58 protein-coding genes and 1 pseudogene (2 of these 59 cut by a window edge) are annotated in these 54891 nt (G+C 61.3%); 25 read left to right on the top strand and 34 right to left on the bottom strand.

Features of this window, described 5'->3' with window-relative positions; translation table 11 throughout:
• Positions 1–726, top strand: partial view of an SDR family oxidoreductase gene (locus HJB83_RS23845; RefSeq protein ID WP_207580722.1) — the 3' portion only. It extends 63 nt beyond the left edge of the window; only the last 726 of its 789 coding nucleotides appear in the window; its start codon lies off the left edge, out of view; it ends in the stop codon at positions 724–726.
• Positions 727–1019: 293 nt separating this feature from the next.
• Positions 1020–1802, top strand: coding sequence for a glucose 1-dehydrogenase (locus HJB83_RS23840; RefSeq protein WP_207580723.1), 783 nt, complete (start codon positions 1020–1022; stop codon positions 1800–1802).
• A gap of 379 nt (positions 1803–2181) precedes the next feature.
• Here HJB83_RS23840 and HJB83_RS23835 read toward each other — a convergent pair whose 3' ends face one another.
• Positions 2182–2949 carry an SDR family oxidoreductase gene (locus HJB83_RS23835; RefSeq protein WP_207580724.1) on the bottom strand — a complete coding sequence of 256 codons (768 nt, stop codon included), beginning with the start codon at positions 2947–2949 and terminating at the stop codon, positions 2182–2184.
• 337 nt (positions 2950–3286) lie between these two features.
• Between HJB83_RS23835 and HJB83_RS23830 the strand changes: the two genes are divergently transcribed.
• Genes HJB83_RS23830 through mobB form a run of 3 tightly spaced genes read left to right on the top strand, consistent with a single transcriptional unit; the run spans position 3287 to position 5361 of the window.
• Positions 3287–4195, top strand: coding sequence for a DMT family transporter (locus HJB83_RS23830; protein WP_207580725.1), 909 nt, complete (start codon positions 3287–3289; stop codon positions 4193–4195).
• A 21-nt stretch (positions 4196–4216) separates the two neighbouring features.
• On the top strand, positions 4217–4846 hold the full coding sequence (gene mobA, locus HJB83_RS23825) for a molybdenum cofactor guanylyltransferase MobA (RefSeq protein ID WP_221117145.1): 630 nt from the start codon (positions 4217–4219) through the stop codon (positions 4844–4846).
• Entirely contained in the window at positions 4843–5361 is a 519-nt protein-coding gene (gene mobB / locus HJB83_RS23820; RefSeq protein WP_207580727.1) for a molybdopterin-guanine dinucleotide biosynthesis protein B, read from the top strand. Before mobA ends, mobB begins: the two co-directional genes overlap by 4 nt.
• On the opposite strand, the gene HJB83_RS23815 is transcribed toward mobB, so the two are convergent.
• The 3 genes from HJB83_RS23815 to HJB83_RS23805 all read right to left on the bottom strand — a co-directional run bounded on the left by HJB83_RS23815 (position 5296) and on the right by HJB83_RS23805 (position 9996).
• A complete protein-coding gene (locus HJB83_RS23815; protein WP_281438264.1) occupies positions 5296–7437 on the bottom strand; it encodes an ATP-binding protein in 2142 nt (713 codons plus the stop codon). The genes mobB and HJB83_RS23815 overlap by 66 nt on opposite strands.
• Positions 7430–8941: an ATPase domain-containing protein gene (locus HJB83_RS23810; protein WP_207580728.1), complete on the bottom strand. Its 1512-nt coding sequence runs from the start codon at positions 8939–8941 to the stop codon at positions 7430–7432. Before HJB83_RS23810 ends, HJB83_RS23815 begins: the two co-directional genes overlap by 8 nt.
• 161 nt (positions 8942–9102) lie before the next feature.
• The gene (locus HJB83_RS23805) at positions 9103–9996 is read right to left on the bottom strand and encodes a LysR family transcriptional regulator (RefSeq protein WP_207580729.1); all 894 of its coding nucleotides are present in this window, start codon (positions 9994–9996) and stop codon (positions 9103–9105) included.
• Between the two features lie 139 nt (positions 9997–10135).
• On the opposite strand from HJB83_RS23805, the gene HJB83_RS23800 reads away from it, so the two are divergent.
• The gene (locus HJB83_RS23800) at positions 10136–10531 is read left to right on the top strand and encodes a cupin domain-containing protein (protein ID WP_207580730.1); all 396 of its coding nucleotides are present in this window, start codon (positions 10136–10138) and stop codon (positions 10529–10531) included.
• A gap of 14 nt (positions 10532–10545) precedes the next feature.
• Positions 10546–11535 carry an aldo/keto reductase gene (locus tag HJB83_RS23795; RefSeq protein WP_221132900.1) on the top strand — a complete coding sequence of 330 codons (990 nt, stop codon included), beginning with the start codon at positions 10546–10548 and terminating at the stop codon, positions 11533–11535.
• Positions 11536–11742: 207 nt separating this feature from the next.
• Here the strand turns inward: HJB83_RS23795 and maiA are convergent, their stop codons facing one another.
• From maiA to HJB83_RS23765, 6 genes are all read right to left on the bottom strand, one after another.
• The gene (maiA, locus tag HJB83_RS23790) at positions 11743–12378 is read right to left on the bottom strand and encodes a maleylacetoacetate isomerase (RefSeq protein ID WP_207580732.1); all 636 of its coding nucleotides are present in this window, start codon (positions 12376–12378) and stop codon (positions 11743–11745) included.
• Positions 12375–12527, bottom strand: coding sequence for a hypothetical protein (locus HJB83_RS23785; protein WP_207580733.1), 153 nt, complete (start codon positions 12525–12527; stop codon positions 12375–12377). Before HJB83_RS23785 ends, maiA begins: the two co-directional genes overlap by 4 nt.
• A 99-nt stretch (positions 12528–12626) precedes the next feature.
• On the bottom strand, positions 12627–13043 hold the full coding sequence (locus HJB83_RS23780) for an organic hydroperoxide resistance protein (RefSeq protein ID WP_207580734.1): 417 nt from the start codon (positions 13041–13043) through the stop codon (positions 12627–12629).
• A 191-nt stretch (positions 13044–13234) separates the two neighbouring features.
• Positions 13235–14557, bottom strand: coding sequence for a HAMP domain-containing sensor histidine kinase (locus tag HJB83_RS23775; RefSeq protein WP_221117148.1), 1323 nt, complete (start codon positions 14555–14557; stop codon positions 13235–13237).
• Complete coding sequence (locus HJB83_RS23770; RefSeq protein WP_207580735.1) at positions 14554–15294, bottom strand: response regulator; 741 nt, start codon at positions 15292–15294, stop codon at positions 14554–14556. Before HJB83_RS23770 ends, HJB83_RS23775 begins: the two co-directional genes overlap by 4 nt.
• Positions 15295–15409: 115 nt before the next feature.
• Positions 15410–16453, bottom strand: coding sequence for an alpha/beta fold hydrolase (locus HJB83_RS23765; protein WP_207580736.1), 1044 nt, complete (start codon positions 16451–16453; stop codon positions 15410–15412).
• A gap of 342 nt (positions 16454–16795) precedes the next feature.
• On the opposite strand from HJB83_RS23765, the gene HJB83_RS23760 reads away from it, so the two are divergent.
• Together HJB83_RS23760 and HJB83_RS23755 are read left to right on the top strand one after the other, a co-directional pair.
• Positions 16796–18568, top strand: coding sequence for a cytochrome c biogenesis protein DipZ (locus HJB83_RS23760; RefSeq protein ID WP_207580737.1), 1773 nt, complete (start codon positions 16796–16798; stop codon positions 18566–18568).
• A 35-nt stretch (positions 18569–18603) separates the two neighbouring features.
• Positions 18604–19362 carry an alpha/beta hydrolase gene (locus HJB83_RS23755; RefSeq protein ID WP_207580738.1) on the top strand — a complete coding sequence of 253 codons (759 nt, stop codon included), beginning with the start codon at positions 18604–18606 and terminating at the stop codon, positions 19360–19362.
• A 101-nt stretch (positions 19363–19463) separates the two neighbouring features.
• Here HJB83_RS23755 and HJB83_RS23750 read toward each other — a convergent pair whose 3' ends face one another.
• Entirely contained in the window at positions 19464–21680 is a 2217-nt protein-coding gene (locus HJB83_RS23750) for an OmpA family protein (RefSeq protein ID WP_221117150.1), read from the bottom strand.
• Between the two features lie 330 nt (positions 21681–22010).
• On the opposite strand from HJB83_RS23750, the gene HJB83_RS23745 reads away from it, so the two are divergent.
• The 4 genes from HJB83_RS23745 to HJB83_RS23730 all read left to right on the top strand — a co-directional run bounded on the left by HJB83_RS23745 (position 22011) and on the right by HJB83_RS23730 (position 25017).
• A complete protein-coding gene (locus HJB83_RS23745) occupies positions 22011–22784 on the top strand; it encodes a transporter substrate-binding domain-containing protein (protein WP_207580740.1) in 774 nt (257 codons plus the stop codon).
• 113 nt (positions 22785–22897) lie between these two features.
• Complete coding sequence (locus HJB83_RS23740) at positions 22898–23704, top strand: ABC transporter permease (protein ID WP_221132899.1); 807 nt, start codon at positions 22898–22900, stop codon at positions 23702–23704.
• Positions 23701–24531, top strand: a complete 831-nt coding sequence (locus HJB83_RS23735; protein WP_207580742.1) for an ABC transporter permease — start codon at positions 23701–23703, stop codon at positions 24529–24531. The genes HJB83_RS23740 and HJB83_RS23735 overlap by 4 nt, the downstream gene beginning before the upstream one ends.
• Before the next feature lie 219 nt (positions 24532–24750).
• Complete coding sequence (locus HJB83_RS23730) at positions 24751–25017, top strand: usg protein (RefSeq protein ID WP_164015171.1); 267 nt, start codon at positions 24751–24753, stop codon at positions 25015–25017.
• Positions 25018–25035: 18 nt separating this feature from the next.
• On the opposite strand, the gene HJB83_RS23725 is transcribed toward HJB83_RS23730, so the two are convergent.
• Positions 25036–25761: a DUF2270 domain-containing protein gene (locus HJB83_RS23725; protein ID WP_207580743.1), complete on the bottom strand. Its 726-nt coding sequence runs from the start codon at positions 25759–25761 to the stop codon at positions 25036–25038.
• Positions 25762–25875: 114 nt separating this feature from the next.
• On the opposite strand from HJB83_RS23725, the gene HJB83_RS23720 reads away from it, so the two are divergent.
• The 4 genes from HJB83_RS23720 to HJB83_RS23705 all read left to right on the top strand — a co-directional run bounded on the left by HJB83_RS23720 (position 25876) and on the right by HJB83_RS23705 (position 28293).
• Entirely contained in the window at positions 25876–26694 is an 819-nt protein-coding gene (locus HJB83_RS23720; protein ID WP_221132898.1) for a class I SAM-dependent methyltransferase, read from the top strand.
• 101 nt (positions 26695–26795) lie between these two features.
• Positions 26796–27482 (top strand): glutathione S-transferase family protein, encoded by a 687-nt coding sequence (locus HJB83_RS23715; RefSeq protein ID WP_207580745.1) that lies wholly within the window; start codon positions 26796–26798, stop codon positions 27480–27482.
• A complete protein-coding gene (locus tag HJB83_RS23710; RefSeq protein WP_007629523.1) occupies positions 27479–27820 on the top strand; it encodes a helix-turn-helix transcriptional regulator in 342 nt (113 codons plus the stop codon). Before HJB83_RS23715 ends, HJB83_RS23710 begins: the two co-directional genes overlap by 4 nt.
• Positions 27817–28293 (top strand): SRPBCC family protein, encoded by a 477-nt coding sequence (locus tag HJB83_RS23705; protein ID WP_221117152.1) that lies wholly within the window; start codon positions 27817–27819, stop codon positions 28291–28293. Before HJB83_RS23710 ends, HJB83_RS23705 begins: the two co-directional genes overlap by 4 nt.
• A gap of 110 nt (positions 28294–28403) precedes the next feature.
• On the opposite strand, the gene HJB83_RS23700 is transcribed toward HJB83_RS23705, so the two are convergent.
• The 7 genes and pseudogenes from HJB83_RS23700 to HJB83_RS23670 all read right to left on the bottom strand — a co-directional run bounded on the left by HJB83_RS23700 (position 28404) and on the right by HJB83_RS23670 (position 32621).
• A complete protein-coding gene (locus tag HJB83_RS23700) occupies positions 28404–28859 on the bottom strand; it encodes a DUF1801 domain-containing protein (RefSeq protein ID WP_207580747.1) in 456 nt (151 codons plus the stop codon).
• Between the two features lie 34 nt (positions 28860–28893).
• Complete coding sequence (locus HJB83_RS23695; RefSeq protein WP_221117153.1) at positions 28894–29364, bottom strand: DUF1801 domain-containing protein; 471 nt, start codon at positions 29362–29364, stop codon at positions 28894–28896.
• A gap of 1 nt (position 29365) precedes the next feature.
• Positions 29366–29582, bottom strand: a pseudogene (locus HJB83_RS23690) (hypothetical protein); the annotation flags it as partial.
• Positions 29583–29625: 43 nt separating this feature from the next.
• Positions 29626–30036, bottom strand: a complete 411-nt coding sequence (locus HJB83_RS23685) for an SRPBCC domain-containing protein (protein ID WP_207580750.1) — start codon at positions 30034–30036, stop codon at positions 29626–29628.
• Positions 30033–30356 carry a helix-turn-helix transcriptional regulator gene (locus HJB83_RS23680; protein WP_207580751.1) on the bottom strand — a complete coding sequence of 108 codons (324 nt, stop codon included), beginning with the start codon at positions 30354–30356 and terminating at the stop codon, positions 30033–30035. The genes HJB83_RS23685 and HJB83_RS23680 overlap by 4 nt, the downstream gene beginning before the upstream one ends.
• Positions 30357–30722: 366 nt before the next feature.
• On the bottom strand, positions 30723–31898 hold the full coding sequence (ssuD, locus tag HJB83_RS23675; protein ID WP_207580752.1) for an FMNH2-dependent alkanesulfonate monooxygenase: 1176 nt from the start codon (positions 31896–31898) through the stop codon (positions 30723–30725).
• 351 nt (positions 31899–32249) lie between these two features.
• A complete protein-coding gene (locus HJB83_RS23670) occupies positions 32250–32621 on the bottom strand; it encodes a hypothetical protein (protein ID WP_207580753.1) in 372 nt (123 codons plus the stop codon).
• A gap of 163 nt (positions 32622–32784) precedes the next feature.
• Between HJB83_RS23670 and HJB83_RS23665 the strand changes: the two genes are divergently transcribed.
• Together HJB83_RS23665 and HJB83_RS23660 are read left to right on the top strand one after the other, a co-directional pair.
• A complete protein-coding gene (locus HJB83_RS23665; protein WP_207580754.1) occupies positions 32785–33684 on the top strand; it encodes an NAD(P)-dependent oxidoreductase in 900 nt (299 codons plus the stop codon).
• Positions 33685–33760: 76 nt separating this feature from the next.
• The gene (locus tag HJB83_RS23660; protein ID WP_207580755.1) at positions 33761–34444 is read left to right on the top strand and encodes a DNA alkylation repair protein; all 684 of its coding nucleotides are present in this window, start codon (positions 33761–33763) and stop codon (positions 34442–34444) included.
• 51 nt (positions 34445–34495) lie between these two features.
• On the opposite strand, the gene HJB83_RS23655 is transcribed toward HJB83_RS23660, so the two are convergent.
• From HJB83_RS23655 to HJB83_RS23635, 5 genes are all read right to left on the bottom strand, one after another.
• The gene (locus HJB83_RS23655; RefSeq protein WP_207580756.1) at positions 34496–35392 is read right to left on the bottom strand and encodes a LysR substrate-binding domain-containing protein; all 897 of its coding nucleotides are present in this window, start codon (positions 35390–35392) and stop codon (positions 34496–34498) included.
• A gap of 448 nt (positions 35393–35840) precedes the next feature.
• Positions 35841–36863, bottom strand: coding sequence for a porin (locus HJB83_RS23650; RefSeq protein ID WP_207580757.1), 1023 nt, complete (start codon positions 36861–36863; stop codon positions 35841–35843).
• Between the two features lie 772 nt (positions 36864–37635).
• Entirely contained in the window at positions 37636–38124 is a 489-nt protein-coding gene (locus HJB83_RS23645) for an Lrp/AsnC family transcriptional regulator (protein ID WP_007629545.1), read from the bottom strand.
• A gap of 69 nt (positions 38125–38193) precedes the next feature.
• Positions 38194–38826, bottom strand: coding sequence for a uracil-DNA glycosylase family protein (locus tag HJB83_RS23640; protein WP_207580758.1), 633 nt, complete (start codon positions 38824–38826; stop codon positions 38194–38196).
• A 4-nt stretch (positions 38827–38830) separates the two neighbouring features.
• Positions 38831–39388, bottom strand: coding sequence for a thermonuclease family protein (locus HJB83_RS23635; protein ID WP_207580759.1), 558 nt, complete (start codon positions 39386–39388; stop codon positions 38831–38833).
• Positions 39389–39494: 106 nt separating this feature from the next.
• On the opposite strand from HJB83_RS23635, the gene HJB83_RS23630 reads away from it, so the two are divergent.
• Positions 39495–41030, top strand: coding sequence for a HAMP domain-containing sensor histidine kinase (locus HJB83_RS23630; RefSeq protein WP_207580760.1), 1536 nt, complete (start codon positions 39495–39497; stop codon positions 41028–41030).
• A gap of 50 nt (positions 41031–41080) precedes the next feature.
• Here the strand turns inward: HJB83_RS23630 and HJB83_RS23625 are convergent, their stop codons facing one another.
• Positions 41081–41470 carry a diacylglycerol kinase gene (locus HJB83_RS23625; RefSeq protein WP_221117156.1) on the bottom strand — a complete coding sequence of 130 codons (390 nt, stop codon included), beginning with the start codon at positions 41468–41470 and terminating at the stop codon, positions 41081–41083.
• 225 nt (positions 41471–41695) lie between these two features.
• On the bottom strand, positions 41696–42712 hold the full coding sequence (gene cobT, locus HJB83_RS23620) for a nicotinate-nucleotide--dimethylbenzimidazole phosphoribosyltransferase (RefSeq protein WP_164011876.1): 1017 nt from the start codon (positions 42710–42712) through the stop codon (positions 41696–41698).
• Positions 42713–42867: 155 nt separating this feature from the next.
• Here cobT and HJB83_RS23615 point away from each other — a divergent pair, with 155 nt between their 5' ends.
• The 5 genes from HJB83_RS23615 to HJB83_RS23595 all read left to right on the top strand — a co-directional run bounded on the left by HJB83_RS23615 (position 42868) and on the right by HJB83_RS23595 (position 45756).
• Entirely contained in the window at positions 42868–43650 is a 783-nt protein-coding gene (locus tag HJB83_RS23615; RefSeq protein ID WP_207580762.1) for an adenosylcobinamide-GDP ribazoletransferase, read from the top strand.
• An 18-nt stretch (positions 43651–43668) separates the two neighbouring features.
• Positions 43669–43887, top strand: coding sequence for a DUF1289 domain-containing protein (locus HJB83_RS23610; RefSeq protein WP_207580763.1), 219 nt, complete (start codon positions 43669–43671; stop codon positions 43885–43887).
• Complete coding sequence (locus HJB83_RS23605) at positions 43884–44585, top strand: TIGR02281 family clan AA aspartic protease (protein WP_207580764.1); 702 nt, start codon at positions 43884–43886, stop codon at positions 44583–44585. The genes HJB83_RS23610 and HJB83_RS23605 overlap by 4 nt, the downstream gene beginning before the upstream one ends.
• A gap of 66 nt (positions 44586–44651) precedes the next feature.
• Positions 44652–44831 carry a hypothetical protein gene (locus HJB83_RS23600; RefSeq protein ID WP_221117158.1) on the top strand — a complete coding sequence of 60 codons (180 nt, stop codon included), beginning with the start codon at positions 44652–44654 and terminating at the stop codon, positions 44829–44831.
• Position 44832: 1 nt separating this feature from the next.
• Positions 44833–45756, top strand: a complete 924-nt coding sequence (locus HJB83_RS23595) for a LysR family transcriptional regulator (protein WP_221117159.1) — start codon at positions 44833–44835, stop codon at positions 45754–45756.
• Here the strand turns inward: HJB83_RS23595 and HJB83_RS23590 are convergent.
• The 8 genes from HJB83_RS23590 to HJB83_RS23555 form a co-directional block, all read right to left on the bottom strand.
• The gene (locus tag HJB83_RS23590) at positions 45719–46456 is read right to left on the bottom strand and encodes an SDR family oxidoreductase (protein WP_207580768.1); all 738 of its coding nucleotides are present in this window, start codon (positions 46454–46456) and stop codon (positions 45719–45721) included. The genes HJB83_RS23595 and HJB83_RS23590 overlap by 38 nt on opposite strands.
• Before the next feature lie 110 nt (positions 46457–46566).
• Positions 46567–47328 carry an ABC transporter permease gene (locus tag HJB83_RS23585; protein WP_207580769.1) on the bottom strand — a complete coding sequence of 254 codons (762 nt, stop codon included), beginning with the start codon at positions 47326–47328 and terminating at the stop codon, positions 46567–46569.
• A complete protein-coding gene (locus tag HJB83_RS23580) occupies positions 47325–48251 on the bottom strand; it encodes an ABC transporter ATP-binding protein (protein WP_207580770.1) in 927 nt (308 codons plus the stop codon). The genes HJB83_RS23585 and HJB83_RS23580 overlap by 4 nt, the downstream gene beginning before the upstream one ends.
• A gap of 502 nt (positions 48252–48753) precedes the next feature.
• Complete coding sequence (locus tag HJB83_RS23575; protein WP_221132897.1) at positions 48754–50367, bottom strand: glycoside hydrolase family 43 protein; 1614 nt, start codon at positions 50365–50367, stop codon at positions 48754–48756.
• Positions 50368–50622: 255 nt separating this feature from the next.
• Positions 50623–51654 carry an L-glyceraldehyde 3-phosphate reductase gene (gene mgrA / locus HJB83_RS23570; protein WP_221132896.1) on the bottom strand — a complete coding sequence of 344 codons (1032 nt, stop codon included), beginning with the start codon at positions 51652–51654 and terminating at the stop codon, positions 50623–50625.
• A gap of 202 nt (positions 51655–51856) precedes the next feature.
• Positions 51857–52990 carry a Gfo/Idh/MocA family protein gene (locus HJB83_RS23565; RefSeq protein WP_207580773.1) on the bottom strand — a complete coding sequence of 378 codons (1134 nt, stop codon included), beginning with the start codon at positions 52988–52990 and terminating at the stop codon, positions 51857–51859.
• Between the two features lie 8 nt (positions 52991–52998).
• Positions 52999–53760 (bottom strand): sugar phosphate isomerase/epimerase, encoded by a 762-nt coding sequence (locus HJB83_RS23560; RefSeq protein ID WP_221132895.1) that lies wholly within the window; start codon positions 53758–53760, stop codon positions 52999–53001.
• Between the two features lie 38 nt (positions 53761–53798).
• Positions 53799–54891, bottom strand: partial view of a glycosyl hydrolase 2 galactose-binding domain-containing protein gene (locus HJB83_RS23555; RefSeq protein ID WP_221132894.1) — the end only. Its footprint extends 1367 nt past the window's final position; the window shows 1093 of its 2460 coding nt (coding positions 1368–2460); the start codon falls outside the window, past its right edge — the gene reads right to left on this strand; its stop codon occupies positions 53799–53801.

Genomic DNA, 54891 nt, shown 5'->3' with positions numbered 1-54891 from the left:
ACCGGAGCTGGGAGCGGCATCGGGCAGCGCATTGCCATCGGCCTTGCACAGTGCGGCGCCGACGTGGCGCTGCTCGACCGTCGAACCGACGACGGGTTGGCCAGGACGGCCGAACATATTCACGCCGCCGGCCGCCGTTCGATCCAGATCGCAGCGGATGTCACGAGCAAGTCTTCCCTTGGAGAGGCGATAGCACGTACCGAAACAGATCTCGGCGCATTGACACTTGCAGTCAACGCTGCAGGCATCGCTAACGCCAACGCAGCGGAGGAGATGGAGGAGGACCAATATCAGACGTTGATGGATATCAACCTGAAAGGCGTCTTTCTTTCCTGCCAGGCCGAGGCGCGCGCCATGCTGAAGAATGGACGCGGCTCCATCGTCAACATCGCTTCCATGTCGGGTGTGATCGTAAACCGGGGGCTGAGCCAAGCGCACTATAACGCCTCCAAGGCGGGCGTGATCCATATGTCGAAGTCTATGGCGATGGAATGGGTCGACCGCGGCATTCGCGTCAACACCATCTCCCCCGGATACACGGCAACGCCGATGAACACCCGTCCGGAGATGGTTCATCAGACCAGGCTCTTCGAAGAGCAAACGCCAATGCAGCGAATGGCAGCAGTGGACGAGATGGTCGGCCCGGCGGTGTTCTTGCTGTCGAATGCAGCAAGCTTCGTGACCGGCGTCGATCTTCTCGTCGACGGCGGTTTCTGCTGCTGGTGATACGAAAAGCGCATTGCCAGCAACTGGGAAAACGATCTCGCGTCCTCCCTGGCAGAGATCGAGGCGCTGAAGGGAATAACGGGTAAGGCGGCGTGCGATATCGTCGTCTGCCCGCCCTTCACGCTGATCGAAACGGCCGTGGAACGGACGGAGGGTTCGGGTCTCCACGGGTCGCTGAAGGCTTCGGAATTCGCCGAGATTATCTCGACAGCCACTTGAACTCCAAAAATTGTCGCGGGCTGGGTCGTGCGCCCCAGATCGCTATGTATCCACGGTACCGGGAAGGAAAGAACATGAAACGCTTTGAGCAAAAGACTGTCGTCATTACCGGGGGCAGCCGCGGCATTGGCGCGGCCATCGCCAGGCGCTTTGCCCGCGAAGGCGCCAATCTCGTCGTCTCCGCCAATGAGGAACTGGTCCACGGCGTTGCCGAGCAAATCCGGGCCGAAGGCGGCAAGGCGATCTCCTTCATCGGTGACGTCACAGACAAGGCGAGCGTCATCGCCCTCTACGATGCTGCCGAGAAGGAATTCGGCTCTGTCGACGTTTCGATCCAGAATGCCGGTGTCATCACCATCGCCCGCGTCGAGGACCTCACCGAAAACGAGTGGGACAAGGTCATGGCCGTCAACACCAAGGGCGTTTTTCTCTGCGCCCAGGAGGCGCTTTCCAGAATGCGCAAGCACAAGCGCGGCGGCCGCATCATCAACACCGCCTCCGGCCAGGCCCGCGACGGCTTCATCTACACCCCGCATTATGCCGCCTCGAAAATGGGCGTCGTCGGCATCACCCAGAGCCTCGCCAAGGAAGTCGCCACCGAAAAGATCACCGTCAACGCCTTCTGCCCCGGCATCATCGAGACCGACATGTGGGCCTATAACGACCAGGCCTGGGGCAAACTGCTCGGCAACTACGCCCCCGGCGAGTTAATGAAGGAATGGGTCGAAGGCATCCCGATGAAACGAGCCGGCTCCGGCGAAGACGTCGCCGGCCTGGTCACCTTCCTCGCCAGCGACGACGCCGCTTACATCACCGGCCAGACGATCAATGTCGATGGCGGGTTGATCATGTCGTAGGTGAGATTCTGGCTTTACCTGCCATATGCCTTTCGCTTGCCGCTCAAGCGTTCGTCGCTGACGCTCCTCACCCCCCTCATCTGCCCTGGCGGGCATCTTCTCCCCGCTGGGGAGAAGGGGGAGCAAGCCGCTTCTCCCGTTTCCATAAACGATGCCTTCAGGAAGGGCGGGACGCCCCCACGAGTCCCTTCTCCCCAGCGGGGAGAAGATGCCGGCGGGCAGATGAGGGGGGTGAGCGGCAAAGCCGCGAAGGCGAAGGGCAGCGACTGAGCACCACGATCAGCCCTCATCCTGAGGCGCGTAGGCCATCGGCCGAAGCCTCGAAGGACGAGGGCGGGTGGCTCGACCTCCGACATACACCGTACGCCCCTCACCTCACTTACGTCCGACTAATCGAAACCCCACCATCGGCCAGCATCGCCGTCCCCGTCACGAAGCTCGACATATCAGACGCCAGGAACAGCGCCGCATTGGCGATCTCTTCCGGTTGCGCCATGCGTTTCAGCGCGTGCAGTCCCTCCACGAAGGCGAGCAGGTCGGGAGTGGCATCCGGCGCGTTGGTGATGCTGGCAGGCGTGTCGGTGCCGCCTGGAAGCAGGGCGTTGACGCGGATCTTTTGTCGCCCGAGTTCGGCGGCAAGCACCTGCACGAAGCCGATCAGCCCCGCTTTGCTCGCCGCATAGGCGGCCATCCCAGGCATGCCGACGGTATGGCCGACGAAAGTCGAAGTGAAGATCAGCGATCCACCACGCTCACCCATCGCCGCGGACTGGTATTTGGCGCCGAGGAAGGCGGCGGTGAGATTGGTCTCGATCGTCTCGCGCCAGCCCTCCGACGACAGCCCGGCGACCGGTCCCATCTCGCCGAGAATACCGGCATTGTTGAAGCCGATGTCGAGCCCGCCGAAGCGTGAGATTGCCGTCTCGACGAGCCTTTCCTGCAACGCCTCGTCCTTGACATCACCCGATATGGCGACAGCATGCCCGCCCTCCGCCTCGATCTCGGCGACCACGGCGCCGAGTGCGTCCTGTCGCCGTCCGGTGACCACGAGCTTGGCACCCTCCCGCGCAAAAAGTTTCGCCGCCGCGCGGCCGATGCCGGAACTGGCGCCGGTGATGATCGCGACCTTGTCGTTCAAAAGTGTCATGTCCGTTTCTCCTCAGTTGTCGAGACACCTGAGATCTCAAAGATCAGCCGATGCAGCCACCCGTTTCCCGCGCGGGAAAAGAAAACGGCTTGAGGCCGATGATTTCAGTCGGAGCGACGGCCCCTTTGGAGCATGTTTGAAGCGCTGATCGCCGCGCCGGAAGGATTGATTTTCCTCGATGAAACAGGATCTGCCACGTATCCCGCTCACACCCCGGCCTTGACGTCTACGCCATTGTGCACCGCATCATCGATTTATCCCGGGTGTGACATTCATCCGATTCCCATCATCTATCTTCCCGACTAAGAAGGGGCGCACAGGTAACGGGAATCTCTTCATGCCGCGGTCACGCAATACTGAGGGCGCCATCTATATGAGCATGGCGATGGCCGGCTTTTCCGCAAGCGACGCTCTCTCCAAATCGGTGATCGCCTATATGAACGCCGGTGAGATCATGTTCCTGCGCGGCCTTTTCACCAGCCTGCTGGTCTATCTGATCGCCTGGAAAATGGGCGCTCTGCGCTCCTGGCGCACCGTGCTTAAGCCGATCATCATCCTCAGGATCATCTGCGAGATGATCGCCGCCGTCACCTATATTACCGCGCTCGGCATGATGCCGATCGCCAATGCCTCGGCGATCCTGCAGTCACTGCCGCTGGTTGTCACCTTCGGCGCTGCGCTCTTCTTTGGCGAGCCTGTCGGCTGGCGGCGCTGGTCGGCAATCCTCGTCGGTCTTGTCGGCGTGATGATCATTATCCGCCCCGGCCCCGAAGGCTTCACCGCCGCCGCCCTCCTCTGCGTCGGCTCGGTGCTGTCGACGGCCAGCCGTGATCTCGCGACACGGTCGATCGACCCGGAGATTCCCGCGCTGATGATCACCGTCATCACCGCCATCTCTGTTTCCTTCTTCGGCGCACTGCTCATTCCCGTGCTCGGCGGCTGGCAGCCGGTCAGCGCCACCTCGCTCGGGCACCTCCTGCTCGCCTCGGTGCTGGTGCTCGTCGGCTACCAGTCGGTCATCCTCGCGATGCGCACCGGCGAAATTTCCTTCGTCGCGCCGTTCCGCTATACAAGCCTGATCTTCTCATCGCTGCTCGGCTTCTTCTTCTTCGCCGAAGTGCCAGACAGCTGGATGCTGGTGGGGGCTGCGATCGTCATCGCCTCCGGCCTCTATACGTTCTATCGTGAGGCCAAGCGCCGCGTATCGCCGATCGCGCAGGAATCTGCGCCGCGCGCACCGGTGTGACGAAGGTTCTGGGGCAGGATGATGGCTGAATTCTCGCTGGAAAAGTCCGATATAGCAGGCGTCGTGCTGGCCGGCGGCCGCTCGCAGCGCATGGGCCGTGACAAGGCGGGCGTGATGCTCGGGGACGAGAGCATGCTGCGCCATGTGCTGACCCGCCTCTCGCAGCAGGTCTCCCCGGTTGCCGTCAATGCCGATGCCGCCGCCGAGGACGTAATCGTCGTCCCTGACCGTTTTCCCGGCAAGGCCGGGCCGATGGCCGGCATCCATGCAGCGATGGTCTATGCCGCCGGCCTGCCCTCGATCAGCCATGTCGTCACCGTCTCGGTCGATTGCCCGTTCTTCCCAGCCGATCTCGTCGCCCGGCTGGCGGCAGCGGTCGAACGCCCGTCGCAGATTGCCATCGCCGCCTCCGAGGGCCGCAGCCATCCTGTCTTCGGGCTCTGGCCGGTGACGTTGGCCGCCGATCTCGAAGCCTGGATCGCCACCGACGACAAGCGCCGCGTGCGCGACTTCCTGTTGCGGCATGACGTTACGGAAGTGACGTTTCCGCTGCATCCGACCCGCGCCAGCCTGCTCGATCCCTTCTTCAACATCAACACGCCGGATGATCTCGTCGAGGCGGAACGCTGGCTGGAGGCCCTGCGCGCATGACCGCACCGAAGATCTTCGGCATTGCTGGCTGGAAGAATTCCGGCAAGACCGGGCTCGCCGTCCGGCTGGTCACCGAATTCACCCGCCGCGGCTACAGGATCTCGACGATCAAGCACGCTCATCATGATTTCGATATCGACAAGGTCGGGGCTGACAGCTACCGCCACCGCCAGGCCGGCGCCCATGAGGTCACCATCGTCTCCGGCACCCGCTACGCCATCATGCACGAGCTGCGCGGAGCACCCGAACCTGAGTTCGAGGAGATCCTCGCCCGGCTCGCCCCCTGCGATCTCGTTCTGATCGAAGGCTATAAGCGCGAACCGATCCCGAAGATCGAGGCCCGCCGCCTGGAGGCAGCCAATCGCCAACCGCTGGCACCGAGCGATGCCCATATCTGTGCCATCGCCGCCGATCATGCCGTCACGGATTCGGCGCTGCCGGTTTTCGATCTAGACGACACAGGCGCCATCGCCGATTTCATCGCAGCAATCGTCGGCCTTGAACAGCGCCCCTGAACCACGCGCGCTGATGGAGCCGATAACCGGAGCCGTCTCGCGGGCCAGCGCCTTGGCGATTTCCTTGGCAAGCTGGGCTTGATTATAGGGTTTACCCAATCTCGGAATATCGATGTCGGTGCCGGCGGGAAGATCGGCATACCCTGTCGCCAGCACGATCGGCAGCGTCGGGTGAATATCCCGCACAGCCTGGGTGAGCTGTGCGCCGGTCATACCCGGCATCGAATAGTCGGTGATCATCAGATCGAAATGCTGACCGCTCCTGATCAGCTCCAGCGCATCCGCGCCGGAATTTGTCTCGACGACCTCATGGCCGAGATCTTCGAGCATGTCGACCGAACTCATGGCGATCAAGGCATCGTCATCGACCAGAAGGATCTTCAGTCCGGAGGCAGATTGCGGGATGGGCAGCTCCATCTCGGCCGGCCGCTCCGGCCGCCGTTCGGTCGCCGGTAGCCACAACTCCGCAGTCGTTCCGACCCCAGGCTCGCTTGTCAGAAACAGTGCGCCATTGAGCTGAACGGCAAGCCCGTGGATCATCGACAAGCCGAGACCCGTGCCTTTCCCGAGTTCCTTGGTGGAGAAAAACGGATCGACGGCCTTCTTCAGCGTCTCCGCGTCCATGCCGGTGCCGCTGTCAGCCACCGCCAACACAAGATAGGCTCCGTCGCCCAGATCGCCGCCAGCGCCGACAACCTGTTCTTCGCGCAGCGATATGGACAGCGTCCCCCCATCCGGCATCGCATCGCGGGCATTGACCGCAAGGTTGAGCAGCGCCAATTCGAGCTGGTTCGCATCGATCAGCGCCGGCGGCAGTCTCGCCGGGAGATTGGTCTCGATGCTGATCGAGGATCCGACCGAGCGCCGCAGCAAGTCGTTCATGCCGGAGACAAGATCGGCCAGATCGACGGGCTTGACCTGCAGATCCTGCTGTCTGGCAAAAGCCAGCAAACGCTGGGTCAGCGCCGCTCCGCGTCGCGCGCCCTGAAGCGCCCCGTCGACCAGACGCGTTGCCTTGGCATCTCCGGCCACGTGTTTGCCGAGCAGTTCCAGATTTCCGAGAACGACCATCAGCAGATTGTTGAAGTCATGGGCAACACCGCCAGTGAGTTGGCCGATCGCTTCCATTTTCTGGGATTGGCGAAGCTGCTCCTCGGCTCTCTCACGCTGGGCGACCTCTTCGAGCAGTGTCTGGTGAGCGGCATTGACCTCCCGGGTCCGTTCCCGGACACGCACTTCGAGGGTTTCATTGAGCCGCCTCAGATTCTCCTCGATGGTCTTGCGGATGGTGGTATCGGAGCAGACCCCGACAAGCTTCCTGGCTGATCCATATCTGTCTGCATAAAGCTGGGCATGGACCTCGGTCCAATGCAGTGATCCATCCGGCCAGATCGTCCTGTGCTCGATCGAATAGTCGCGTCCGGTATCGACCGTCTCGCGCAGGCGTGCCAGCACAAGGTCGCGATCATCGGGGTGGATGCTGGCGATCAGATCATCGCGCGTCACCTCATCATCCGGTCCTCGACCGAAAACCGCTTTGCAGGTCGCCGAGGCCGACAAAGCCATTGTGGACAGTTCCAGCTCCCACGCGCCAAGGCGGCCGGCGGCGAGCGCCGTCTGCAACCGCCGCTCTCCCTCGCCCAGAGCCTCGAGCCGAGCGCGCGCTTCATACTGGCGCAGCCGTCCTTTCAGTGCGGTCCGCGCAACGCTGATGAAGGACGTGGCATGAAACGGCCTCTCCAGAAAAGTCACATTGCCGAGAACCTCGGAAAGCCTGGCGGCGGCGGGATTTCGTTCAGGCCCCCCGCCGCGTTGGGTCAGGACGATGAACGGCAGATCAGACCAGCTCGGCTGGGCGGCGACCCAGGCAGCAATTGGTTTCAGGTCACTTCCGCGGACGGCCTCTTCCGTCAGAACACCGACCGCTATTTCGTCATCGAGTGAAGACGCGAAAAGATTGAGATCGGCAACCGTTATCGAGGATAATCCAGTCTCGGCGGTCAACGATGCTGCGACCTCGGCGTCGCGTCCGGCCGGTGCATAAATCAGGGCCTTCGGGTTGTGGAAATTAGGAATTGCCGCAGCCCTCGCTGTCGGTTGGCAAAAGCGGAGCGGACGTCGAGACGAATTCCGGAACGCCGCGAAGCACTCCCTGGAAACCGACGATGGGCTCTCCGAATGTCAGGCCGCCAGCATCGATCTGATACTCCCGGATGGTGTCCTCGTGGTGGCCGGTCCTCTTCTTGATGACGGAGACCGCCCGCCGCACACGTCCCACCGCCTCGAAGTAGCGCAGCAGGATGACGGTGTCGGCGAGATAGGTCACGTCGACGGGTGCCTTCATGTCGCCGAGCAGTCCGTGCTGGGCGACGGTGAGGAAGGTGTTTGCGCCTTGCCTGTTCAGATATTGCAGCAATTCGTGCATATGCAATATCAGCGAATTCTCATCCGGCATCGAGGCCTGATAGCCGTTGATGCTGTCGATGACCACGGTTTTCGCTCCCGATCTGTCAACGGAAGCACATACGCGGTGAGCGAATTCACCGGGCGACAACTCCGCGGCATCGAGCTGCTCGATATGCAGCAGACCCTCATCCCTCAGGGCCTCGAGATCCATGCCGAGCTGTTTCAGGCGCGCGAACAGCAAGCCCAACTCCTCGTCAAAAATGAAAACAGCCACCTTTTCGCGGCGTGCTATGGCCGCCATCACAAATTGAAAAGAGAAAGTGCTCTTGCCGGTGCCGGCAGGACCGAGAATCAGCGTGCTCGATCCTCGTTCGAGCCCACCGCCCAGAAGCAGGTCCAGCCCGGCAATACCGCTGGAAAGCTGATCGCGAACATAACTCGTCCTGTGTTCGGCGGCGACCAGGCGCGGAAACACGACGACACCGCCGGTCTGGATGGTGAAATCGTGATAGCCACCGCGGAAAGCCTGTCCGCGGTATTTCGTCACCCTTAAGCGTCGCCGTTCAGCGCCGTAATTCGGCGCCAGCTCATCGAGATGGATGACCCCGTGCACAACGCTATGCACCGTCTTGTCGAGCGTGTCGGAGGTCATGTCGTCAAGGAGAAGGACGGTCGCCCCCTGTCGGGCGAAATAATGTTTGAGCGCAAGGATCTGCCGGCGGTAGCGCAGCGAGCTTTGCGCAAGCAGCCTTATTTCGGACAGGCTGTCGAGAACCACCCGGCTCGGTCTGACCCGCTCGAAAGCTGCGAAGATTTCTCGTGTCGACTCGCCGAGTTCAAGATCGGATGAATAAAGCAGGCTTTGCTGCTGGTCGGCATCGAGCAGGCTTTCCGGAGGCACGAGCTCGACGACCTCGATTTTGCCGTCGATCACCATGCCGTGCGACGCAGCACCGGCCCGCAGTTCGCTGTCGGTTTCCGAAAGGGTGATGTAGAGCCCCTGCTCGCCGAGCCGAGCCCCTTCGATCAGAAACTGCAGCGCAATAGTCGTCTTGCCCGCTCCCGGATTTCCCTCAAGGAGAAACACGTGGCCGATGGAAAGACCGCCTGCCAGAATTGTGTCCAAACCGGACACACCGGTCCGGGCTTTCGTGGCAAGTGCCGCAGTATTCATTCATTGTTTCCTTCAGTTTCAAATGTGAATTAGTGGCGAGTGAAGGAATGTCAAATTGCCGGCGCAGCATGCTTTCGCTCCCGGCAGAGAGCTTGTCGCGCGTTGCAAGAGGGGCTGGCACGGATAGCTGCTCGCTGTCAGCGACCTGAAAATATCGGTCTCTACCCGCGATAGCGTAGTGCATCGACGACAACGGCAAATGCCGGCGACGCATGCCGGCGGCTCGGATAATAGAGATGATAGCCGGGAAACGGCGGGCACCAGTCCTCCAGCACACGCACCAGCCGCCCATCGGCAAAATGCGCCTGCACGGCATCCTCCGGCAGATATGCCAGCCCCAACCCTGCCAGCACTGCGTTCAGCCGCAGCGCGATATTGTTGAAGACCAACTGTCCCTCGACCCGAACCCTGAGCGCGTGCCCGTCCTTCTCGAACTCCCAGGCATAGACGCCGCCATAGGTCGGCAGGCGCAGATTGATGCAATTGTGATCGGTCAGCTCCTGCGGCGTCAGCGGCGTCGCCCTGTTGTCGAAATAGGCGGGAGCGCCGACCACGGCCATGCTCATATCGGGGCCGATGCGCACCGCGATCATGTCTTTCGCGACTTGTTCTCCCAGCCGCACCCCCGCATCGTAACGTTCCGCCACGATGTCGGTCAGTCCGTAGTCGACAATGATCTCGACATGGATATCGGGATAATCAGGCAGAAGTTTTTCGAGGGCAGGCCAGAGAACCGCATTGGCCGCATGTTCGCCGGCATTGATGCGGATTGTGCCTGCCGGCTTCTCGCGGAACGCGCTCAAGGCAGCGAGCTCGCTCTCGATCTCATCGAGCCGTGGACCGATGGAGGCGAGCAGGCGTTCGCCCGCCTCCGTCGGCGAGACGCTGCGCGTCGTCCGTGTTAGCAATCGCAGCCCAAGCCGCTCCTCAAGCCCGCGAATGGTGTGGCTGAGCGCCGACTGCGAAACACCGAGCTTGCCCGCCGCCTTGGTAAAGCTCTGGGCGCGCGCAACGGCGAGGAAGGCGATCAGGTCGTTCACGGCAGGGCGCGGCATTTATGAAACTTTCTCATGGGTCCATGCCGTTTATAGCATCTAATCGCCATCCGGCCCACGCGTTAAATACTTTGCATCCCAGGCGGACGCCCGGCCGGCCCACCGGCCTGTCCACTCCAGATGTTGAAAGGAACGTGAGATGGACATCAAACGAAGCGGTTCGCAGCCTTCGGCCAAGGGACCGGCCGACTGGTTTACCGGCAGCGTGCGCGTCGACCCGCTGTTTGCAGTGACCAGCCCCGCCCGCACCGCCGGCGCCAGCGTCACTTTCGAACCCGGCGCCCGCACCGCCTGGCACACCCATCCGCTCGGCCAGACGCTGATCGTCACCTCCGGCTGCGGCCGCGTGCAGCGGGAAGGCGGCCTCATCGAAGAGATCCGTGCCGGCGACGTCGTCTGGTTCTCACCGGGTGAACGCCATTGGCACGGCGCATCGCCGACGACCGCGATGACCCATATCGCCATCCAGGAACAGCTCGACGGCAAGGTGGTCGACTGGATGGAGCAGGTCACCGACGCGCAATATCAAGATTAAGAAAGGAAACGGCTATGCAGAAGCGCGAACTCGGAAACAGCGGACTTCAAGTCTCGGCCATCGGTCTCGGCTGCATGGGATTGAGTTATGGTTATGGCCCAGCGACAGATATCCAGCAGGCGACCGCGCTGATCCGGCAGGCTGTCGAACGCGGCGTGACCTTCTTCGACACGGCCGAGGCCTATGGCCCCTATAAAAACGAAGAGCTTCTGGGAGAGGCGCTCGCCCCCTTCCGGAGCGAGGTCGTGATCGCCACGAAATTTGGTTTCAACTTCGATGCCAATGGCGGCCAGAGCGGCATGAACAGCCGTCCGGAGCAGATCCGCGCGGTGGCCGACCAGGCGCTGAAGCGCCTGAAGACCGACGTCATCGATCTGTTCTATCAGCATCGCGTCGATCCCGATGTCCCGATCGAGGATGTCGCGGGCACTGTCAAGATGCTGATTTCAGAAGGCAAGGTCCGGCATTTCGGTCTCTCTGAAGCCGGCGCCCAGACGATCCGCCGTGCCCATGCCGTCCAGCCGGTAACGGCGCTACAGAGCGAATATTCGCTGTGGTGGCGCGAACCCGAGCAGGAAATCCTGCCGACGCTCGAAGAACTCGGCATCGGTTTCGTTCCATTCAGCCCGCTGGGCAAGGGTTTCCTCACCGGCTCCATCAACGAGACGACCACCTTCGATAGCAAGGATTTCCGCAACGTCGTGCCGCGTTTTTCTCAAGACGCGCGCAAAGCCAACCAAGCGCTCGTCGATCTTCTCGCCGAGATCGCCGCGCACAAAAAGGCCAGCCCCGCCCAGGTGGCTCTCGCCTGGCTCCTGGCGCAAAAACCCTGGATCGTGCCGATCCCCGGCACCACCAAGCTGCATCGCCTCCAGGAAAACATCCAGGCCGCCGGGGTCGAACTGACGGCGGACGATCTTGTCAGCATCGAACGCGCGCTCGCCACGATCAAGGTGGAAGGCGATCGTTATCCCGCCCATCTGCAGGCAAGGGTCAACCGCTGAGAAGCGATGTCATTCGCCGGATTTCAACACCGTAAGAGAAACAGCCAACCACCCTTTTCGTCATGCTCGGGATTGTCCCGAGCATCTGCAGCCGGTCAATAGGTAGCAGATCCTCGGCACAAGGCCGAGGATGACGAAGAGTAACGAGCGAAGATAACAAACTGAAAGCAACTGCTGTTATTTGTGACCGCTTCTTCACCAATCGCATCATCGTCTCGGCGCCGGCGCATTCTCCTGGAAAGCCGGTATCGCCTCAAGCCTTGCGACAATCTCTGCGATATGCGGCCATTGGGCGAGGTCGAAGCCCATCCGCCGGGCGCTGATTGCCTGCGGGAAGAGAAAAATATCGGCAACTCCGGGCCGATCTCCGACCGCGAAGGTCCCCTGTCTGCGGCCGGCGATCATCTTCTCCACGGCGGCCATTCCCTCGCCGACCCAATGACGGCTCCAGGCGGCAATCGCATCGGCGTCGGCCTGGAACGCCGATTTGAGATGGAGGCCGATCCGCGGCGGCAACAGCGCATGGATCTCGGCTGCGATCGCCAGCGCGATCGACCGCGCCAGCGCCCTGCCCTCCGCCGTGTCGGGCAGCAGCGGCGGTTGCGGCTGAAGCTCGTCGAGATATTCGATGATCGCCAGCGATTGGGTGATGAGGACACCGTTATCCGTCAGCAAGGCCGGCACCAGCCCCTGCGGGTTGACGCTGCGATATCCGGCCTGCCGGCTCTCTGCCTCTTCGCCAAGGATGGTCACCGGCAGCGCTTCCGCCGTCAGTCCCTTCAGGGCGAGCGCGATCCGGACTCTCGATGTCGCCGAGGAAATTTCATTCTGATAGAGTTTCACAGTCTTTCTCCCTGGTGGCCTGAAAGGGAAACCGCGGATGCCGCCGTCACCAGGCCCGTGAGCGGCGATGGCTCCTGCGAGCTTATGTCGTAGATGCAGGGCGCGGCGAAGACCACCGCTCCCAGAATGCAGATGATCATCAATCTCATCAAATCCTCCAATCGGCGAGGCCCGATCGGCCTCGTCCCGTTTGCTTTCGGCTCCTCTGCCCGCCGCCGCCAATAGCCTTTTGGCGGGCAATCGATCCGTCAGGCAATGGTCAATTCGACATGGATATTGCCGCGCGTCGCCTTCGAATAGGGGCAAGTCCGGTGCGCCTCATCCACCAATGCCTTCGCGACGTCCACTTCGATACCAGGCAGGCTGACCTTGAGGCGGGCCTGCAGGAAATAGTCGCCCTCGGTCGCCCCGAGATCGACCTCGGCATTCACGGCGGTCTCTGCCGGAAGCCTGACCTTCAGCTTGCCCGCAGCAATGCCGATCGCGCCGATGAAGCAGGCCGACCAACCGGCTGCGAAAAGCTGTTCGGGATTGGTGCCGGGCCGCGCGCTGCCGGGCGGCGAGAGCTTGATATCGAGCTGACCGTCGTCGCTCTGCGACGCGCCGTCGCGCCCACCGGTGGTGCGGGTCTTGCCGGTATAGAGAACCTTGTCGAACTTGGTCATGGGAACACTCCTGTTTGCGTCGCTTTACGCGAGTGGTCGCTACTCGCGACCGGGTTGACGGAGTGTGGTTTGACCGGCCGATATATCCGCCATGTTTCAGGAATCGGTCGAAATGTCACAAAACGTAGCATCCGCTGTCCACGACATCTTCCCGTACAAAACCGTCGAAAAACTTCCGCCGGCTGCAGTCATCACCGGAGGGTGACTTCCGCTGCCAACCCGCCGCCGGCGCGATTGTAGAGCGTCAGCGATCCGCCGATCTTCGCCGTTAGTTGCTGGGCGATCGCAAGACCGAGACCGGTGCCGCCGGTCTCCCGGTTGCGGGATTGCTCCAGCCGGAAGAAAGGCTGCATGGCGGCTTCGAGCATATCGTTGGGAATGCCGGGACCGCGATCCAGTACGGTGATGACGATTTCGTTCTCAGTGCTGCGCCCGACGCTGATCTCGGCGGCCCCGGCAAACTTCAACGCATTGTCGATGAAGTTCGACAGGATGCGGCGAAGGGCGTGCGGCTTGGTGAAGGCGGCGCCCTGAACCAGGCCGACGACCGTCACCGCCTTTCCGGTGTCCTGATAGTCGTAGGCGATGCTGTCGATGAACGAGGCGAGATCGATGCGGGCATTCTTCTCGCCGCTGCCGTGAGCGCTGCGCGCATAGGCAATACCGTCCTGGACAAGGCGCTGGATCTCGCCGAGATCGTGCACCAGCTTGTCCTTCTCAGGCGAATCCTCCGCCATGTCGGCGCGCAGCCGCATGCGGGTGATCGGCGTCTGCAGGTCATGCGCGATGGCCGCCAATATCTGCACCCGCTCTTCGAGGTAATGGGCGATCCTCTCCCGCATCGCGTTGAAGGCGCGTGCTGCGTACGCTACCTCGCTCGGCCCCGCTTCGCTCAAGGCCGGGCCATCCTTATTGGGATCGAGAGCATCGGCGGCAGCGGCCAGCTCGCCGAGCGGCCGGATCGCCTGGCGGACTGCAAACCACGTACAGAGGATGAGCAGCGCCATCTGGACGGCGAAGACATAGGGCAGCCATGCGGCGATCGGCATGACACCCTTGGGCGTGACGTCGATCGTCAGCGGGCTTCCGTCGCTCAGCGTCAGATGCGCCTGCAACCGGTTGACCTCGCCCGGAATCCGTTCGATCCGGATCGGAAAGCGATGCCCGATCGCCTCCTCTATCTTGCCTGCGATCTCCGCCCCCTTGCTTGATGTATCCGGCACGCCCGGAAGCCCGGGTCCGAGCACGAAGCGGTAGTTGCCGCGGCCGAGCCGATCCAGCAGATCGCCGCGTTCGCCGGGGGGAAGTCGGTCGAGAACAGCAATCGAGGTCGCAACATCGTTCTCCAGCGTGCCGAGCATCACGGCTTTGGCCGACATGGTGCGCTCCATATAGAGCACGCTGAACGACAGCCCGTAGGCAAGAGCGAGACCGATCAGCAGGATGAGGAAGATCCGTGATCGCAACGTGCTCGGCCACATCGAGCCCGAAATCAAAGGGATCGCCGCCCTCATTGACGCGGCTCCGAGATTTCCACCGGAACCGAAAACACATAACCTTCACTGCGCACCGTCTTGATGTAGATCGGTTCGCGTGCATCGTCGCCGAGCCGCTGCCGCAGGCGGCTGACAAGCAGATCGATCGAACGATCGAACAGATCGGCGTCGCGGCCCTGCGTCAGGCTGAGAAGCTGGTCGCGATTGAGGACCCGCTGCGGATGATCGATGAAGACGCGAAGCAGACGGTATTCGGCGCCGCTGAGCGCAATCGCCGTTCCTTCCTTGTCGAGAAGATGCCGGCCGACCGTATCGAGCCGCCAGTCGCCGAAGCTCAGCAGTTGCCCCGCCTCGCTGATCTGCAGGTTGGGCGGCAGCATCCGCGTCCGTCGCAGCACCGCCTTGATGCGGGCAAGCAGTTCGCGCGCGGCAAAGGGCTTGGCAAGATAGTCGTCGGCGCCCATTTCCAGCCCGAGAACCCTGTCCATCTCGTCGGTGCGCGCCGTCAGCATCAGGATCGGGATCGCCTTGTGCCGCCCGGCCCGCAGTTCGCGGCAGAGCACCAGCCCGTCGTCGCCGGGCATCATCACGTCGAGCACGATCAGGTCGACAGCATTGCCTTCGAGAAAGCTGCGCATCTGCCGCCCGTCTGCGGCCACACTTGTCCTCAGGCCATTCTTCTGCAGATAGCCGGATACCAGCTCGCGGATTTCACGATCGTCGTCGACGACCAGAATGTGATCGACATGATCCATTTTTCCCTATCCTTACCGATGCAAGCGGCCGCGCCCTCCGCCTCGATGATCGAGGCGGCTGACGCGACCTACGCATATTGCGCTGGCCGGAGCAACGAGTGAACGGCGGCGTCGATCAAAAGCGGTCGACGTCGATGACCGCCTGGGCGAAGGCCTGCGGGGCTTCCTGGGGCAGGTTGTGGCCGATGCCGCCGGCGATCGTGCGATGCTCGTATTTGCCGGAAAACTTTCCGGCATAGGCAGAAGGCTGCGGATGCGGCGCGCCGTTTGCATCCCCCTCCATGGTGATCGTCGGCACCGAAATCGTCGGCAGTGCGGCAAGCCTCGTCTCGTAGTCATCATACTTGGCCTCGCCTTCGACAAGCCCGAGGCGCCAGCGGTAATTGTGAATGACGATTTCGACATGGTCGGGATTGTCGAAGGCGGCGGCCGATCTGTCGAAGGTCGCATCGTCGAAATTCCACTTCGGCGACGCGGTCTGCCAGATGAGCTTTGCGAAATCATGGGTGTTGCTTTCGTAACCCTCACGACCACGCTCGGTTGCAAAATAAAACTGGTACCACCATGCAAGTTCGGCCTTCGGGGGCAGCGGCTTCTTGTTGGCCTCCTGGCTGCCGATCAGGTAGCCGCTCACCGACACCATCGCCTTGCAGCGCTCCGGCCACAATGCCGCCATAATGTTGGCGGTCCGCCCACCCCAGTCATAGCCGGCAACCACCGCCTTCTCGATATCGAGCGCATCGAGCAGCGCAATCATATCGGCAGCCAGCGCCGCCGGCTGGCCGTTGCGCGCTGTTGCCTGGTCCAGAAACCTTGTCGTGCCGTACCCGCGCAGATAAGGCACGATCACCCTGTAGCCTGCCGAGGCCAGCAGCGGCGCGACGTCGACAAAACTATAGATGTCGTAAGGCCAGCCGTGCAGCAGCAGCACGACCGGGCCATCCGCCTTGCCCGCCTCGGCATAACCGATATCAAGCACCCCGGCATTCACCTGCTTCAGGGCTTCGAAGGACGTGTTGGTTCCGGCCTTCACCGCAGGTAGGGATACGGCGGGCGACTGCGCGGCGGCCGTTCCGGCCACGCCGAATTCGACCGCCGCAAGGGCGACTGCCGTCATGCCGAAGAAACGGCGGCGGTGATGGTTGATTTGCTCTGACATCGGTCTCTCCTGTCGAATGTTCATGCTCTCAAAAGACATTCCGCTTGTATCACCGGTATGTCGCAAGCCGCCGGCTTTTGAAAGCTGATGTAGTTTCCGGCCGCCGCGATACAATCTGATACAATCGCAGCCTCCGGGTAAAGCATGCAGCGGCGACGACCGGTCGCCGCGACGTCAGTTTGTGTCGCTCTGTATCGCCATCACCTGTCGGCAACACTTCGGTACATTTCCCCGCAAAACCGGACACATCCGGGATACCTCCGCCCGGCCATATCGCAGCCGTTGCTGGTTCAGGCCCATCGCCGTCCAGAGCCCGATCAATCGGTTTCAAAGGAAACGATGATGACACTTCTGATCATTGCCTATCTCGGAGGCGCGCTGACGATCCTCAGCCCGTGCATCCTCCCCGTCCTCCCTTTCGTCTTCGCCCGTGCCGGACAGCCTTTCGTCAGGAGCACGCTGCCGATGCTGGCCGGCATGGCCACCACCTTCGCGCTGGTCGCCACGCTGGCGGCCGTCGGCGGCAGCTGGGCCATCCGCGCCAATGAATATGGCCGCCTGGCCGCGATCGTCCTACTGGCGCTCTTTGGCGCAAGTCTGCTGTCGCCGCGTTTTGCCAGCACCCTTGCCCGGCCGATCGTCGATCTCGGCAACAATCTGGTGAATGCCAGCCGCAGTGGCCGCACCGCGCCGACGGTGAAGAGCGCCCTCCTCCTCGGCGTCGCCACCGGTCTGCTTTGGGCGCCTTGCGCCGGCCCGATCCTCGGCCTTGTTCTGACCGGCGCCGCCTTGCAGGGCGCCAACCTGCAAACGACCTTCCTGCTGGCAGCCTATGCCGCCGGCGCCGCAAGCTCGCTTGCCGTCGCCCTGCTTGTCGGCGGCAAGATATTCGCTGCCATGAAGCGTTCGCTCGGCGTCGGCGACCGGATTCGCCAAGTGCTCGGCGCTGCGGTACTCGCTGGCGTCGCCGTCATCGCCTTTGGCCTCGACACCAGCCTGCTGGCGCGGCTGTCCTATGCCAGCACCGCATCGCTGGAACAGGCCGTGCTCGACAGGCTGCATGCAAAGCCGTTTGGTGCAGCCTCCGAAGTGGCGAGCAACGACGTGACGATCCCTGCTGCCGATGTGAAGAAGCCCTTCCGCAGCGATCTGCCGGTCGAAGGTCATGCACCGTCGTTCGGCGGCGCGGTCGAATGGCTGAATTCCGAGCCTCTGACCACCGAACAGCTGCGGGGCAAAGTCGTGCTCGTCGATTTTTGGACCTATTCCTGCATCAATTGCATTCGTACCATCCCCTATGTCAGGGCCTGGGCGGAAAAATATGTGGACCAGGGCCTCGTGGTGATCGGCGTCCATGCCCCGGAATTTGCCTTCGAGAAGAAGATCGACAACGTCAAGAAGGCGGTCGCCGACTTCAAGATCGGCTATCCCGTCGCCATCGACAATGACTACAAGATCTGGCGCGCCTTCGAAAACAGCTACTGGCCCGCCGCCTATCTGATCGATGCCAAGGGTCAGATCCGCTACCACCATTTCGGCGAAGGCAATTATGGCACGACCGAGAAGGCCATTCAGGACCTGTTGCGCGAGGCCGGCAGCCAGACGGCGGCAAGCGCTGCGGTCGCGCCGGATGCCACGGGCGCGGAAGCAGGCCCTGACCTTGGCAATATCCGCTCCGGCGAAACCTATATCGGCTACGCACAGGCAGCAAATTTCGCCTCTCCGGAAGGGCTGCAGGCCGACGCCGCACAAAATTATTCGATCGCCGAACCCGGCCTCAACGGCTGGGGCCTGTCCGGAACCTGGACTGTCGGCAAAGATCAGGCGACGCTTGATCAGCCGGGCGGCGGCATTGCCTATCGTTTCAGCGCCCGCGACCTGCATCTCGTACTAGGGCCTGGCGCCGACGCCAAACCGATCCGCTTCCAGGTGACGGTCGACGGCAAGGCGCCGGGAGCGGACCACGGCTCCGACATCGATGCCGAAGGCAACGGCGTGGTGAGCGCGACCAAGCTTTACCAACTTGTCCGCCAGTCCGGCCCCGTCGTCGCCCGCAACTTCGAGATCCGTTTCCTCGACCCCGGCGTCCAGGCCTACGCCTTCACCTTCGGCTGAATCCGGAACGTAACATCACCCAAGGAGTAACACCCATGAATAGACGCCTCATTTTCACGGCCGCCCTTGCTTTCGCCACCACCGGCATCGCCTTCGCGGCGGAAGCTGCCGCGGTCAAGAACATCGTGATCGTCCACGGCGCGCTCGCCGACGGTTCGGGATGGCGCAAGGCGACCGAGATTCTCGAAAAACGCGGCTTCAACGTCACCATCGTCCAGGAGCCGATCACCTCGCTCGAAGACGATGTGGCGGCGACGAAGCGGGTTCTCGACCTGCAGGAGGGACCGAGCCTGCTTGTCGGTCACAGCTATGGCGGCATGGTCATCACGCAAGCTGGCAACGATCCCAGTGTCGCAGGCCTCGTCTATGTCGCAGCGTTCCAGCCCGACAAGGGTGAAAGCCTGCTGAGCCTCGCCAGTTCGAAGCCCGCCGGCAGCATGGATATAAGGGAAACCAAGGACGGCAAATATCTCTATCTCGATCCGGGTGCCTTTGCTGCGGATTTCGCAGCCGACCTTCCGCAAGCCGAGGCTGATTTCATGGCCAGGGCGCAGGTCTTCGCCGCCAAGCAGGCCTTCTCCGCCAAGGTCTCAGACCCGGCATGGCGCACGAAACCGAGTTGGTCGATCGTCGCCACGCAGGATCGCTCTATCAATCCCGAGCTGGAGCGCGACATGGCAAAACGCGCCGGCAGCGATGTGACCGAGATCAAAGCAAGCCACGCCGTCTTCGCATCCCAGCCGGAGAAGGTCGCCGACACCATCGAAAAGGCTGCCAGGAAAGCCGGCGAGTAAAACCGGCAGGATGGCAGCAGCTTCCCTTGCCCGGTCCGCCGAGGAGAAAAAAGACAGACAACTGAATGCCCCTCTCCGGTTCTGGAGAGGGGCAACAGCATTTACTTGGCAGCGACAGGCCGAACCAGCGCCGTGACGCGGCGGATGGTCACGCGGCGGTTTTCCTGTTCAGGGTCTGTTGTGTTGACCTTCAGATATTGTTCGCCGTAACCCTGGGTCGCCAGGTTCTCCGGCGGGATGCCGTAAACGTCGGAGAGTACGTTGGCGACCGATTCCGCCCGTTGGTCGGAGAGGATGAGGTTGCTCTGGTCGGAGCCGACCGCATCGGTATGACCTTCGATCAGGAAGGTCTCGCTCGGATCCCTCTTGAGCACCTGGCTGATTGCGTCGGCGACCTTGCGCAACGTCCGCGCCTGGGTCATCGGGATATCGGCACTGCCGGTCGCGAAGGTGATCGTGTCGAGGTCGATGCGGCGCACCTTGTCACGGATACGCGCCGAATACTTCACCTCGTCGAGCGAATAGACACGCTCGACCGGCTCGACCGGCGGCTCGCTCAGGAACTCGTAATAGTCCCGATTCGGATCGCTGCGGGTGTCGATGATATAGTCGTCGAGCGGCACACGCAGCCGCATCGGCGGCAGGTCGGCGCCCGGATCCTCGAAATAATCGCGGTCCGGATCGTCATAGAGTTCCTGGGAGTAGTAGAGCACATTCTCGCGTCCCCGGGCATCGACACGCGACCGCTGGATGATGTCGCCATAGCGGTTGCGGATCGTCACGATGCGATAGCCTTCCGGCCGTGTGATCGTCTCGCGGTAGCGATCACCAGACAGCTCCTCGTAGTTCGGCCGTTCGCCGTCACGCAGGAACCGCCTGTCGTCGTCGCTACGCACGATGACCTGGTTATTGTATTGAATGATCACGCGGTTTTGGTCGCTGCGGTCGTCGATGCGCGCGCCATCAGGACGGATGAATTGCGGCCGCTCGTCGAGCCTCGTGCCCTTCTCGCGGGTCACCGCCTCGATCTTGACGGAGGGCTGCGCCACGCCGCCAGTGGCGGCTTGCGCTTCAGCATCCGAGGTCGGCACCTTGAAGTCCTTGCTGTCGGCGCGCTGCTTGTCGCGATCGCGGCGGCCTTCCCGGCCCTTGCTGCGGTCGGCATCCTTGTCGCTGTCGAGCACGGCCGCGCCGTTCTCGACCGGCAGCACGACGGTTTCGTTGCTTTTGGCTGGGTCCGCGGCGATCTTCTTGCGGCGCTCCAGCTCTTCGGGCGAAGCCTTTTCCGGCGCCGGAATGGCCTGCTTAACCTGCTGGCCGCCGCTGGCATCCGGCAGCGGCTGGGCAGTGCCGGTCGCGGGCGCGGCCGGCTGCTCGCCGGCGGGCTGTTCACCGGCAGGCTTGGCTGCGGTGCCGTCCTTCGGCTTTTCGGCGGGTGCGGCCTCCGGAGCCGCCGCCTTGTCTTCGGGCGCTTTCACTTCGCCAGGCTTGTCTCCAGGCGCTTTCTCTTGGCCCGCCTTGTCTGCATTCGACTTGTCTGCGGGCGCAGCCGTCTCGCCCTTTGTCGGCTTCTTCTCGGCCGGCGCCTCGGCGGCAGGTTTTGCCTCCGGCTTGACTTCGGGTTTGGCTTGTTCCTCGGTCGGCGTCACAGCTTCGGGCGCAGCCGTCTCGGCCTTGCCCTTGGCTTTATCTTTGCCTTGGCCCTTGTCCTGTCCTTTAGCCCGCTTGCCGCCGTCCGGCTTGGCTTCCGGCTGCGCCTGCTCCGTCTCCGGCTGCACTTCCTTTGCGGCCGGCTGCTGTTCGGGCTGCGGTTGAGCCTCCGGCTCGGCCTGCTTCTTCGGCTTCTTCGGCTTTTCCTGCGTTACCGGCTGCTCCTGCTGCGGCTCGGCCTCCGGTTTTGCCTCGGGCTGGGCTTCCTGCTTGGACTTTCGCTCTGGCTTGCTTTCGGCCTGCGGCGCGGGCTCTGCCTTCGGCGCGGCTTCGGCCTTCGGCGGTTCCGGCTGTGCCTTGGGTTCGGGCGCCGGCGCCTCCTTCCGCTCAGCCTTCGGCTTTTCGGCCGGCGCCTCCTTCGGTTGCTCGGCGGCCGGCGCCTGTTCGGCCGGAGCTTGCTCCTTCTGTTTGTGCTTCTTCTTCAGCAATTCCTCTTCGGAAGGCGCGTCCTGCGCCACCTCGAAGCTGCCTTGTTCGACTTGCCGCACGGCTGGCGCCTGCGGCGCGACGTCGCGCACGGCAGCCATTGCCGATGCCGGCTGGAACGCCAGCGAAAGGGTAAGCAACGGAAAAGCCGCGCTTGCGAACAATCTTGATTTCATGCCCATCGGGTTTCCTCGATCCTGGTTGAGCTTCTTAAAGGCCGATAGGCCCCGGTTCCGCCCCTAGCTTTGCATTGAGGCGAAACGGCGGAATGGCAATCGCCGAACCGCCGATTTGTTCCGGTTCTAGGAAGCCGCGGATTAACCTCGCGTGAATGTTGCAGTCTGCCGGCGTTCATCTCGCCTGCTATTTGCACCGCCCAATTGCGATGGGATTTGTGTTGCAATTCCATCAAAAAAAGTCTGATTATCGCCGCAAGGCGGTCTAGGTACCGTTGAATTGCGGCCGTCAGCCCACGAGAAAAACAGCGGCGGCTACCAACAGAGAGGATCCTCATGCATATCTCCACCCGTATTTTCGCGGCAGCCTCGATCGCGGCGATGTCCCTTTTCGCTGGCTCGGCCATGGCCGATGGCGAAAAGTATGTGATCGGCACCGATTCGACCTATCCGCCCTTCGAGTTCGTCGATGCCAGCGGCACGATCCAGGGCTTCGACATCGACATCACCAAGGCGCTCTGCGCTGAGATGAAGGCTGAATGCTCCTTCGTCAGCACCGACTGGGACGGCATCATCCCGGCGCTCAACGCCAAGAAGTTCGACATGATCGTTTCCTCCATGTCGATCACCCCGGAGCGTCTGAAGCTCGTCGATTTCTCCAACAAGTACTACAACACCCCGCCAGCCATCGCCGTGCCGAAGGATTCGACGATTACTGACGTTGCCGGGCTCAAGGGCAAGGTGATCGGCGCGCAGACCTCCACGACGCACGCCAACTATGCCGAGAAGCATCTGGCCGACACCGAACTGAAGCTCTACCCCACCGCTGACGAATACAAGCTCGACGTCTCCAGCGGCCGTGTCGACGCCGTCATCGACGACGTCGTGGTTCTCTCCGAATGGGTCAAATCCGACGCCGGCGCCTGCTGCAAGATCTTGACGACTCTGCCGGTCGACAAGGAAATCAACGGCAACGGCGCCGGCATTGCCATCCGCAAGGGCGATCCGCTCAAGGAAAAACTGAACACGGCGATCGCTGCGATCCGCGCCAGCGGTGAGTACAAGAAGATCCAGGACAAGTACTTCGACTTCGACGTTTACGGCGAATAAGAAATTCGCTATCTGGCCAATCAAGGTAATGGCGGAAGGCTTGCTCTTCCGCCATTTTTGTTTGACAAAGATAGCAAGATCAAAACGGCAAAAGCCGTGAGGGGAATTATCGCATGGGCGGATTATTTTCCGCGCTCGGCTCCTTCTGGAGCTCACTTGTGCACATTTTCGATCCGTTATGCGGACCCGTTGGCATCTTCACCTGGCTAGGTCAGTCGACGATTCTTGCCTGTGGCGATACCGGCTGGGGCGACGAGATCGCGCTTGGCCTGCAGGTGACCGTTTCGGTGGCAATCGTCACCCTACCGATCGGCCTCGTCATCGGCTTCCTAGTGGCGCTCGGCCAGCAGTCGGAAGAAAAATCGCTTCGGCTGGCGGCCGGCATCTACACGACGATCTTCCGAGGCCTGCCGGAGCTTCTGACGCTCTTCATCATCTATTACGGCATGCAGATGCTGATCCAGTCTCTGCTGACCTTCGTCGGTTATGACGGGCCGCCGGTCGAGATCAACGCCTTCCTCGCCGGCGTCATCGCGCTTTCGGTGGTCTTCTCCGCCTACTGTTCGGAAGTATTGCTCTCAGCCTTTCGCGCCATTCCCAAGGGGCAGTATGAGGCAGGCGATGCGCTTGGACTGCATACCGGTCGCACGCTGCGCCTGATCATCCTGCCGCAGCTCGTGCGCATCGCGCTGCCGGGCCTGACGAACCTCTGGATGGTGCTCCTGAAGGACACCTCCTACGTCTCAATCATCAGTCTTGCCGATATCCTGCGCCAGACAAGTGTCGCCGTGCGCGTGACCAAAGAACCCTTCTTCTTCTATGGCCTGGCCTGCTGTCTCTATCTGGTGCTCGCCATTCTCTCCTCCTTTCTGCTCGTCTATGTCGAGCGGTGGGCCAGACGTTCGGAGATCCGCCGATGAGCTACGCCGAAACGCTGATCCCGCCGCAGCCCGCACCTCGCGAAGTGATGAAGCCGATGACGCCGGCGCGTATGGCCGGCTATATTTTTGTCGCCGTCTGGGCAGTATTCGGCGCGCTGCTGGTGATCTCCGTCGTCAACGGCTGGGATCCGGAAAAATTCACCCGCTACGGACCGCGCTATCTCCACGGTCTCGGGGTCACACTCAGCCTCGTTTTCATTTCCGTGATCTGCGGCGCAGTTCTGTCGCTGCCGCTTGCCGCAGCGCGCATGTCGAAGAACCGGTTGCTGAATGCGCTCGCCTACGGCTACATCTATTTCTTCCGCGGCACGCCGCTGCTTGCCCAGTTGTTCCTGGTTTATTACGGCCTCGGCGTTTTCCGGCCGCAGCTTGAAACCGTCGGTATCTGGTGGTTCTTCCGCGAAGCTTGGTATTGCGGCCTTTTTGCCATGACCATCAATACCGCGGCCTACCAGGCGGAAATCCTGCGCGGCGCCATCGAAAGCGTATCGCATGGCCAGCACGAGGCGGCCGCGGCCCTCGGCATCCACCGGTTCATCGCTTTCCGCAAGATCATTCTGCCGCAGGCTCTCATCGTCGCACTCCGCCCTTATGGCAACGAAATCATCCTGCTGATCAAGGGCTCGGCGGTCGTCGCCATCATCACCGTGCTCGACCTGATGGGCGAAACCCGCTACGCCTTCTCCCGCACCTTTGACTACCAGACCTATCTCTGGGCAGCGATCTTCTACCTCGTCATCGTCGAGGCGCTGCGCCATCTCTGGGCTTGGATCGAACGCCGCTTGACCCGGCATCTCAAGCGCTGATGCATGCCGCCCGAAGGTGTCTCACGGTTTTCAGACAACAGCGTGCATCAATGAGAACCGACGTGGCAGCACTCCCCACTATATGCTGCTAATCTATTGATATTAAAAATCAATTGTCCTTTTATGAAGTATCTGTAAAGCTTCCGTTAACCACTCGCATGTTTCCATATCACGTAGCGCTAATAAGCGCGCGAGTGGGAACGAGAAGAAGTGAACACGATGCACAAGGACATGGAAAAACAACTGAAGGGCTATGGTCTGACGACCGCCCAGATCCTCTACCACCTGCCGGATCATCCGGCGATCCTACAGACTTATGTCTGGCAGGATTATGATCTCGCCCCCGATTTTCCTGAAATGCGCGGCTTTCTGAAATTTTGGGAAGAAAAGCTCGACGGACCGCTGCATTCGGTGCGCTATGTCCACCGCAAGCTGATCTCGCCAACCGAGTGGCGGGCGCTGAAAGGAGAGTTCATCCTGCACTGATCCGGCCCCTACCCACCATCAGACATGTGCCTCGCCATGGCCGAATTCACCTTGGTCACGGACCGGGCGGAGCGCAAAGCAGAGGATGCTGAGGTAGAAGACGATGACGATGATGATGACCGCAAGGCCGGGAATAGGCCCCAGCACCGCATTATCGATGACATAGGTCCAGGACTGCGCCTGTAGCGCCGGCATGCCCTCCGTTTGCAATTTCGGCGTCGAGATCTTCAGGCACCAGGCGAGAAACAGGATAGAATACATCCAACCATAGTTCCGTTTGAGCCGGCGGTGCATCGCGTCCCAGTAGCTGAGCAGGAAACGCGGCTTGCGCAGGCTGCTGGCGATCACCGAGGCCCATTCTCTGCCGACCCCCGCCTCCGGCGCCAAAATCTGCGCGAAATAGCAGCGCTCGATCTGGCGAATGCGGGCTCGGTAGATGTCGAAGAAGCGGTAGCGCCGCGCTTCGATGATCAGAAGCAGCGTCACCAGCATCATCCCGAACAGCAGCACGCCGTGATGCGAGGTCGGCGTCGACAGCGACACCGAAAGCAGCGCCGCGACCACGGTGATCGCCCAGTTGGACGTTCGGTCGATACGGTCGCGCCAACTCGTCATCCGCCCGAGTTCACCGCGGTAATAATGGCTAAGCGTGTTGGTGATCTCGCCTGGCGTGCCAGGCAGCAGCAATGCCCGTGCAGCCTCCCCTTCAGGTAGCAATGACGGCCGTTCTTGCTCCGATTTCATCGGTATTCCTCCCTTCGTCTTCTTTGCGCCCATTCTGCGCTCGCAGCAGCGCCATTGCAAAACTTCGAAAGCCGCCTTAGACGCATGCCTGAAACAAAAGGACGATGGACCGCGATGGCAAAGAAGATCGACGAAGAAGCCCTTGGCGAGGCCTATAACCGCGCTCTGGCGCTGGAAAAGGCCGGCGATGTCGACGCGGCGGTGGCAGCCTATGAGGAAGTCCTGGCAATCGATCCCGACGATCACGGCGGTGCCGCCGTGCGCATCGCCGCCATGGGCCGCGGCGAAACTCCTGCCAGGGCGCCTGACGCCTATGTCGAAACCCTGTTCGACCAGCATGCCGAGGTTTTCGAGGACGTACTTGTCGAGCAGCTCGGCTATCACGTGCCGATGCTGGTGCGCCAGCGCCTGCAGGCGCTGAAGCTCGGACCGTTCAAGCGGCTGCTCGATCTCGGCTGCGGCACGGGCCTGACCGGCGGCGCACTGCGCGACCTCTGCGCCGACATGACCGGCATCGACCTATCGGAGAAGATGGTCGAGATTGCCCATGAGAAGGATCTCTACGAAACGCTCTTCGTCGCCGAGGTCGAAGATTTCCTCGACGACAACGACGAGGACGCCTTCGACATCATCACAGCCACCGACGTACTGCCCTATCTCGGCGCACTCGAACCGCTGTTCTTCGGCGCCGCCGAGAACCTGACGTCGGGCGGCCTGTTCATCTTCTCCTCGGAAACCGTGCCGGACGCCACTCTCGCTGGCCGCGCCTACATGGTCGGTCCGCATCAGCGCTTCGCCCATGCCGACGCCTATGTGAAAGAACGCCTGGCGGCCACCGGTTTCGAACTCGTCGAGAGTTCGGATATCAACGTGCGCATGGAAGACGGCCAGCCGACACCCGGCCATTTGGTGGTCGCAAGATATATTGGCTGACGGCGATACTTGCGCGATTGGCAAACTATCTGTTGTGCTATGCCGGCCGACCTGATACTTAGTCGAACGGTAAAGTTTATCACAACAGGAAAGGTCGCCGCATGTCGCTCGTGTTCTATGGGCATCCGCTCGCCTCCTTCTGCCACAAGGTGCTGATCGCGCTTTACGAAAACGGCACACCCTTCGAAAATCGTCTCGTCGATCTGTCCGACGAGAGCTCGCGTTCCGATCTCTTCCGCTTCTGGCCGATCGGCAAGATGCCGCTGCTGCGGGACGAGGCGCGCGACAGCACCATTCCCGAGACGTCGATCATCATCGAATATCTCGAGCACTATTATCCTGGCCCCGTTCGCCTGCTGCCGCTTGAGATCGACCGGGCGCTGCAGGTCCGCCTCTGGGATCGATTCTTCGACCATTATGTCCAGGCGCCGATGCAGGCGCTCGTCAGCAATCGCCGGCGCCCCGAGGGCACGGCTGATGAAATCGAGGTGACCGCCGCCAAGGCGACACTCGCCACTGCCTATGCGATGATCGAAAAGCAGCTCGCCGACAAACAATGGATAGCGGGCGACGGCTTCACCATGGCCGATTGCGCCGCAGCCCCGTCGCTCTTCTATGCCGAGACGCTGGTTCCGTTTTCAGCGGAGCAGCCGAACCTTCGCGCCTATTACGATCGGCTGCTGACGCGCCCCTCCTTTGCACGGGCACTGGACGAGGCCCGCCCCTACTTCAAGTTCTACCCCTATAAAGAGCGGTTGCCCGCCCGCTTCCGGGATGCCGCTGGATGATCGAAAGCCAGGCCGATCTCGACCGCATGTTCCACGCGCTATCCGACCGCAGCCGGCGCGGCATGATCGATCGCCTCGGCCGTGGCCCGGCTTCGGTCACCGAGCTGGCCGCGCCGCTCGCGGTGGCCTTGCCGACGGTAATGAAACATCTGCAGGTGCTGGAGCATAGTGGCCTCGTGCTCTCGGAGAAATCCGGCCGGGTTCGAACCTACCGCCTGCAGCAGGATGCGCTTGCCACCGTCGAGCGCTGGGTGGAACAGCGAAAGAGCCGCTGGACGACTACCTTCGATAGGCTGGATCAATTTCTCGCCGAAGAACCGGAGAGCTTTTCCGAATGACGACACGATCTGCCGAACATGCCACCCTCGTCATCGAGCGCCGCCTGAAAGCACCGGTCGGCCGTGTCTTCCGCGCCTGGTCGACGCCGGAGGCAAAGCGTCAATGGTTCGCCTGCCACGGCGAATGGGTTCCGCTGGATTACAGGCTCGATTTCCGTCCCGGCGGTACCGAGCGAAACCATGTCGCCGATACGGACGGGCTCCTGCACGCTTTTGACGCCCATTACATCGATATCGTGCCTGACACCCGTATCATCTATGCCTATGAGATGAAGCTCGGCGAAAGGCGCATCTCCGCCTCGCTCGCCACAATCACCTTCGAAGCTGAACCCCACGGCACGAAAATGGTCTTCACCGAGCAGGTAGTCTTCCTCGACGGCTACGCCGACAACGGCGCCCGCCTCCAGGGCACGGAGATCGGCCTCGACAATCTCGAACTCTTTCTCGAGCGCGAGGCGAACCCGATCCATTAAAGCGCGTCGCGATCTTTCAGATTCGCTCTTCGCGCTTTAGGTCTTTGTTTTTACGCTGTCGCTATCGCTAAACTGCTGCACACTTTTGCGCGAAATGCTTTAGCGAAACCTCATGTTCCGCTTGATTTCTTCCGCGACACGGCAGTCTTTGATAACGTGTTCAGCGCTGCGGCGGCACGAACGAGCGCCTTCAGCGCCTCCTCGTCGATCGTGTCGCCTTGATGGAAATCGATGGCGCGCCGGGTGTTGCCTTCGAGGCTGGAGTTGAACAGTCCCGTGGGATCCTCCAGCGAGGCGCCCTTGGCGAAGGTCAGTTTCACCACGCTCTTGTAAGTTTCGCCGGTGCAGATGATCCCGGCGCGCTCCCATACCGGAACTCCTCGCCACTTCCATTCCTCAAGCACCTCGGGCACGGCCTGCTTGATCAGCATTCGGACCTGGGCAAGCTTCTCGCCCCGCCAGTCTCCCAGTTCCTCGATCCTCGCATCGATCAACTGAGAGGGGGACGTTTCCTCGCTTGCTTCCCCGGAATCGCTTTTCTTCATGGTTGCTGACGCTTTCTTCATGGTTCCTCCCACCCGTCGTTCGAGTGCTATTTGTTTACATCCGTTCGCCGGGCAAGCGGCTGGCCTGCTCCACCCAGGCGGCAAGCTGGGCTTCGTCGATTTCGTCCTCCTCGCGGATATCGAGGTAGCGCACTTCCTTCTGCTTGGAATGGCCGGGCGGCAGAGGATGCAGCGACGTACCCCGGAAAAAGGCCACCTTGACGTATTTGGCGAAGCAGTGAACGCTGAGAAACCAGCCCCGCTCTTCGATGCCATAGAGAGGCGAGTTCCATTTGACCGCCTTGTTCACACCCGGCACAGTGTGCGTGATCAGCGCGTCGAGACGGCGTCCGACGGCGCTTTTCCAGTCCGGAATGGCAGCGATATAGGCCTGCACAGGAGCATCGCCATAACCCTTGGCGATCTGCGGGTTGCCTCCCGAGAGGAGCTTCGGCTCCGCCGCAGCCGGCTGAGTGGCTGTCTTCTTTCTGATCTTCGCTGCGGTATTGGAAGTCTTGCCGGCCATTGCCTTCACTCCTACCTGCCGCGCCATCTGGCAGCATAAGGCAGCATGAACAGGTAAAGACCGGTCAGCAATAGCAGGCCAAGCGGCAGCAGCGCCAAGAGGCCTACCCAGACGATCGATTTCTCCTGGACCATCGCGACGATATTGAGAATGACCGCCATGGTAAAGGCAACGGACAGCCAGCGGTGGGTCTGCCGCAACCAGTTGTTCCATTTCAATGGCACCTCCCGCGTTTAAGATCAGCCCCGGCGATGAGCGGCCTTACTCCGTCCGCGCCAGCACCTGCTCCAGATTTGCGAAGAACTGTGTCCACCCGCTCCTGGCGCCCTGAAAAGCCTGCCGCTGATCCGGCCGGAACCCCGACTGCTCCATGCGCAGGTGCGTGCCCGTGCCGGTCGGAGTGAGAGTCCAGGTAACGGTGCTTTCGAGACCATAGGCATCCCAGCTGTAGGACAGGGTCTTGTTCGGCTCGACTTCCAGGACCTTACAGTCGACGGAACCCCAATCTGCGCTGAACTTGAAGCGGTGGTCGGCGACCGGCTTGAAGTCGCTCTTCATCAGCCATTCCTGGATCAGGTGCGGCTGGGTCAGCGCCCGCCAGATCTTCTCCGAGGGAAATGGGATTTCCCTTTCGATGACGACTGCGCGTGTTTCGGTCGATGTGTCGGTCATTGATCCATCCTTTTCAGCAAATCTTCGAGATCATTGAAGCGGCTTTGCCAGAACCCGGCCATCTCACTCGTCCAGTCGACCAGTGGTGCCAGCGCGCCCAGCTGCGCGCTGTAATGCGTCTGGCGCCCTTCGTGGCGGTCGCGCACCAATCCAGCCTGCTTTAGTATGCCGAGATGTTTTGAGACGACCGGCTGAGAAACCCCGGCCCGAGCCGTCAGAGCCCCGACCGTCTTCTCTCCTTCGCGGCACAGCCGCTCGAAAAGAGCCCGCCGTGTCGGATCAGCGAGCGTTTTGAAGAGCGCGTCTTGAGCATCGGACATTCGAATTCATACCTATTCAGCTATGGATTCATTCATAGCCAATGAGGCATGCGTGAGTCAAGAGGCAAACGACGAGCGAAAAGAATTAGCAGGCCTAGCCGATGTGGATAAGCCGGCGGACACGACGTTCGGGAAGACTGTGAGGAAATGAAGCATATCTCACTGGCTATAAATCAACGCGTTTCGCTGGATTATGCGCCCCAGGACGATTTCGGCAGGATGGCGCCAAGGTCTCAAACAATGACAATCATCAATACCGAGGATTACGCGATCTGCCGCTCCGAACCGGGCATGGCCGCACTCAACAAAACGCCGAAAGCCACGGGGCGGCTTCCGGCGATATCCTGTTCGGCGTCGCGTCGGAACTCAGGAACCGGAGACGACCTTCAGGTTGCCGCCGTGGCTGCCGCCTGTAAAGACCTGCTTGCCGCCGAATTCGTTATTGAACGCCAGGCGCTGCTGCGCGCGGGTGATGCCGAGCTCGGGGAAGAGCAGCTCGGCGACACGATAGGCTTCCTCCAGATGCGGGTAACCGGAGCCGATCACCGTATCGATGCCGATCTCCTGATATTCGGCAAGGCGCGCGGCAACCGTCTTCGGCGACCCCACAAGCGCGGTGCCGGCACCAGCCCGCACCAGGCCGACACCGGCCCAGAGGTTCGGCGAGACCTCGAGCTTGTCGCGCCGGCCGCTGTGAAGGGCGGCCATACGCTTCTGACCGACCGAGTCGGACTCGTGAACGAAGCGCTCCTGCGCCTCGCGGATCGTATCGTCGTCGAGATGGCGGATCAGCCGCTCCGCCGCCTCCCATGCCTCCTCGTCGGTCTCGCGCACGATGAAGTGCAGGCGGATGCCGAAGGTCACCTCGCGGCCGCGCTCGGCGGCGGCCTTGCGCACCTTGGCGATCTTTTCGGCCACCTGTGCCGGCGGCTCGCCCCAGGTCAGATATTTGTCGACGCGGCCGACCGAGAAATCGATGCCGGCATCCGATGAACCGCCAAAATAAAGCGGCGGACGCGGGTTCTGCACTGAGGGAAAGCCGAGGCGCGCATTTGTCGCCTTAATGTATTTGCCGTCAAAGCTCGCCGTGCCCTTATCCAGCAGTTCCTCGAAGACCGTGAAGAACTCCTCCGCATGGGCATATCGCTCGTCATGTTCGAGATGGATGCCGTCACCGGCAAGCTCGGCCGGACTGCCGCCCACGACGATGTTGAGCAGCAGGCGGCCGTTGGAGATGCGATCGAGCGTCGTCGCAAGTCGCGCGTAATAAGCCGGCGATGCCGTGCCGGGGCGGACCGCCACCAGGAACTGCAGCTTCTCGGTCTTGGCCGCGAGAGCCGCCGCCGTCACGAAGGATTCTTCGCAGGCAACGCCTGTCGGCAGCAGCACGCCGGAATAGCCGAGCCGGTCGACAGCCTGGGCGATCTGCGTGAGATAGCCGATCTCGGGCGCGCGGTTGAGATCGGAGGAACCGAGATAGGTGCCGTCGCCCGATGTCGGGATGAACCAAAGGAAATTGATGGGATCGGATGTGGCGGTCATGGAAACAATCCTTTGCTGCTAAATTCGAAAATCAGCTCGCGCGGTCAAGCTGGGCCCTGGCAGGCGACGACATACGGACGTGCCTGCGCATCGCAGCCGCACGGATGCTTGGGAGGATCATGGCGGCGGGAAGAATTCCGGGGCTTCGTCTGCGCGTGAACATCTGAATATCCTGTCGATCGATGGCGGCCGGCCGGATGCCGTCAATGGTCGCCGTCGATCGCCAGGATACTGGCATAGACTACAAATTATATCGACAATATCAATTTCGCATTGTCATCCGCTTCGGGGAATAATTTTTCCCGTTCAGGCGCTCGTCGACACGGGCCTGCTGATACCGGCCTTCTTCCGCTACCCCTCCCGACGTTCGGCGGCCAGCCGCTCGCGGAGAAAACCGGCCCCACCTGCAAGGCGCGTCGCCAGCAGGCTAGCCGGATCGACCATGCGCCAATAGGGCGTGACCGTCGAAACCGCCTCGCCCTTTTGCAGCGCGTGGAAAGACAGATCGGCGATCGCGCGCAGATGCCGCTGAACGGTGACCGGACAACAGGCGTCCGCCCCGTATTGGGTAGCGAGACGGCGGCGAAGGACGCCAAGCTCGGTGAAAACACCTTCCTGTGCCAACCGAATTTGCGCTGCGACCATCTGCTGCGATGGAATCAGCGTCGCCTGCATTCCACTGCGGCCTTTGCGCCGCGGCTTGATCGTCGGAATTTCGCTCATGTCACCCCCCCGGAACATTTTGCCTGATCCCCATCTAGGGCCTAGGCGAGCGGCGACCAGCCTCCTATGCGTCTATCGGAAGGAACTCCGTCTTCACGGCTTTTCTGCTCCCCCCGTTTCGGTTAATCCTCGGGGCCTCGCACACCCGATAAGGACAGGACATATGGCTAAAGTCGCATTCATCGGTCTCGGCGTCATGGGCTTTCCCATGGCAGGGCATCTGAAGACGAAGGGCGGCCACGATGTCACCGTCTACAATCGAACAGTCGAAAAGGCCGTCGCCTGGGCCGAGAAATTCTCCGGCAAATCCGCTCCCACCCCGGCTGAGGCTGCAGCAGGCGCCGATTTCGTCTTCGTCTGCGTCGGCAATGACGAAGATCTCCGATCGGTGACATCTGGCGAAAACGGCGCCCTGCACGGCATGAAGCCGGGTTCGGTGCTGATCGACAACACCACCGCCAGCGCCGAAGTCGCTCGCGAACTTTATGCCGTGGCAAAGGAAAAAGGCGTCGATTTCATCGACGCTCCCGTCTCCGGCGGCCAGGCCGGCGCTGAAAACGGCGCCCTCACCGTCATGTGCGGTGGCGACGAGGCCGTCTTCGAACGCGCCAGGCCCGTCATCGACGCCTATGCCCGCATGGTCGGTCTGATGGGGCCGGCAGGTTCAGGCCAACTGACCAAGATGGTCAACCAGATCTGCATCGCCGGCCTCGTCCAGGGACTTGCCGAAGCACTGCATTTCGGCAAGCGCGCCGGCCTTGATATTGAAAAGGTCGTCGAGGTTATCTCCAAGGGGGCGGCCGGCTCCTGGCAGATGGAAAACCGCCACAAGACCATGAACGCAGGCAAATATGATTTCGGCTTCGCGGTCGACTGGATGCGCAAGGATCTCGGCATCGTGCTCACCGAAGCGCGCCGCAACGGCGCCAAGCTGCCTGTCACTGCCGTGGTCGACCAATTCTACGGCGACGTACAGGCGATGGGCGGCAATCGCTGGGATACATCCTCGTTGCTCGCCCGCCTGGAACAGGATGATTTTAGTCCCGGTCGGACTAAAATCTGAATCTCGTTCTAAATTGAAGGGACAGGTGCATGATGCCGAAAACCGCTCACACTTTTCGGCATCATCCTGTAGAAAAATGATCACGCCCGCCTCCGACGCAGCCGAACTGATCGCGCATCTCGAAAAGCTGCGTTCGGAGGAAAATATCGCCGGCATGGCGCGCTTCGGCATTGTCACGAACCGCGCCCTCGGCATATCCAATCCCGATATCAAGGTGGTCGCCAGACTGGCGAAGAAGGATCAAGTCCGGGCAGTTCAGCTCTGGCGAAGCGATATCCGTGAAGCCCGCCTGCTCGCCCTGTACACCGCCGAGCCGAAGCGGCTGACGGCAAACAAAGCCCGGAATTGGGCCAATGATTTCAATTCCTGGGAGATCGTCGATTGCCCCGCCGATCTCTTCATCGAGGCCGCGCTGGACGAGCTCATCCCAGAATTCGCCGACGACGAGCGCGAATTTGTCAAGCGCACTGCCTTCGCCATGATTGCCGGCGCAGCCGTCCATTGCAAAAAGGAGCCCGACGCCACCATCCTTGCCTGGCTGCCGCTGATCAAGGCTCATTCCGGCGACCCTCGAAACTTCGTCCGCAAGGCGGTCAACTGGGCGCTTCGCAGCATCGGAAAGCGCAATCTCGCCTGCCATGCACCGGCGCTGGCCCTCGCAAGAGCCTTGGCCGAAAGCTCTGATAAAACCGCTCGCTGGATCGGCAAGGATGCCAACAGGGAACTGGCCGGCGAAAAGCTGCTGGCACGGCTGCGATAAAGCGGATGCCGGCTTCAAACCTGAAGCCCCTTCTTGGTCAATGCTGCTTCATCAATGCTGCCGGGATTTTTCGACCAGGAAATCGATCAGCACCCGCACAGCCGGCGGCATGCCCTTCGCGGTCGTGAAGACGATATAGAACTGGCTCTCCTCCGACTGCCATTCCGGCAGCACTCGCACCAGCTTGCCAGCCTGGAGATCGGCCTCGCAGGCACTTTCGAGCAAAAGCCCGAAGCCGAGGCCGGCACGGGCCGCATCGAGGATGGCGGTCATGCTCCGACAGGTCAGCCGCGGCTGATGCCGAATCACCTGTCTGGCGTCATCTGGACCGATCAATTCCCAGGTGTGGAACGACACCCATGACGTCATTGCCAGCGTCGGAAGCTCGGCGAGCTCGTCCACACAATTCAAGCAGCCGGTGCGCTCGACCAGCGAGGGACTTGCGACGAGAATACGCCGCGCCCGGTCAAGCTTGCGCATCGTCAGGCTCGTCTGCGTCTCCGGCTCGTTGGTCGCCCTCACCTCAAGATCGATCCGTTCGTTGATGAGGTCAGCGCGCCGGTCGGAGCCGATGATCTGCAGCTTGATCTTCGGATAGCGCTCCAGGAATTCAGGCAGGATTCCGCCGACCGAAATGTCGACGAGACCGAGAGGGCAGCCCATCCGCACCACGCCTTGCGGGTCGGATTGAGCCTCGCTGACGATTGATTTGGCGCGGTCGGCCTCCTGCAAGATGGTCTGGCATCTTTCGTAGAAAGCCTGGCCGATCTCTGTCACCCGGAAGTGACGAGTCGAGCGTTCTATAAGCCTTGCGCCAAGCCCGTCCTCAAGGCGGCTGACCCGCCTGCTCAACTTCGATCGCGGTATCTTCAGATCGCGACTTGCAGAAGCGAAGCCGCCGCTGGAGACGACAGCGGCGAAATAATAGTAGTCGTTGAGATCGTCCATACAAGCTGCCCGAGAGAAGGAAATGAATGCCAGCCCCCTGCAAGGGGTTGTATCGTCTCTCCAACAAAGCTGTAATCACATTGTCGGCATTGGACTTTCTTTTCACGACCTGTTGCGGCCAAGCCTGGCGAGGCCGACTACGAGAAAGGACCAATAGCTCCCTTACGGTGATGCTATCGATCAATCCAGCTCGCTTGAAAATTGAAAAAGGGAGTGCCTCGAGAGACGGTCCACGCAAGAAGCCGGCGTGCAATACGCAACATCCGCTCCGGTTCACCTGAAAAGGCTGTGCTGAAAGACTGCCTTGAAGACTGCACGTCAAAAACGCTGCAAGGACGGCCCGGCAGGGAAGACCGGACCCGTCCCCGTAGCTGATCGGAGGTCACTCGGATCAGAAACTGATTTGAAGTGCCCCCGGCCCGAAGGCCGGGAGCATTCACTAAGTTGATTAGAACGAACGCTGCAGACGGAAGTAGCCCGTCGTGGAGTCGTCGCCATCATCCGGATCGAGGTACTGAACCGAAGCCTTGGCGTAGAAGTTGTCGACGATCTGGTAATCAACTGTCAGACCGACTTTCCAAGCATCGCCGAGACCGTCGAAGTCATCCGGAACGGCCTTGTCGCCACCGAAGTAGTTGCCGTAGTACTGAACGGCCGGGGTGATCTTCAGCTTGTCGGTTGCCTTGATGGCGTATTCGGCTGCAATAGCCCATTCAGCCGAGGAGTAGTAGGAGTTTGGTCCGGAAGAGTATACGCCAGCGAGGCCGAGCGTGCCGGGGCCGATTTCAACCGTACCCATAGCGCGGATTGCGCCGTCTTCGTTGTCGAAGTCCCAGCCGCCAGTGACCTGGTAGCTGAAGGCACCAGCCGTGCCGCCGACGCCGAAGGCAACGCCAACGTTGTTTGCTTCTTCGTCGCCCTTGTAAACGCCGTCTTCCAGTTCGTCGACGCTGAGGCCAGCGTAGAAGGTGCCGCTTTCATACTGATAGCGCATGGAGTTGTGGAGCGTTACAACCGAACCGATGTCGTCGGTTTCGCCGGAGAGGCCATCGTCCCACCAGCTGTAGAAGAGACCAGCGCGGAAGCCCGCGATGTCGAGGTAAGCGGAGTCGAGAATAGCGTCCTGATCGGTGGCGTTGTCAGCATTGAACTGCATGACGATGACGCCGGTCAGCGGACCATACTCGGTATCGCTCTTGGCCGTGAACTGAACCTGACCGCGGGTAACCGCATCCCAGTCAGAATCGCCGCCGACATCTTCGCCAACGTTGACCTGGAAACGGATGTAGCCTTCGATCTTGAGGCAGGTTTCGGTGCCCGGGATGTAGAAGTAGCCGGTGCCGTAAGCGTCGCAGACGCGAACGTATTCAACCGGTTCCGGCTCAGCAGCAACGATAGCGTCAGCTGCAAGAACCGGCGTCGATGCAGCAAATGCTGCTGCTGATGCAAGCAAAACCATTCTGATGTTCATTTACCAATCCATTCCTTTGTCGATCGGGGCTGGCTTCCAATCGGATAGTCGATTTGAAGCCGGCCCAGTTTGAACAGCCATCTCGGCGTGCGGATCGATCGAACCGCCAAACCGTCATCACATACAAGGCCCTATCAAGCAATTCTCGATACATGCAGGATGGGGCCCCGACAGTAACTTTCACCGGCGACGTGATTTTTATACAACAATTTCAATTATTTAGGCCAAACACACGCCAAACGGCTCCGCGACGGAAATCCTCCATCGCAAGCCGCAAACACTACGCCCCATTTTGTCAAATTCTCCACCATCCGACCCCCGTCGAACATACTGGTGAAGCGCACAAACTCTACCGCCGGCTAATGGACAGATACAAGGCAGCGGTTTAGAACATGGTGTCCTGAATTCGATTCCAATGAGACAAAATGATGACATGGCGCTCATTGGTTCCATGCAACATACCCCCGTATTCCTTACCAGGCTATGTATTTCGAGAACCTTGGCGCAATTCGAGCGTTTTTTCGCTATTTTTCGGGATTTTCTGCAATCGGGTCACAATCTGCTGAGAGCTTTGCCTTTCGGCTCAGTCACTCTTTTCGTGGTCGGATTGTCTCTGCAGCCTCAATCCAAGGGGAATGGGGCTCACGTGCGGCCGCAGTCTGCAAACCATCTTAGTGGGTTTAGATGATTGCCTCGGGCGCCCGCAGGCCACATCTCGAATCAACCTTATTGGGTAGTCTCCCGTGCGATCGCAGATCACACGGGGAGAGCTTCAATCCTCGTTGGATTTGGCATTATCGAGAAGCATATAGTCGAGCGGCAACTGCGTCGAATACTTGATCTGCTCCATCGCGAAGGCGGAGGAGACGTCGCGAATCTCGATCTTGGCGATCATCCGCTTATAAAAAGCGTCATAGGCTGCGATATCGGGCACCACGACTCGCAAGAGATAGTCGACATCGCCGCTCATCCGGTAGAATTCGACTACTTCGGGGAACTCGGCGACCACCTCGGAAAAGCGCCGCAGCCATTCGATCGAATGGGTGGCGGTGCGAATCGACACGAAGACGGTGACCTTGGTGTTGACCTTCTCCGGATCAAGGATGGCGACCCGGCGCTTGATGACGCCGTCTTCTTCCATTTTCTGAATGCGCCGCCAGCATGGGGTCGTCGAAAGTCCGACTTTTTTGGCGAGATCGGCCACGGCAAGCGTCGAATCTTCTTGCAGCAGACGCAGTATTTTTCGGTCGAGGCGGTCCATGCGCACAACAGTCCTTTCGAATTATTTTCTTTGTATAACTCGATTCCGCGCGACGAAAAGAATTTTGTTTCAGGAAAGCAGCATTTTCGTTCGATCCTGTAGGATCGGGAGCAATTCTTTCTCGAACCACGGATTGCGCTTCAGCCAGCCGCTGTTGCGCCAGCTGGGATGTGGCAACGGCAGCACCGCCGGCAACCGGTTGGACAGAAGACTGTTACGCCACGCCCGCACCGTCTCGGTCATATTGCCCTGTCTTTCGCCGGCCATATGCCAAGCCTGGGCATATTGGCCGATGACCAGCACCAGTTCGATCTGCGGCATCGCCGAAATCACCCTTCGCCGCCAGAACGGCGCGCATTCGCGACGCGGCGGCAGATCCCCGCCTTTGTCGTCATAGCCGGGAAAGCAGAAGCCCATGGGCACGATGGCGAATCGGTCTCGGTCGTAGAAGCTTGCCCTGTCAACGCCGAGCCATGAACGCAACCGGTCGCCCGAAGCATCGTCGAACGGCAAGCCGCTCTCATGGACCCGAAGCCCGGGCGCCTGCCCGGCGATCAGGATTCGCGCGCTCGATGAGATCACCGCCACCGGCCGCGGCTCGTGCGGCAGCCGATATTCGAGGCCTTTCGCCGGCGTGTCACGACAGATGCGGCAGGAAGCTATCTCCCGCCGCAATGTCTCCAGCTCGGCTTCGTCGGTCATGGCTTCACTCCCATCCGACGATCCGCCTGATAAAGCGCAGCGGGCCATCGAAACCGGAACTCTGGCGCGCATGATCACGCACATCGCGCGGCCGCTCGAAAGTGCCGGCCCAGAGGCCCGCCTTCGCAGCCTTCGCCTCTGTCTCTTCCCTGGCATAACCGCCATAGGAGATGGCCATGCCCCGGCGCACCATGGCGGCATTGATGTCGCCGCCCGCCCCGCTCCGGCAGATGACAAGCAGCCTGTCATAACGGTCGCGCCGGCTGCCCTGGCAAAGCGTTCCCGATGCCAGGACCAGGCCTTGCAGCGCCTCGCGCGCCGCCCGGCCGCAGGCCCAGGACTCGCCCGCCCGGATACAGCTCTGGTTGAGTTCCGGTGCATCGATGCCTTCCAGGCGCAAACGTTCGTCTCCTAATGTCAGACTGTCGCCGTCGGCAGCATGGAAAGCGCCCGCATGCTCAATTTTTGCTGCATCGTTGAGTTTGGCGGCGATCAGCGCCACGAGCGCCAGCAGGGCAAAAGCGGTCACGCCGTCGCGAATCAGGCGCAGGCTCCGTGTCACGCTTTTGCCTCCTTAAAAAACAAATCCTTGGCAAAGATGGCAAACATCTTCTTAAGAATTGTCGGTTAAGCTCTTATCCACCCTGGGATGAAGTTTCAACGTGCACATGAGTACCGGCGTAAGCACATCGACCGACAAGATCATCGTCGACAGGTCGCGCAGCCACCGCAACAAGGCCGTTTCCAAGGCCGTGCGGCAGACGCGCGAACGTCTTCAGTCCGGTCATGCGTCCAATTCCTCCTTCGACCGTGACGTGCTCAAGATGTATGTGGCGTCGATGCTGCAGGGCGCGACGATCATGCCGCTCTTCGTCGTCATCATCACCGCGCTTGGCGTTTATTTCACCCAAGATACGCAATTGCTCTTCTGGGCGCTGCTGACGCTCATCTGTCACACCGGCAATATCCTGCTTGCGCGACGTGCGCGCCGGCAGGAAATCACCCCGGAGAGCGCCCGCAAATGGCACCGCCTGCTGTTGTTCGGCCAATTCCTGCTCGGCTGCTGCTGGGCCATATTCGCGCTGCAGGGTTGCGATATCTGCGAGCCGTCCAGCTTCATTCTTTATAAGGGCGCGACGCTGCTGATCGCACTCTCCGTCACGGCGATGTCAAACTTTATGCTGACGCCGACGGTGCTCGTCTCCTTCGCGCCAGCGGTCCTGGCGCTCGCCGCCAAGAGCGGCCTGTCGCGCGACCTCCTTGAAATCAGCCTGACGGTGCTCTTCACCACCACCCTCGTCTTCTTCAACTATATCAGCGACCGGCTCTTCAAGTCGAGCCTCAGGATCCTCTCCTACCAGTCGGAGAAGGATGACCTCATTGCCGAGCTTGAAGTGGCGAAATCGATGTCGGATGAGGCTCGCCGCCGAGCTGAAGAGGCAAACCTCGCCAAGTCCCGCTTCCTTGCCTCCATGTCACACGAGCTCAGGACCCCGCTCAATGCCATCCTTGGTTTCTCCGAGGTGATGTCGGCCGAAGTCATGGGACCGCTCGCCAATCCGACCTACAAGGAATATGCCGGCGATATCCACCGGTCCGGCCAACATCTGCTTGATCTCATCAACGAGATTCTCGACCTCTCCCGCATCGAAGCCGGCAAGTACGAGCTGAGCGAGGAGGCGATCTCGCTGCTCGATATCACCGAGGATTGCATCGGCATGGTCCAGCTGCGCGCCCGCGCCAAGAACATCGCCATTTCGGATCAATTCGAACGGCAGCTGCCAGCCATCTGGGCAGACGAGAAGTCGATGCGCCAGGTGGTGCTCAACCTTCTCTCCAACGCCGTCAAGTTCACCCCACAGGGCGGCGAAATCCACGTCAAGGTCGGCTGGACGGCCGGCGGCGGGCAGTACATCTCGATCAAGGACAACGGGCCCGGCATTCCGGAGGAAGAGATCCCCGTTGTCCTTTCGGCCTTCGGTCAGGGCTCGATCGCCATTAAGAGCGCCGAACAGGGCACCGGCCTCGGCCTGCCGATCGTCCAGGCGATCCTTGCCAAGCATGACGGACAGTTCCTGCTGAAATCGAAGCTGCGCGAGGGAACCGAAGTGATCGCCATCCTGCCCGCCAGGCGCGTGCTTCAGAGCCTGCCGGCTGTGGAAGAGGCTCAGGCGGTCGCGCGCAAGCGCAAGAGTTTTGCCTGATCAAGCTGGGCACGATGTTCTGATTCAGCCCCGTAGGATTATCGGCCTGATCACGCCGGGCTGAAGAACAGGTGCCTGCCGAGGACGAAGGCGAGATAGAGGCAGCAGGCGGCGATCATGCAGGTCACCGCGAAGGAACCGAGATCCTTGGCATGTTTGCCGACGATCGAAATCTCCGGCGAAATCCGGTCGATCACCTCCTCGACGGCGGTATTCATCGCCTCCATCGAAAAGAGCCCGAGAAACAGAAGCACCGCAACGACGATCTCCCCGGCAGTTGCCCCCACCAATGCCAGCGTCGCGATCGAAACGACGAAAAAACCGAGTTCCTGGCGGAAGGCTGCCTCTTTCATCACGCGCAGGAAGCCCGCCCAGGAATAGCCGGCGGCGGCGGTGAAATGTCGAAATCCAGTCTCTTTCGTCACCGCAGGCTTCGTCAAGACGCCTCTCTCCTCTTGCAGACTGGGAAAGACTTTGCCTTCCCTTGATGACTCGCAGGTACCCAATCCATTTGATCGGCGCAAGCCAACCCGAGAGCGGATCGGCGACCGACCACTCGCACCAAAGCGCGTCGCGATCTTTCAGATTCGCTTCTCGCGCTTTAGGTCTTTGTTTTTACGCATGTCGCTATCGCAAAACCGCGGCACACTTTTGCGCGACATTCTTTAATGCTTATTCGTGACACCCGCCTGGGCGAAGGTCGCCATGCCGGAATGGCAGGCGGCAGCGGCCTTGACGATCCCTGCGGCAAGCGCTGCCCCGGTGCCTTCGCCGAGCCGCATGCCGAGCGCCAGAAGCGGCGTCTTGCCGAGCATCTCGATCGAGCGCAGGTGTCCGGGTTCGCCGGAGACATGGCCGATCAGGCAATGATCGAGCGCGGACGGATTGGCAGCTTTCAGGATTGCCGCCGCCGCGGTCGCAACATAACCGTCGATCAGCACAGGAATGCGTTCCATGCGGGCGGCGAGAATGGCCCCGGCCATCGCCGCGATCTCGCGGCCGCCAAGCCGCCGCATGATCTCGAGCGGATCATCGAGGTGATCGCCATGCAACGCCACTGCCTTTTCCACCGCCGCGATCTTGCGCTCCAGCATCTCGCCTGCGGAACCGGTGCCGGGCCCAACCCAGTCTCGCGCCGAACCACCGTAGAGCGCATAGTTGATGGCCGCCGCGATCGTCGTATTGCCGATGCCCATTTCGCCGATGCACAGCAGGTCGGTGCCGCCGGCGATCGCCTCCATGCCGAAGGCCATCGTCGCGGCGCAATCGCGCTCGGAAAGCGCTGCCTCTTCGGTGATGTCGCCGGTGGGATAATCCAGCGCCAGGTCGAAGACTTTCAACCCGAGATCATAGGCGACACAGATCTGATTGATCGCAGCACCCCCGGCCGCAAAGTTCTCGACCATCTGCTGCGTCACTGCCGGCGGAAACGGCGTGATTCCCTGCCTGGTGACGCCGTGATTACCGGCAAAGATCGCCACCAGCGGCCGGTTGACGGCAGGGGTTCGGCCCGTCCAGGCGGCAAGCCAGAAGGCGATTTCCTCGAGCCGTCCGAGCGCGCCCGGCGGCTTGGTCAGTTGCGCGTCACGTTCGCGCGCCGCCACCAGCGCACGGGCATCCGGCCCCGGCAGGTCACGAAGCAGGGTACGGAAATCGTCGAACGGCAGGCCTGAAACGCTCATCTGTGCGGTTTTCCTATGAATCCGGGTATTCTTGTTTTTTTCACGCAAATCAGCTTCTTTGCGGGTCGCAACTCTCTTAAAGCGGGCCGACGAGGCGAACAACTCCAAAAGCGCGCAGCGACCATACGCCGAAACCTACGGCAGAACGAAGCAGAATGAAGATCAAGGACCTTGCGGTCGATACCGCCCGCGCCGTCGCCTTCCTCAGCCGCATTCCCATGCCGCAATCGCTGTTCAAAGGCTATGACGGCAGGCTCGGCAGACTGGTGCGCGCTTTTCCCTTCGCCGGCATCGTCATCGGCTTCGTCCCCGCGCTTGCCCTCCTCTTGGCTTTGGGGCTGCATGCCGATCCGCTGATGGCGGCCCTGATCGCGCTTTCGATCCAGGTTCTCGCCACCGGCGCGCTGCACGAGGACGGGCTGGCCGATACGGCCGATGGCATTGGCGGCGGCAAGAGCCGCGAGCACAGCCTCGTCATCATGAAGGACAGCCGGATCGGCACCTATGGAGCGATAGCGCTGATCCTCTCCTTCGCGATCCGCGCCGCAGCACTTGCCGCCATCGCCCGCCACGCCTCGCCGCTCACATCGGCCCTTGCCATTCCCGCCGTCGCGGCGCTCAGCCGCGGGGCCATCGCCTGGCACTGGCAGCGGCTGCCGCCGGCAAAGGCCGATGGCGTCGCCGCCTCGACCGGCCAGCCGGACGAGGCGGCGATGCAGTTTGCGCTCGCTTCGGCCGGCCTCGTTGCAGCACTTCTGATCTGGCCTGCCTTCGGCTTGCGGCCGCTGGTCGCAAGCCTGCTTGCCACGGGCATCGCAGGGCTTGCCTTCACCGCATTCATCCGCCGCAAGCTTGCAGGCCACACCGGCGACACGCTGGGCGCGACGCAGCAAATTTGCGAGATCGCCAGCCTTTGCGCCCTTGCCACGGCTCTTTGAAACTCCGATATATCGCTCATGCAAACACCCTGCATTCACCTCTGCTCCCTGGAGCCCGCCACCGGATTTTGCGCCGGATGCGGCCGGACTCTTCAGGAAATCGGCAGCTGGGTGAGCTACTCCGACACCGAGCGAAGAGGGATCATGGCGCTGCTGCCGGCAAGGCTTGCAGGCGCCGCCGCGGTATCGAACCACAGGAAAACGGGCCTTTCCAGCCGGCCGGAGCGGCCTTTATGATCCGTTTGACCGTCTTTCTCGTCGTCATCGGCCTCGGCCTTGCCGTGCTGATCGTCAGCAATGACAGCAGCCGGATCCTCGGCCTGCAGAGCGATGATTTCGGCCGTGTCGTCTATCTGCTGCCGATCGCACTGATGTTGTCGGCCGGCATTTGGGCGAGCCGGCGCAGCATTGGCGAAACAGTGCGCCAGATGATGATCTGGCTGGTCATCATCCTGACGCTCGCGACCGTCTATCTCTATCGCCAGGAAGCACTCGGCGTCGGCAACAGGCTGCTCGCCGGCCTCGTTCCCGGCCGCGCCGTCGTCGTCACCACCAGCGAGGGCGGCCAGGAGATCATTCTGCACAAGCTGCTGAACGGCCATTTCGAAGCCGATGTCGCTGTCAACGGCCAAACGATCCAGATGCTCGTCGATACCGGCGCCAGCATGGTGGCGCTGTCGCGCGAAGATGCCGAGCGGATCGGGATCGATCTCTCCCGCCTCACCTATTCCATGACCATCATGACCGCCAACGGTCGTGGCCGCGCAGCACCCCTCACGCTCGATCAGGTGGCAATCGGCCCGATCGTCCGCGACAATGTCGCAGCCAGCGTCGCCGAGGACGGCCGGCTCGACCAGAGCCTGCTCGGCATGAGCTTTCTGGAAACGCTGGGTTCCCTGCAGATGCAGACCGACGAACTGCGCATGCGCGACTGAGGTCTGGCTTTGACGGGCGCTGCGGCCTCGTGCGACCGATTTTCTTGTGGGTTTAAGCAGAGAAGCGTGGCAATCGCGAAGAATTCAAACACGCTGCTGGTGATCATCCCCTTGCCCCCGCGACCGGTGACAGCAACGCTGGATATTTTTCGTGTTAAAATTGCGGCGCTTCTTAGCCAAACGCTGCTCCATTGCCGGCCGGTCCTCTTTGCTGATATTCTGCGCCTGCGCAATGCCGGAACCTGACATGACTCCACGACAACTGAAGACGTTCCTTGCGGTCATCCACCACGGAAACCTCACCCGCGCCGCCGCCGAGGTCAATCTCGCCCAATCGAGCCTCAGCGATCAGATACAGGCGCTGGAAGAGGAATTGGGCGCCGAGCTCTTTCTCCGATCCCGGCAAGGCGTCATCCCCACGCCGGCAGCAGCAGCCTTGAAGGCCTATGCGGAAGAGATCTTGGCGCTGAATAGCGAGGCGAAGGACGCCGTCCGCTCTGCCGCCGGCAATGCCGAACAATCTGTCATACTGGGCACGCTCGAAACCATCGCCACTGAAAGGCTGGCGCACTGGCTCTCCCTCTTCGGTAGGCAGAACCCCGGCCTTGCTCTCAAACTCAAGGTTGGCGGCAGTAGCGAATTGCATGCGCAATTGCAGCACGGCTCGATCGACGTCGCCTTCACCTTCGATCGCGGCCAGCAGAACGAGCGCTTCGCGACGCGCCGCATCTCCAGCGAGCCGCTGGTGTTGATCGCCGGCCGCAACTCGCAAGCCCAGCCGCCGGCAAGCCTCTTAGCGCTGCGCACCGCCCCGTTCATCGCGACCGCAGCCGGCTGCATCTATCGCCACCTGTTCGATACCGCCTTTGCAGAAGCAGGCTTGAATGCGCCGGCCATTGTCGCGGAAGCCGACAGCGTCGCAACGATCATCCGCCTCGTTGCATCAGGCGCCGGCTACGGCCTAGTCCCGTGTCTCGCGGTCGGGGCGTCCGCTTCGCGCGACGATGTCGTCGAACTGCCTTGGCCGGGCCAACCGCTGGCCGCCTCGCTGGTGATGATGTGGCGGCGCAGGCGGGTTCAGCCGCCGGCGCTCACCCTCCTGCTGCAATCGGCCAGCGAAGAGCTTTCACCGGTCAGACCAGCCGATGCCCGCCTTCGACATGCAGAATAGTGCCTGTGGTGAAACCGTTGCCGATCAGGAAGCGGATCGCATCGGCGATATCTTCCGGCTGGCCGACACGCCCGGCCGGCAGGCGCTGCGCCATCGCCTCGAGCGTTGCCTGCTTGGCGTCACCCGCAACGACGCTCCAGATCGGCGTATCCACCCATCCCGGCGACACGGCATTGATACGGAGCGGTGCCAGTTCGACGGCGAGCGCCCTGACCAGACCTTCGAGTGCCGCATTGACGGCGGCGACCACAGATCCGCGCGCCGCCGGTCGATAGGCCGCGATACCTGACGTAAAGGTGATCGATCCTGACGGCGGCAGATGGGCGGCGCCATATTTCGCCAGCAGCAGCGGCCCGTAGAACTTGCTCTCGACCACCCGTTGCGCTGCGGCAAGCTCGATCGACGGCAGCAACTGATAGGCGCCTTCAATATCGGCGGCCGTGCTGACGATATGGTCGACCGGTCCGCTATCCCGAAACAGCGCCGCGACCTCCTCCTCCCGCGATATATCGACAGCGCACGCCCCGAGTTTCGGATGGTCGCCGAGCTGGCGGCAAGCCGCCGCAAGCCTCTCTTTATTGCGCCCGGCGATCGTCACCGACGCCCCCTCATCGAGCAGGCGCCTAGCAAGCGCCAATCCCATGCCCGAGCTGCCGCCGACGATCAACACCTTCGCACCTTCGATCCTGATTTTAGTCATCTCGCATCTCCATTTGAATGAGAGAGCAGATGCCTCGGGTCGAAGCGGAAGAAAAACGGAAGAAACCGATAGCATCATCGGCTTTCCCGATGATGCTATTCAGGAAGCGATCAATTGCGCAGCCGGTAGCCGGTCTTGAAGATCCAGCCGAGTGTTCCCAGGCAGATCATCAGGAATACCGTGATCATCGCCAGGCTGATCGCCGGGTTGACATCGGCGATCCCGTAAAAACTCCAGCGGAAGCCGCTGACGAGATAGAGCACCGGATTGAGGTGGCTGACCGCCTGCCAGAACGGCGGCAGCATATTGACCGAATAGAAGCTGCCGCCAAGGAAGGTCAGCGGCGGCACGACCAGCATGGGAATGAGGTTCAGCTGTTCAAAATTGCCGGCCCAGATGCCGATCATGAAGCCGAACAGGCTGAAGGTGATTGCCGTCAGCAGGAAGAACAGGATCATCATGAAGGGATGTTCGATCCTGACATCGACGAAGAGATTGGCTGTCAGGAGGATGATGAAGCCGATGAGCATCCCCTTGGTTGCCGCCGCCCCGACATAACCGAGCAGAATCTCCGTCATCGCCACCGGCGCCGACAGCACCTCATAGATCGTGCCGGTGAATTTCGGGAAATAGATCCCGAAGGAGCCGTTGCTGATGCATTGGCCGAGCAGCGTCAGCATGATGAGGCCCGGCGTGATGAAGGCGCCGTAGGATACGCCCTCCACCTCCTGGATGCGCGAGCCGACCGCGGCGCCAAAGACGATGAAATAGAGCGAGGTCGAAATGACGGGCGAGATGACGCTTTGCAGCAGCGTGCGGCGCGTGCGCGCCATCTCGAAGAAATAGATCGATTTGATCGCCTCGACGTTCATTTGTCTGCTCCTACCAGCGCCACGAAGATGTCTTCCAGCGTGCTCTGCCGCGTCGAGAGATCCTTGAAATGGATATTGTTTTCACCCAGCCGGGTCAGCAGCGTCGCGATGCTCTCCTGCTCGTTGTCGGCGTCGAAATCGTAAGTCAGCCGGCTGCCGCCGACTTCCAGTGTCAGTCCGTTGCCGGCAAAACAATCCGGAAGCCGCTCGAGCGGCTCGGTGAGATCGAGAATCAGCTGCTTGCGGCCGAGCTTGGCCATCAGCGCCACCTTGTCTTCGACGAGCAGCAATTGGCCGCCATTGATCACACCGACGCGGTCGGCGATCTCCTCGGCCTCCTCGATATAATGGGTGGTCAGGATGATGGTGACGCCCGAGGCCCGAAGCTCCTGAACGACATTCCACATGTCCTTGCGCAGCGTCACGTCGACGCCGGCGGTCGGCTCGTCGAGGAAAAGGATATCCGGCTCATGCGAGAGCGCCTTGGCGATCAACACTCGCCGCTTCATGCCGCCCGACAGCTGGCGCAGCATATTGTCCTTCTTGTCCCAGAGCGAAAGTGCGCGCAGCACCTTCTCGATATGGGCGGGATTGGCTTTCTTGCCGTGCAGCCCGCGCGAGAAACTGACTGTATTGAACACCGTCTCGAACTGATCGGTGGTCAGCTCCTGCGGCACCAGCCCGATCATTCCGCGGGTGGCGCGGAAATCCTTCACGACATCGTGGCCGGCGACCAGCACCTGGCCGCCGCTCGGATTGGCGATGCCGCAGATGATCGAAATCAACGTCGTCTTGCCCGCACCGTTCGGCCCGAGCAGCGCCAGGATCTCGCCCTTCTCGACGTCGAGGTTGATGCCTTTCAGGGCCTCGAACCCATTGGCGTAGGTCTTGGTGAGATTCTGAACGGATATGATGGGGGCCATGCGATACTCTTGCGGATTCTCAGATGTTACTTTTGGCCCGCTATATAGGCCCTTCATGACGCTTTGACATCCTTGGAGACGTGAACACAGCATTCGCGCCCTGCTAACACCATGGCCGTTAACGCAGCCGGCCCGCCGACATAGCCGGCATCGGATCTTTGAAACGAGCTGATCCCTTCGCGAAAAGAAAGACAGCAGCCGGTTTCGGATGTCATCATCCGGTGATCTTGATGTCCGATAAGAAAGCCGAGGCCAGCACGGCATCCGCCCCGCCGCCCACCCTTTTGCGGAGCCGTCTCCGGTGTTCTCGTTGCACCCTTTTTCGCTGCCTCGGCATGTAGTGAAAGTTATTGTTCAGTCACGAAGTGCTTGGAACCGGCCAGCATCCCCTGTTCAGCCGCGTTCGTCTTAGCCGGCCTTGCGCCGGCTTTCTTTTTGCGTGCGGGGCGTAGGCCAAAGGCCGGAGCCTCGAAGGACGAGGGCGGGTGGCAGGAAGTGCCCCTCACAACTCGTCATAATTGAACCAGTCGAAATCCGCGACCTTCCCTCGCCCCGACGTATCGAAGGCAAACACACCGGCAAAGGCGCCGGTGAAGGAGCCGTGTTCGCCGCGTCCGCCTTCGTCGGAAATCATGCCGGCGTCGAGGACCGGACCGATCGGCTGCCAGGCGCCCTTGCCTTCGGTCTGCCAGAAGAATTGCAGGTCGTTCTCGCGGATTTCCATGGCGAGCTGCACGCGGCCCTCGGCAGCGATCGCCACACCGCTTTCGGCCGAAAAGCTCAAGCGGCCGTTCGGATAGTCGCCGTTGCAGGAGAGGATTGTCACGCAACGGCCGAGTGTTTCGTGCAGCGTTACCGCGACGGCGTGAAATTTATGGCGGTTATAGTAGTGCGTCAGCCCTGCCACCTGCTGGTAGGTGTCGGGCGAGAACTCGACCACGGTTTCGGCGCGGAAGCTGTGATGTTCCTGTCGACGGGCGACCAGCGACTGCTCGAACCAGGAGCCGATGCTTTCGCGCGCAATCAGCCTGAGATGGCCCGGGCGGTCCGTCAGGTTGAAGATGCGCGCGGGCTCGGGCGTGCGCAGCCATTGGAAATCGGCAGGCAGCGCGCCGCCGTCGAAGCTGTATTCGCTGCGCATCGGCCTTTCCGCAGGCACGGCATTAAAAAGGCCCGGCACATCGACATCGGGCACTGAGGTGCCATTTTCGAGATAGAGCCAGTCGTCGTCGCGCCAGACGCATTTCTGTAAGGATGTCTCTCGCCCCAGCGTGCAGCGCCGCTTCGGCGGCAGCGGCCGGCCGCAAAGATGGGTGTGATAGGCCTCACCGTCTGATGTTTCGACATATTGGCCGTGCCCTGCCCGCTGCAGCACCGCGCCCGGATGGTCCTTGGAGGTGATAAGATGCATGTTCGGATGCATCTCATAGGGTCCGTCGATGTTGCGCGAGCGCGCCATGGTGACGGCGTGGTCGTAACCGGTGCCACCCTCGGCGGTGGTCAGATAATACCAGCCGTTCTTCTTGAAGAGATGAGGGCCCTCGACGAGGCCGAGCGGGCTGCCGGCGAAGATATTCTTGATCGGCCCCGTCAGCGCCTTCGTCGCCGGGTCCCATTCCTGCAGCAGGATGCCATCGAAGGCCGGCGATTTTGGCGAGCCGCCATAGCTCTCGGTGCGGTGGTTCCATTGCATGTTGAGGAACCACTTGCGGCCGTCATCGTCGTGGAACAGCGAGGGATCGAAGCCGGAGGAGTTGACATAGACGGGATCCGACCATTCGGCCTCGATCGAGGGCGCCGTCACGATGTAGTTCGGCGCATCCTTGAAACTGCCGTCGAAACGCTTGACATCGGTATAGACCAGCCAGAACTGCCCGTCGGCATAGGAAAGACACGGCGCCCAGATGCCGCAGCTGTCGGGATTGCCGCGCATGTCGAGCTGTGATCGGCGCTCCAGCGGCCGGCGCACCAGCGTCCAGTTCACCAGGTCGCGCGAATGGTGGATCTGCACGCCGGGATACCATTCGAATGTCGAGGTGGCGATGTAGTAATCCGCGCCGACGCGGCAGATCGACGGATCGGGGTTGAACCCCGGCAGGATGGGATTGCGGATCATGGGCGGCTCCTCCGAGGTTATTGTTGTGGTACGTACGTCAGAAATGGGCCGGGATATGTCACCAATTCGTCCTCCACCCTCATCTCTCTGCTCGTTGCAGAGATCCAGCCAGCCCAAGTCCTTGGGCTGAAAGAACTCTCTTCGCCGCGCCGACGCGCGGCGGCTGGATTTCTGTGACATCCCTCGGGCAAAGCCCTGAGGTCACAGGAATGAGGGAGTTGGCGGAAGTGTCCTGCAAACTCCGGCTCGACCTTCCTATTCCCGTTCCGCCGACTTCGCCCAAAGATTGATATCCGCCTCACGGGCATAGACGTCGATCTCGGCAAGCTCCTCGGCCGCGAATTCAAGATTATCCAGCGCCTTGACGCAATCGACGATCTGCGACGAGCGGCTGGCGCCGATCAGCGCTGAGGTCACGCGTCCGCCGCGCAGCACCCAGGCGATCGCCATCTGCGCCAGCGTCTGGCCGCGCCTTTCGGCGATCCCGTTGAGCTTCTTGATATTGTCGATAATCGAAGGGCGAATGAAATCGCGCTTCAGAAAATGGTTCTGCGCCGCACGGCTATCTTCGGGAATGCCGCCGAGATATTTCGTCGTCAGCATGCCCTGGGCAAGCGGCGAGAACACGATCGAGCCCATGCCGACCTCATCGAGCGTATCGAGCAGCCTGTCGTCCTCGACCCAGCGGTTGAGCATCGAATAGCTCGGCTGATGGATCAGACACGGCGTGCCGAGATCCTTGAGGATCGCGGCGGCTTCGCGCGTACGCTGCGAATTGTAGGAGGAGATGCCGACATAGAGCGCCCGGCCGGAACGGACGATATAGTCGAGAGCGCCGCAGGTTTCTTCGAGCGGCGTGTCCGGGTCGAAACGGTGTGAATAGAAAATATCGACATAGTCGAGGCCCATGCGCTTGAGGCTCTGGTCGCAGGAGGCGATCAGGTATTTTCGGCTGCCCCACTCGCCATAGGGTCCCGGCCACATGTCGTAGCCGGCCTTGGACGAGATGATCAGCTCGTCGCGAAGCCCGGAAAATTCGGTGCGCAGGATCTCGCCGAAGGCGGTCTCGGCGCTGCCGGGAGGCGGACCGTAATTGTTGGCGAGGTCGAAATGGGTAATGCCGAGATCGAAGGCGGTGCGGCACATGTCGATCTTGCGGTCATGCGACGTGTCGCCGCCGAAATTGTGCCAGAGGCCGAGCGAGACGGCCGGCAGCTTCAGGCCGGAGCGGCCCGTGCGGTTGTATTTCATTTTCGAATAACGGTCTGCGGCTGGTTGCCAGCTCATGAGACTCTCCTTGCTAAAATATCGGTCTTGATGGTCCGCGAGTGCCTGCTTCATACACCACAAGCGATTTTGGCGAACACCCTGTACTTTCGTCACGCTCGGCCTCGTGCCGAACATCTGCCGCGCTGTTTGCAGATCCTCGGCACAAGGCCGAGGATGACGAGTTGGACGGGTGCCGGGCAGACCCCCGGGCACCACCCTATCACTTCAACAGCGCCTGCGCCTCTTCGATGCCAAGCGCGGCCGGCTGGGTGCAGGTCGTGCTCAGGTCGATGAAACGGCCTTCCTCGCCCGATTTCAGGATCGAGGTCATGACGTCGACGCCGTGCAGGGTGCGGTCGAGTGAGCAGCGCGCGTCGCGGCCCTCGATCAGCGCCATCGCCATGTCGGCAAGACCGGCGGTGCGGTAATTGGCGCGCGATCCGTTCGGGCTTTCCTGGTTGATCTTGCCGAACGGATGCTCCCAGGCGTCGAGCGGCTTGATCTCCTTGTCGCGGCCGCTTGCCTCGACAACACCACCGAAGAAGTTCGGATCCGGCACGTAGAGCGAGCCGTCGGTGCCGTAGAGCTCCATGTTGGCATGACGATGCGACCAGACGTCCCAGCTCGCCGTCAGCGTCACGGTGGCGCCGTTGACGAATTCGAGCAGCGCCTGGATCGTCGTCGGCGTCTTGACCGGGATAAGCTCGCCGTTGCGCGGCTGGCTGGTGATCGTCCGGGTCGGCGACGCCATCGAGGTCATGCCGCCGACACGTTTGACCGGGCCGATCAGGTTGATCAGGTTGGCGATGTAATAAGGGCCGAGATCGAGGATCGGGCCGCCCCCCGGCAGGAAGAAGAAATCCGGGTTCGGATGCCACATTTCCATGCCGGGGCTCATCACGTAGCAGGCGCCCGACGTCACCCGGCCGATGCCGCCGTCGTCGATGAACTTGCGGGCGAGCTGATGGGCGCCGCCGAGGAAAGTGTCCGGCGCGCAGCCGACGGCAAGGTTCTTTGCCTTGGCGATGCGGCGAAGCTCCTCGCCCTCTTCGAGCGAAAGCACCAGCGGCTTTTCGGAATAGACGTGTTTTCCGGCCTCGAGGATCGCCTTCGACACGCGGAAATGCGCATCCGGGATCGTCAGGTTGACGACGACGTCGATCTCGTCATTGGCGAGAAGCGCGTCGATCGTCTGCGCTTTGACGCCATATTCCTTGGCGCGCGCCTCGGCCGCCTGGACGTTGATATCGGCGCAGGCCAGCACCTTCAGCCCTCTGAAGAGCGGTGCCAGCGAAAAGTAGGTGGTGGAGATGTTGCCGCATCCGATGATGCCGACGCCAAGTTCCCTGGTCATGATGTGCCTCAATAAGTCTGGAAGGATGCAATCGAGCGGCTGATATTGCGGTCGATATCTTTAGGGTTGTCATGTTCGACGACGAAGTGTTTGGCCTTGGTGGCGCGTAGCGCCGCCATCAGCTTCGCCCACTCGACCTTGCCGTGGCCGACATCGGCCCAGCCGTCCTCATCCGTCGCTTCGCCGGCCGGCGCGATGTCCTTGACGTGCACGGCGGTGATGCGCGGTCCGAGCTTTTCGACCCAGGCCAAGGGATCGCCGCCGCCGCGGATGACCCAAGCGATGTCGGCTTCCCAGGAAATGTCAGGCGCACCTTCGAAGATGCGTTCGATCGGCCGCGAGCCGTCCTGCAGCTTGAAGAATTCGAAGTCATGATTGTGCCAGCCGAATTCGTAGCCGGCATCCTTATAGGGCTTGCTCATCTCCTGCAGGCGTGTGCCGAAGGCGACCCAGCCGGCGGCGTCGGAGGGGCGCTGGTCAGCGGCCAGATGCGGCGCATAGATCGAATCCATGCCAAGAATCTTGGCAATGTTCAGCGACTTCTGCACGTCCTTCTCCAGGAAATCAGGGCTGAAATGACCGGTCGCCATCACCAGGCCGTTCTTGTCGAGATCGGCGCGAAGGCTGTTCAGGCCGGCATCGTCGAGATCGGCATAGATGCCGCCGAAGCCCTCGACCTCGGCATAACCTGCCTTGCCAAGCTTTTCGAAAATCGCCGAATAGGGCTGGAAGTTGCGGGCGCTATAAAGCTGGTAGCTGAGTTTCGTCATCATGTTCTCCTTGGGCCTCGTGCCCATTCTTGCAAAGATCAATCCGCCGACTGGCAGGAATGCAGGTCATAGAACCGGAACTCCGGAAGCGCGCCGCGATCGAGCGGCCGTGCCGGAGTAAAGGTGATGCAGCGGCTTTCGCCGGCCGCAAGATCGAAGGCGTTGTCGGAATATTTGCCGTCCGTCTCGGTCTCGATCATCACGAAGAGCGCAAGCCCCCTCGCGGTGACATTGATATCGATCGCGCCGCTCTCCTCGACATATTCGTGGGTAACGGTCAGGCCCGAAGGCTCCAATTCCAATGCCTTATAGGTGCCGTGGATATAGTGCCCCTCGCTGCCCATGCCGTTCGACGCGGTGAAATTCCAGGCCAACAGCGTGCCCTCGGGAATATCGGCGATGTCGACGCTCGCCGCCGTCACTGCCGCATCCGGCGAGCACATGGCCTGCACGTCCTTGAGATGCCGACGCTCGCCCTTCATCGTCAGGATCGAGATCGAAAGATCGACGTTGACATCGGCAAGCGTGTCGTTGACCAGCGAGAAGCGGATCGTCTTTCCGTCGTCGGAAGGAATGGCGGCGACCGCGACCGGCTGGAAGAAGCGCTTGACGAGATAATGCATCGCCTTCCAGCGGCCGCCATAGTCGAGGCTCGACCACGAGGCGACCGGCCAGGTGTCGTTCAGCTGCCAGTAGATCGTACCCATGCAATGGGGTTTGAGCGACCGCCAGTATTCCACCGCCGTCTTGATCGCCAGCCCCTGCTGGATCTGCGAGAGATAGACGAAGTTCGGAAAATCCTTGGGGAAGCGGAAATAGCGGAACATCGTGCCGGCGATGCGCTCGTTGCCGCCAGCATTCTTCTGGTGCAGCTCCATGACCGGGGAAGCGACGTTCATGTCCTTCTCCTCGGCATAGGTCTTGATGACGGGCAGTGAGGTATAGGACTGGAAGCCGAATTCCGAGCAGAAGCGCGGGCGCACCGAACGATAATTGTCGAACGACTTGTTCTCGTGCCAGACCGACCAGTAATGCATGTCGCCGGAGCCGTCCGCATGCCAAGCATCGCCGAAATCGAGATAACCCGAAGCCGGGCTCGACGGCCACCAGAGCGCCCCGGGCAGCGCCTTT

Origin of the sequence: Rhizobium sp. NZLR11, from assembly GCF_019685115.1 — a bacterium.
Lineage (GTDB): Bacteria > Pseudomonadota > Alphaproteobacteria > Rhizobiales > Rhizobiaceae > Rhizobium.
Note: the sequence above shows the minus strand (reverse complement) of the source record. Positions and strands in the feature narration are given on the sequence as shown.

What these genes read in the sequence shown, in the direction of transcription:
- mgrA (WP_221132896.1), bottom strand. Translation starts at nt 51,654, where the DNA reads ATGAGCTGGCAACCAGCCGCAGACCGTTATTCGAAAATGAAATACAAC.
- HJB83_RS23645 (WP_007629545.1), bottom strand. Translation starts at nt 38,124, where the DNA reads ATGGACCGCCTCGACCGAAAAATACTGCGTCTGCTGCAAGAAGATTCG.
- HJB83_RS23735 (WP_207580742.1), top strand. Translation starts at nt 23,701, where the DNA reads ATGAGCTACGCCGAAACGCTGATCCCGCCGCAGCCCGCACCTCGCGAA.
- HJB83_RS23770 (WP_207580735.1), bottom strand. Translation starts at nt 15,294, where the DNA reads ATGGATCATGTCGATCACATTCTGGTCGTCGACGACGATCGTGAAATC.
- HJB83_RS23700 (WP_207580747.1), bottom strand. Translation starts at nt 28,859, where the DNA reads ATGAAGAAAGCGTCAGCAACCATGAAGAAAAGCGATTCCGGGGAAGCA.
- HJB83_RS23780 (WP_207580734.1), bottom strand. Translation starts at nt 13,043, where the DNA reads ATGACCAAGTTCGACAAGGTTCTCTATACCGGCAAGACCCGCACCACC.
- HJB83_RS23730 (WP_164015171.1), top strand. Translation starts at nt 24,751, where the DNA reads ATGCACAAGGACATGGAAAAACAACTGAAGGGCTATGGTCTGACGACC.
- HJB83_RS23775 (WP_221117148.1), bottom strand. Translation starts at nt 14,557, where the DNA reads ATGAGGGCGGCGATCCCTTTGATTTCGGGCTCGATGTGGCCGAGCACG.
- HJB83_RS23610 (WP_207580763.1), top strand. Translation starts at nt 43,669, where the DNA reads ATGCAAACACCCTGCATTCACCTCTGCTCCCTGGAGCCCGCCACCGGA.
- ssuD (WP_207580752.1), bottom strand. Translation starts at nt 31,898, where the DNA reads ATGACCGCCACATCCGATCCCATCAATTTCCTTTGGTTCATCCCGACA.
- HJB83_RS23560 (WP_221132895.1), bottom strand. Translation starts at nt 53,760, where the DNA reads ATGACGAAACTCAGCTACCAGCTTTATAGCGCCCGCAACTTCCAGCCC.
- HJB83_RS23805 (WP_207580729.1), bottom strand. Translation starts at nt 9,996, where the DNA reads ATGCCGCGCCCTGCCGTGAACGACCTGATCGCCTTCCTCGCCGTTGCG.
- mobA (WP_221117145.1), top strand. Translation starts at nt 4,217, where the DNA reads ATGGCTGAATTCTCGCTGGAAAAGTCCGATATAGCAGGCGTCGTGCTG.
- HJB83_RS23835 (WP_207580724.1), bottom strand. Translation starts at nt 2,949, where the DNA reads ATGACACTTTTGAACGACAAGGTCGCGATCATCACCGGCGCCAGTTCC.
- HJB83_RS23655 (WP_207580756.1), bottom strand. Translation starts at nt 35,392, where the DNA reads ATGGACGATCTCAACGACTACTATTATTTCGCCGCTGTCGTCTCCAGC.
- HJB83_RS23795 (WP_221132900.1), top strand. Translation starts at nt 10,546, where the DNA reads ATGCAGAAGCGCGAACTCGGAAACAGCGGACTTCAAGTCTCGGCCATC.
- HJB83_RS23755 (WP_207580738.1), top strand. Translation starts at nt 18,604, where the DNA reads ATGAATAGACGCCTCATTTTCACGGCCGCCCTTGCTTTCGCCACCACC.
- HJB83_RS23725 (WP_207580743.1), bottom strand. Translation starts at nt 25,761, where the DNA reads ATGAAATCGGAGCAAGAACGGCCGTCATTGCTACCTGAAGGGGAGGCT.
- HJB83_RS23720 (WP_221132898.1), top strand. Translation starts at nt 25,876, where the DNA reads ATGGCAAAGAAGATCGACGAAGAAGCCCTTGGCGAGGCCTATAACCGC.
- HJB83_RS23605 (WP_207580764.1), top strand. Translation starts at nt 43,884, where the DNA reads ATGATCCGTTTGACCGTCTTTCTCGTCGTCATCGGCCTCGGCCTTGCC.
- HJB83_RS23765 (WP_207580736.1), bottom strand. Translation starts at nt 16,453, where the DNA reads ATGTCAGAGCAAATCAACCATCACCGCCGCCGTTTCTTCGGCATGACG.
- HJB83_RS23760 (WP_207580737.1), top strand. Translation starts at nt 16,796, where the DNA reads ATGACACTTCTGATCATTGCCTATCTCGGAGGCGCGCTGACGATCCTC.
- HJB83_RS23665 (WP_207580754.1), top strand. Translation starts at nt 32,785, where the DNA reads ATGGCTAAAGTCGCATTCATCGGTCTCGGCGTCATGGGCTTTCCCATG.
- HJB83_RS23595 (WP_221117159.1), top strand. Translation starts at nt 44,833, where the DNA reads ATGACTCCACGACAACTGAAGACGTTCCTTGCGGTCATCCACCACGGA.
- HJB83_RS23695 (WP_221117153.1), bottom strand. Translation starts at nt 29,364, where the DNA reads ATGGCCGGCAAGACTTCCAATACCGCAGCGAAGATCAGAAAGAAGACA.
- HJB83_RS23615 (WP_207580762.1), top strand. Translation starts at nt 42,868, where the DNA reads ATGAAGATCAAGGACCTTGCGGTCGATACCGCCCGCGCCGTCGCCTTC.
- HJB83_RS23680 (WP_207580751.1), bottom strand. Translation starts at nt 30,356, where the DNA reads ATGTCCGATGCTCAAGACGCGCTCTTCAAAACGCTCGCTGATCCGACA.
- HJB83_RS23830 (WP_207580725.1), top strand. Translation starts at nt 3,287, where the DNA reads ATGCCGCGGTCACGCAATACTGAGGGCGCCATCTATATGAGCATGGCG.
- HJB83_RS23750 (WP_221117150.1), bottom strand. Translation starts at nt 21,680, where the DNA reads ATGGGCATGAAATCAAGATTGTTCGCAAGCGCGGCTTTTCCGTTGCTT.
- HJB83_RS23590 (WP_207580768.1), bottom strand. Translation starts at nt 46,456, where the DNA reads ATGACTAAAATCAGGATCGAAGGTGCGAAGGTGTTGATCGTCGGCGGC.
- HJB83_RS23575 (WP_221132897.1), bottom strand. Translation starts at nt 50,367, where the DNA reads ATGATCCGCAATCCCATCCTGCCGGGGTTCAACCCCGATCCGTCGATC.
- mobB (WP_207580727.1), top strand. Translation starts at nt 4,843, where the DNA reads ATGACCGCACCGAAGATCTTCGGCATTGCTGGCTGGAAGAATTCCGGC.
- HJB83_RS23705 (WP_221117152.1), top strand. Translation starts at nt 27,817, where the DNA reads ATGACGACACGATCTGCCGAACATGCCACCCTCGTCATCGAGCGCCGC.
- HJB83_RS23745 (WP_207580740.1), top strand. Translation starts at nt 22,011, where the DNA reads ATGCATATCTCCACCCGTATTTTCGCGGCAGCCTCGATCGCGGCGATG.
- HJB83_RS23640 (WP_207580758.1), bottom strand. Translation starts at nt 38,826, where the DNA reads ATGACCGACGAAGCCGAGCTGGAGACATTGCGGCGGGAGATAGCTTCC.
- HJB83_RS23650 (WP_207580757.1), bottom strand. Translation starts at nt 36,863, where the DNA reads ATGAACATCAGAATGGTTTTGCTTGCATCAGCAGCAGCATTTGCTGCA.
- HJB83_RS23660 (WP_207580755.1), top strand. Translation starts at nt 33,761, where the DNA reads ATGATCACGCCCGCCTCCGACGCAGCCGAACTGATCGCGCATCTCGAA.
- HJB83_RS23740 (WP_221132899.1), top strand. Translation starts at nt 22,898, where the DNA reads ATGGGCGGATTATTTTCCGCGCTCGGCTCCTTCTGGAGCTCACTTGTG.
- HJB83_RS23840 (WP_207580723.1), top strand. Translation starts at nt 1,020, where the DNA reads ATGAAACGCTTTGAGCAAAAGACTGTCGTCATTACCGGGGGCAGCCGC.
- HJB83_RS23810 (WP_207580728.1), bottom strand. Translation starts at nt 8,941, where the DNA reads ATGAATACTGCGGCACTTGCCACGAAAGCCCGGACCGGTGTGTCCGGT.
- HJB83_RS23715 (WP_207580745.1), top strand. Translation starts at nt 26,796, where the DNA reads ATGTCGCTCGTGTTCTATGGGCATCCGCTCGCCTCCTTCTGCCACAAG.
- HJB83_RS23580 (WP_207580770.1), bottom strand. Translation starts at nt 48,251, where the DNA reads ATGGCCCCCATCATATCCGTTCAGAATCTCACCAAGACCTACGCCAAT.
- HJB83_RS23630 (WP_207580760.1), top strand. Translation starts at nt 39,495, where the DNA reads ATGAGTACCGGCGTAAGCACATCGACCGACAAGATCATCGTCGACAGG.
- HJB83_RS23670 (WP_207580753.1), bottom strand. Translation starts at nt 32,621, where the DNA reads ATGAGCGAAATTCCGACGATCAAGCCGCGGCGCAAAGGCCGCAGTGGA.
- cobT (WP_164011876.1), bottom strand. Translation starts at nt 42,712, where the DNA reads ATGAGCGTTTCAGGCCTGCCGTTCGACGATTTCCGTACCCTGCTTCGT.
- HJB83_RS23800 (WP_207580730.1), top strand. Translation starts at nt 10,136, where the DNA reads ATGGACATCAAACGAAGCGGTTCGCAGCCTTCGGCCAAGGGACCGGCC.
- HJB83_RS23565 (WP_207580773.1), bottom strand. Translation starts at nt 52,990, where the DNA reads ATGACCAGGGAACTTGGCGTCGGCATCATCGGATGCGGCAACATCTCC.
- HJB83_RS23685 (WP_207580750.1), bottom strand. Translation starts at nt 30,036, where the DNA reads ATGACCGACACATCGACCGAAACACGCGCAGTCGTCATCGAAAGGGAA.
- HJB83_RS23710 (WP_007629523.1), top strand. Translation starts at nt 27,479, where the DNA reads ATGATCGAAAGCCAGGCCGATCTCGACCGCATGTTCCACGCGCTATCC.
- HJB83_RS23785 (WP_207580733.1), bottom strand. Translation starts at nt 12,527, where the DNA reads ATGAGATTGATGATCATCTGCATTCTGGGAGCGGTGGTCTTCGCCGCG.
- HJB83_RS23585 (WP_207580769.1), bottom strand. Translation starts at nt 47,328, where the DNA reads ATGAACGTCGAGGCGATCAAATCGATCTATTTCTTCGAGATGGCGCGC.